General features: G+C 59.7%; 47 protein-coding genes (2 of these 47 cut by a window edge). 10 read left to right on the top strand and 37 right to left on the bottom strand.

What is annotated here, in order from left to right; translation table 11 throughout:
- The 6 genes in view from ACILSL_RS00450 to ACILSL_RS00425 are tightly spaced (at most 15 nt apart) and all read right to left on the bottom strand, a layout consistent with a single transcriptional unit that may run on beyond the window.
- On the bottom strand, positions 1-1,738 hold the 5' portion of the coding sequence (locus tag ACILSL_RS00450; protein WP_395730018.1) for a bi-domain-containing oxidoreductase. The gene continues 425 nt to the left of window position 1, outside the view; 1,738 of the gene's 2,163 nt are visible here — the first part of the coding sequence; it begins with the start codon at positions 1,736-1,738; the stop codon falls past the left edge of the window.
- A 15-nt stretch (positions 1,739-1,753) separates the two neighbouring features.
- Positions 1,754-3,118, bottom strand: a complete 1,365-nt coding sequence (locus ACILSL_RS00445) for a phenylacetate--CoA ligase family protein (RefSeq protein WP_395730017.1) — start codon at positions 3,116-3,118, stop codon at positions 1,754-1,756.
- A gap of 2 nt (positions 3,119-3,120) precedes the next feature.
- Entirely contained in the window at positions 3,121-3,879 is a 759-nt protein-coding gene (gene larB, locus ACILSL_RS00440; RefSeq protein ID WP_395730016.1) for a nickel pincer cofactor biosynthesis protein LarB, read from the bottom strand.
- The gene (gene larE, locus ACILSL_RS00435; RefSeq protein WP_395730015.1) at positions 3,876-4,676 is read right to left on the bottom strand and encodes an ATP-dependent sacrificial sulfur transferase LarE; all 801 of its coding nucleotides are present in this window, start codon (positions 4,674-4,676) and stop codon (positions 3,876-3,878) included. Before larE ends, larB begins: the two co-directional genes overlap by 4 nt.
- Positions 4,673-5,386, bottom strand: a complete 714-nt coding sequence (locus ACILSL_RS00430; protein WP_395730014.1) for an exosortase-associated EpsI family protein — start codon at positions 5,384-5,386, stop codon at positions 4,673-4,675. The genes larE and ACILSL_RS00430 overlap by 4 nt, the downstream gene beginning before the upstream one ends.
- Positions 5,383-6,357: an exosortase/archaeosortase family protein gene (locus ACILSL_RS00425; RefSeq protein ID WP_395730013.1), complete on the bottom strand. Its 975-nt coding sequence runs from the start codon at positions 6,355-6,357 to the stop codon at positions 5,383-5,385. Before ACILSL_RS00425 ends, ACILSL_RS00430 begins: the two co-directional genes overlap by 4 nt.
- Before the next feature lie 191 nt (positions 6,358-6,548).
- Here ACILSL_RS00425 and ACILSL_RS00420 point away from each other — a divergent pair, with 191 nt between their 5' ends.
- On the top strand, positions 6,549-7,559 hold the full coding sequence (locus ACILSL_RS00420) for a glycosyltransferase family 9 protein (RefSeq protein WP_395730012.1): 1,011 nt from the start codon (positions 6,549-6,551) through the stop codon (positions 7,557-7,559).
- Here the strand turns inward: ACILSL_RS00420 and ACILSL_RS00415 are convergent.
- The 13 genes from ACILSL_RS00415 to ACILSL_RS00355 form a co-directional block, all read right to left on the bottom strand.
- Positions 7,545-8,354, bottom strand: coding sequence for an FkbM family methyltransferase (locus tag ACILSL_RS00415; protein WP_395730011.1), 810 nt, complete (start codon positions 8,352-8,354; stop codon positions 7,545-7,547). The two genes, ACILSL_RS00420 and ACILSL_RS00415, sit on opposite strands and share 15 nt — an antisense overlap.
- A 4-nt stretch (positions 8,355-8,358) precedes the next feature.
- Complete coding sequence (locus ACILSL_RS00410) at positions 8,359-9,093, bottom strand: class I SAM-dependent DNA methyltransferase (RefSeq protein WP_395730010.1); 735 nt, start codon at positions 9,091-9,093, stop codon at positions 8,359-8,361.
- Positions 9,090-10,241, bottom strand: coding sequence for a glycosyltransferase (locus ACILSL_RS00405; RefSeq protein WP_395730009.1), 1,152 nt, complete (start codon positions 10,239-10,241; stop codon positions 9,090-9,092). The genes ACILSL_RS00410 and ACILSL_RS00405 overlap by 4 nt, the downstream gene beginning before the upstream one ends.
- On the bottom strand, positions 10,238-11,344 hold the full coding sequence (locus tag ACILSL_RS00400; RefSeq protein ID WP_395730008.1) for a glycosyltransferase: 1,107 nt from the start codon (positions 11,342-11,344) through the stop codon (positions 10,238-10,240). Before ACILSL_RS00400 ends, ACILSL_RS00405 begins: the two co-directional genes overlap by 4 nt.
- Complete coding sequence (locus ACILSL_RS00395) at positions 11,337-12,887, bottom strand: hypothetical protein (RefSeq protein WP_395730007.1); 1,551 nt, start codon at positions 12,885-12,887, stop codon at positions 11,337-11,339. Before ACILSL_RS00395 ends, ACILSL_RS00400 begins: the two co-directional genes overlap by 8 nt.
- A gap of 6 nt (positions 12,888-12,893) precedes the next feature.
- Positions 12,894-14,195, bottom strand: coding sequence for a flippase (locus tag ACILSL_RS00390; RefSeq protein WP_395730006.1), 1,302 nt, complete (start codon positions 14,193-14,195; stop codon positions 12,894-12,896).
- Positions 14,196-14,216: 21 nt separating this feature from the next.
- Positions 14,217-14,723 (bottom strand): SIS domain-containing protein, encoded by a 507-nt coding sequence (locus tag ACILSL_RS00385; RefSeq protein WP_395730251.1) that lies wholly within the window; start codon positions 14,721-14,723, stop codon positions 14,217-14,219.
- A gap of 71 nt (positions 14,724-14,794) precedes the next feature.
- Entirely contained in the window at positions 14,795-15,790 is a 996-nt protein-coding gene (locus ACILSL_RS00380; RefSeq protein ID WP_395730005.1) for a bifunctional heptose 7-phosphate kinase/heptose 1-phosphate adenyltransferase, read from the bottom strand.
- A complete protein-coding gene (locus ACILSL_RS00375) occupies positions 15,787-16,851 on the bottom strand; it encodes a 3-deoxy-7-phosphoheptulonate synthase (RefSeq protein ID WP_395730004.1) in 1,065 nt (354 codons plus the stop codon). Before ACILSL_RS00375 ends, ACILSL_RS00380 begins: the two co-directional genes overlap by 4 nt.
- 368 nt (positions 16,852-17,219) lie before the next feature.
- A complete protein-coding gene (tsf, locus tag ACILSL_RS00370) occupies positions 17,220-17,819 on the bottom strand; it encodes a translation elongation factor Ts (protein ID WP_395730003.1) in 600 nt (199 codons plus the stop codon).
- A 23-nt stretch (positions 17,820-17,842) separates the two neighbouring features.
- Positions 17,843-18,535, bottom strand: coding sequence for a 30S ribosomal protein S2 (rpsB, locus tag ACILSL_RS00365; RefSeq protein ID WP_395730002.1), 693 nt, complete (start codon positions 18,533-18,535; stop codon positions 17,843-17,845).
- Positions 18,536-18,766: 231 nt separating this feature from the next.
- On the bottom strand, positions 18,767-22,579 hold the full coding sequence (locus tag ACILSL_RS00360) for a beta strand repeat-containing protein (protein WP_395730001.1): 3,813 nt from the start codon (positions 22,577-22,579) through the stop codon (positions 18,767-18,769).
- A gap of 262 nt (positions 22,580-22,841) precedes the next feature.
- Positions 22,842-23,708 carry an RluA family pseudouridine synthase gene (locus ACILSL_RS00355; protein WP_395730000.1) on the bottom strand — a complete coding sequence of 289 codons (867 nt, stop codon included), beginning with the start codon at positions 23,706-23,708 and terminating at the stop codon, positions 22,842-22,844.
- An 82-nt stretch (positions 23,709-23,790) separates the two neighbouring features.
- Here ACILSL_RS00355 and ACILSL_RS00350 point away from each other — a divergent pair, with 82 nt between their 5' ends.
- Positions 23,791-24,363, top strand: a complete 573-nt coding sequence (locus ACILSL_RS00350; RefSeq protein WP_395729999.1) for a c-type cytochrome domain-containing protein — start codon at positions 23,791-23,793, stop codon at positions 24,361-24,363.
- 2 nt (positions 24,364-24,365) lie between these two features.
- Here the strand turns inward: ACILSL_RS00350 and ACILSL_RS00345 are convergent, their stop codons facing one another.
- Complete coding sequence (locus ACILSL_RS00345) at positions 24,366-24,797, bottom strand: YkgJ family cysteine cluster protein (protein WP_395729998.1); 432 nt, start codon at positions 24,795-24,797, stop codon at positions 24,366-24,368.
- Between the two features lie 179 nt (positions 24,798-24,976).
- Here ACILSL_RS00345 and ACILSL_RS00340 point away from each other — a divergent pair, with 179 nt between their 5' ends.
- The 3 genes from ACILSL_RS00340 to ACILSL_RS00330 are packed head-to-tail and all read left to right on the top strand — an operon-like array spanning position 24,977 to position 28,571.
- Positions 24,977-27,559, top strand: a complete 2,583-nt coding sequence (locus tag ACILSL_RS00340; protein WP_395729997.1) for a protein kinase domain-containing protein — start codon at positions 24,977-24,979, stop codon at positions 27,557-27,559.
- On the top strand, positions 27,556-27,981 hold the full coding sequence (locus ACILSL_RS00335; protein WP_395729996.1) for a SufE family protein: 426 nt from the start codon (positions 27,556-27,558) through the stop codon (positions 27,979-27,981). The genes ACILSL_RS00340 and ACILSL_RS00335 overlap by 4 nt, the downstream gene beginning before the upstream one ends.
- A 2-nt stretch (positions 27,982-27,983) precedes the next feature.
- On the top strand, positions 27,984-28,571 hold the full coding sequence (locus ACILSL_RS00330) for a GNAT family N-acetyltransferase (RefSeq protein WP_395729995.1): 588 nt from the start codon (positions 27,984-27,986) through the stop codon (positions 28,569-28,571).
- Between the two features lie 10 nt (positions 28,572-28,581).
- On the opposite strand, the gene ACILSL_RS00325 is transcribed toward ACILSL_RS00330, so the two are convergent.
- From ACILSL_RS00325 to purM, 7 genes are all read right to left on the bottom strand, one after another.
- Positions 28,582-30,885, bottom strand: coding sequence for a dienelactone hydrolase family protein (locus tag ACILSL_RS00325; RefSeq protein WP_395729994.1), 2,304 nt, complete (start codon positions 30,883-30,885; stop codon positions 28,582-28,584).
- Between the two features lie 133 nt (positions 30,886-31,018).
- The gene (locus tag ACILSL_RS00320) at positions 31,019-31,966 is read right to left on the bottom strand and encodes an ROK family protein (protein ID WP_395729993.1); all 948 of its coding nucleotides are present in this window, start codon (positions 31,964-31,966) and stop codon (positions 31,019-31,021) included.
- The gene (metF, locus tag ACILSL_RS00315; RefSeq protein WP_395729992.1) at positions 31,963-32,886 is read right to left on the bottom strand and encodes a methylenetetrahydrofolate reductase [NAD(P)H]; all 924 of its coding nucleotides are present in this window, start codon (positions 32,884-32,886) and stop codon (positions 31,963-31,965) included. The genes ACILSL_RS00320 and metF overlap by 4 nt, the downstream gene beginning before the upstream one ends.
- Positions 32,887-32,918: 32 nt before the next feature.
- A complete protein-coding gene (gene lysA, locus ACILSL_RS00310) occupies positions 32,919-34,241 on the bottom strand; it encodes a diaminopimelate decarboxylase (protein WP_395729991.1) in 1,323 nt (440 codons plus the stop codon).
- 22 nt (positions 34,242-34,263) lie between these two features.
- Positions 34,264-35,523, bottom strand: coding sequence for a hypothetical protein (locus ACILSL_RS00305; RefSeq protein WP_395729990.1), 1,260 nt, complete (start codon positions 35,521-35,523; stop codon positions 34,264-34,266).
- Positions 35,524-35,644: 121 nt separating this feature from the next.
- Positions 35,645-36,325 carry an SGNH/GDSL hydrolase family protein gene (locus ACILSL_RS00300; RefSeq protein ID WP_395729989.1) on the bottom strand — a complete coding sequence of 227 codons (681 nt, stop codon included), beginning with the start codon at positions 36,323-36,325 and terminating at the stop codon, positions 35,645-35,647.
- 32 nt (positions 36,326-36,357) lie between these two features.
- The gene (gene purM / locus ACILSL_RS00295; protein WP_395729988.1) at positions 36,358-37,359 is read right to left on the bottom strand and encodes a phosphoribosylformylglycinamidine cyclo-ligase; all 1,002 of its coding nucleotides are present in this window, start codon (positions 37,357-37,359) and stop codon (positions 36,358-36,360) included.
- A 165-nt stretch (positions 37,360-37,524) separates the two neighbouring features.
- On the opposite strand from purM, the gene ACILSL_RS00290 reads away from it, so the two are divergent.
- A complete protein-coding gene (locus tag ACILSL_RS00290) occupies positions 37,525-38,901 on the top strand; it encodes a DUF1501 domain-containing protein (protein WP_395729987.1) in 1,377 nt (458 codons plus the stop codon).
- Positions 38,902-38,932: 31 nt separating this feature from the next.
- Here ACILSL_RS00290 and ACILSL_RS00285 read toward each other — a convergent pair whose 3' ends face one another.
- Positions 38,933-39,328, bottom strand: coding sequence for a 3D domain-containing protein (locus ACILSL_RS00285; protein ID WP_395729986.1), 396 nt, complete (start codon positions 39,326-39,328; stop codon positions 38,933-38,935).
- Positions 39,329-39,637: 309 nt separating this feature from the next.
- On the opposite strand from ACILSL_RS00285, the gene ACILSL_RS00280 reads away from it, so the two are divergent.
- Both ACILSL_RS00280 and ACILSL_RS00275 read left to right on the top strand, forming a co-directional pair.
- Entirely contained in the window at positions 39,638-41,083 is a 1,446-nt protein-coding gene (locus ACILSL_RS00280; RefSeq protein WP_395729985.1) for an amidohydrolase family protein, read from the top strand.
- Positions 41,080-41,787 carry a DUF1080 domain-containing protein gene (locus ACILSL_RS00275; RefSeq protein ID WP_395729984.1) on the top strand — a complete coding sequence of 236 codons (708 nt, stop codon included), beginning with the start codon at positions 41,080-41,082 and terminating at the stop codon, positions 41,785-41,787. Before ACILSL_RS00280 ends, ACILSL_RS00275 begins: the two co-directional genes overlap by 4 nt.
- Here the strand turns inward: ACILSL_RS00275 and ACILSL_RS00270 are convergent, their stop codons facing one another.
- Complete coding sequence (locus ACILSL_RS00270; protein ID WP_395729983.1) at positions 41,788-43,125, bottom strand: hypothetical protein; 1,338 nt, start codon at positions 43,123-43,125, stop codon at positions 41,788-41,790. It lies immediately after the preceding gene.
- Positions 43,126-43,245: 120 nt separating this feature from the next.
- Between ACILSL_RS00270 and ACILSL_RS00265 the strand changes: the two genes are divergently transcribed.
- A complete protein-coding gene (locus ACILSL_RS00265; protein WP_395729982.1) occupies positions 43,246-44,226 on the top strand; it encodes a hypothetical protein in 981 nt (326 codons plus the stop codon).
- A gap of 5 nt (positions 44,227-44,231) precedes the next feature.
- Here ACILSL_RS00265 and ACILSL_RS00260 read toward each other — a convergent pair whose 3' ends face one another.
- The 4 genes from ACILSL_RS00260 to ACILSL_RS00245 form a co-directional block, all read right to left on the bottom strand.
- Positions 44,232-45,656, bottom strand: coding sequence for a neutral/alkaline non-lysosomal ceramidase N-terminal domain-containing protein (locus tag ACILSL_RS00260; protein WP_395729981.1), 1,425 nt, complete (start codon positions 45,654-45,656; stop codon positions 44,232-44,234).
- A gap of 32 nt (positions 45,657-45,688) precedes the next feature.
- A complete protein-coding gene (locus ACILSL_RS00255; protein ID WP_395729980.1) occupies positions 45,689-46,675 on the bottom strand; it encodes a galactose oxidase in 987 nt (328 codons plus the stop codon).
- Positions 46,676-46,678: 3 nt separating this feature from the next.
- Positions 46,679-48,073: a Gfo/Idh/MocA family protein gene (locus tag ACILSL_RS00250; protein ID WP_395729979.1), complete on the bottom strand. Its 1,395-nt coding sequence runs from the start codon at positions 48,071-48,073 to the stop codon at positions 46,679-46,681.
- Positions 48,074-48,224: 151 nt separating this feature from the next.
- Positions 48,225-49,280, bottom strand: coding sequence for a sialidase family protein (locus tag ACILSL_RS00245; RefSeq protein WP_395729978.1), 1,056 nt, complete (start codon positions 49,278-49,280; stop codon positions 48,225-48,227).
- Positions 49,281-49,452: 172 nt separating this feature from the next.
- Between ACILSL_RS00245 and ACILSL_RS00240 the strand changes: the two genes are divergently transcribed.
- On the top strand, positions 49,453-52,179 hold the full coding sequence (locus ACILSL_RS00240) for a PQQ-binding-like beta-propeller repeat protein (protein ID WP_395729977.1): 2,727 nt from the start codon (positions 49,453-49,455) through the stop codon (positions 52,177-52,179).
- Between the two features lie 33 nt (positions 52,180-52,212).
- Here ACILSL_RS00240 and ACILSL_RS00235 read toward each other — a convergent pair whose 3' ends face one another.
- The 4 genes in view from ACILSL_RS00235 to ACILSL_RS00220 are tightly spaced (at most 55 nt apart) and all read right to left on the bottom strand, a layout consistent with a single transcriptional unit that may run on beyond the window.
- Entirely contained in the window at positions 52,213-53,304 is a 1,092-nt protein-coding gene (locus ACILSL_RS00235; protein WP_395729976.1) for a lactonase family protein, read from the bottom strand.
- A 55-nt stretch (positions 53,305-53,359) separates the two neighbouring features.
- Positions 53,360-54,778, bottom strand: a complete 1,419-nt coding sequence (locus ACILSL_RS00230; RefSeq protein ID WP_395729975.1) for a DUF1501 domain-containing protein — start codon at positions 54,776-54,778, stop codon at positions 53,360-53,362.
- Positions 54,768-56,597, bottom strand: coding sequence for a DUF1549 and DUF1553 domain-containing protein (locus tag ACILSL_RS00225; RefSeq protein ID WP_395729974.1), 1,830 nt, complete (start codon positions 56,595-56,597; stop codon positions 54,768-54,770). The genes ACILSL_RS00230 and ACILSL_RS00225 overlap by 11 nt, the downstream gene beginning before the upstream one ends.
- 33 nt (positions 56,598-56,630) lie before the next feature.
- Positions 56,631-57,671 carry the 3' portion of a DUF1501 domain-containing protein gene (locus ACILSL_RS00220; RefSeq protein WP_395729973.1) on the bottom strand. It continues 441 nt past the right edge of the window, so only the last 1,041 of its 1,482 coding nucleotides appear in the window; its start codon lies off the right edge, out of view — the gene reads right to left on this strand; it ends in the stop codon at positions 56,631-56,633.

Raw genomic sequence — 57,671 nt, 5'->3', positions numbered from 1 at the left:
AGGCTTCTCCCAGCACACGCCCGCCGCTTTCGGCGACATTCGCATACCAGTGATCCGGCGCGAGGACGCCTGCATTGACATGAAATGACAATGCCTTTGGACCGGAGACCGTCTTCAGCACTTCCATCATTGCCGCCGTGGCAGGAGCGAAGCGTCGGTTGAAGCCGACCATCACACTGCCTTTGGATTCGGACATGGCCGCGTCGATTTGAGCCAGTTCCTCACGCGTCAAACAGAGCGGCTTTTCCACGAACACCTGCTTCCCGGCCTGCAGAGCTTTCAGCAGCAGCGGTGCATGCAGATGGTGGCGGGTGCCGATCATTACGGCGGCTGCTTCATGATCGAACACTTTCGCGGCGTCTGTCTCCGCCTGAGCAAACCCGAACTTCTCCTTCACATGACGTGCTGAAAGACCCGTGGCATTCACGATTGTGCCGAGGGTGATTTTTTCCTTCACGTGAGGAAGCAGCATCGTGCGTGCGAAATTGCCTGCGCCGATGACATCCAATCTGGAGCATGGCAGGCGCGACAGCGTTTTAGAGTGCGCCAGTCCTCTGAAGCTTTCCGCAGGCGATGGATCATTCGAAAGCGCCAGAGGGCTGGCGCACTCCAGAACGCTTACGCGAGTCTCCGCGTCGTATTCCACCACGATGCCCACCTCCGTAACGAGTGAATCATAAACATCTGTGACCTGAGCGAATGGAACCCGCCGCGTTGTTACCGGTTTCAAATCCAACTGCCCCGTACGCATCAATTCGAGGCAGGCCTCAAAGTTGCGGTTCTCCGTCCAGCGCACATGCCCGATGGGATAATCCTGCCCGCCCCACTCATACTGCGGATCGTAGCGGCCCGGTCCATAGCTGCGAGAGTAACGCACCTGGATGTCCTTCATGTAGGCGGTCTTCCACGACAGTTCCGCATCGTAGATGCCCACGATCACCATCACACCGCGATCACGCAGGCATGAGATGGCAGTGTCCGCTGCGTCGCGGCCTTTGCCGCCGACACAAAGCAAGACTGCGTCCACGCCGTGGCCGCCTGTCCATGCGCGCACTTCATCTTCGAGCTTCGATTGCGTGGGGTTCACCACGCGCTCCGCGCCCATGGCGAGGGAGGTTTGCAGACGGGCATCGACAAAGTCTGCTCCCATCACGCGTGCCCCGGAAGCCTTCAGCAGACTCGTCGCCAGCAGGCCAACGAGCCCCTGCCCTAGCACGAGCACACGCTCACCAAGCCGCGCTCCGCTCTGGCGCACGGCTTCCATGGAGATCGACGCCAGAGTTGTGTAAGCTGCCTGCCAGTCTTCCACGCCTGCGGGAATGGGTGAGGCGAGCAGATCCGGCACTGCGATCATCTCTGCATGAAACGCACATTCCGCACCACCGCAGGCCACACGATCCCCCACATGGAAACGTGAGTTCAGTTCATCCACCGCCACCACGATTCCCGCCGCCGAGTAGCCCAGAGGGGTTGGCGATTCGAGACGGTTGCGCACCTTTTGCAGGGCGGATTTCCAGCCCAGGGTCTTTGCCGTATCGAGCACTTTTTTGACCTGATCCGGACGTGCCTTGGCCTTTTGAAGCAGCGACATGCGCGCCTGCTCCACCTTCATGCGCTCCGTGCCTGGGGAGATCACCGAGCATGTCGTCTGCACCAAGATGCCTCCCGGCGGCGGCACGGGGACAGGAACGTCCTGCAGTTCGAGGCGTCCGTCTTGATATTGGGCGAGTTGTTTCATCAATGGGTGTTCAAATCACTGTTTCATCCTGCTCACCAGCCACTTGTGCTTGCCAGCGCTGGTTTTCTCCACCTCCGGCACCTGCCGCAAGGTGAGTGTGAAGTCATCCCCCAGTTTTTTCAGCAGACCTGCCAGCATGGCGGGTTCGCGGTTGCTTTGCCATTGGGGCCCCGGTTGAAAGCGGCATTCCACGATGCCTTCATGTTCCTGGAAGAACTGCACTGCGAGCAACCCCTCGAAGATGCGGTCGTGCATGTTGATGGCGGTGAGAGAAATGCGACGTCCGGTGGCGCTGACGAGAAACTCGTAGTCGCGGCCAACGATTTCCGAAACCTCGCCATTCGTGATTTTCGCATAGTCGCCTGTGCGATACCGGATGAGCGGCATGACGTGATTGTGAAAGGAGGTGCCGATGATTTCACGGTTTCCTTCGGCATCGGGCTCACCGAATTCGACGAAACCGTAGGTGGGCCAGAAATGCAGATGATTGGAAGTTCGGGTCTGCGCGGCGAGGACGACGCGTTCGCTGTGTCCGTACCAGTGAAACACGGGCGCTTTGAAAAAGTGCTCCAGATACTGCTGCGATTCTGCGCTGAGCTTTTCGGAGCCGCAAAGAAGGGAGGTGGGTTCGAAATTGAGCTTCACGCCTGTCTGCTCCAGTCCGCGTGCCAGCATGAGGGCTGCGCTGGGATAGGCGTGCAGGTGCTGCGGACGGAAACGGTTTAATGCGGCCACATATTCGGGAAGGCGTTCCAGCGTGAGATGATAGGAGGAGAGAATGAGCCAGTTTCGCGTGGCGTCGAAATAACTGATGTCACCACCGGCCTTGCTTGAGGTGACGCTCCCGCGAATGACGGCCACGCGGTCTCCGATGCGATAACCGCGTCGTGACCACTGCGCTTCCAGGTAGGCCTGCTCCTTTGGACGGCTCACGCCTTTGTGCAGATAAAATCCGACGGGCACGCCGCTTGATCCGCCTGTGGTGATGTAAAGCCGTTGCTTCGCGTCGAACTCTGGATTGACCATCTGTTCACGCTGCAAAATTACATCCTGCTTTGTGAGCAGTGGATAATTGGCGAGCTGCTCCAGCGTTTCGAACTTCGCTGGATCAACGCCACTGGCGGCAAATCGCCCTGCATAAAACGGCGCTTTCGCCGCGGCCATCAACGAATCTCGCAGTGCCTTGATCTGATAGAGCCGGATGGTCTCAGCATCCCACGTCTCGACCTCGCGCGCTTCGTTTTGAAATCGAGTGTAGGCCGGGCCGTAGCGCAGGGAGGACGGGATCGCCCGATACGCCCGGCCTGCCAGCGACTTCACGGGCTGAGGAGCTGCCTCATAGAGTTTGAGCAGCGGATAAAGGGCGTCTTCGAGAGACATGATCAAGCCTTCGGCTGCATGTTCAGAATGCGCAGTGCAGCAACAGCGGCCCCAAAACCGTTGTCGATGTTCACGACGGTGAGGCCGCTGGCGCAGGAATTGAGCATGCTGAGAAGGGCGGAGATGCCATGGAGATTGGCACCATAACCGACGCTGGTGGGAACTGCGATCACCGGAGCAGCGACAAGCCCGCCGAGGACGCTGGGCAACGCGCCTTCCATGCCTGCGATGGCGATGACAACACTGGCGGCACGCAGTTCATCGAGGCGTGCGAGCAGGCGATGGAGACCTGCGACACCTACATCGGTGATGCGGTTCACCTGTGCCCCCGCGAACTCCAAGGTCTGCGCAGCTTCTTCGGCAACCGGCAGATCGGAGGTGCCGGCACACACCACGGCCACAGGTGCGGAGGAAAAGGTGCCGTTCATCTGTCCGATGCGATACAGGCGTGAAACGCTGTCATAGCTGCCGGTGGGAAAATGCTGCAGCAGTGACGCGGCGGCTTCGGCAGTCACCCGGGTGGCGAGAGCCCCCCCATGAGCAGCGACGAGAGCGGTGAGAGCATCCGTGGTTTGGGTGAGCGTTTTCCCTTCGGCATACACGGCTTCTGGAAAACCCTGGCGGATCATGCGATGCGTGTCGGCAAGCACCTGGCCTGATTCGGCAAACGGAAGGGTGCGCAGACTTTCCAGTGCATGCTCGGGCAACAGTGTGCCTGCGCTGACTTGGGCAAGAAGGTCTGCCAGTTTCGATTCGTTCATGCGGAGCGGGCTTTGAGCACTTCGTTCATGCTGCCGGAGCGCAACCCGGCGAGGTCAAGGGTGATGTAGGTGTAACCGGTGGCACGCAGAGCCGTGGTGATGGCCTCACGCTGCTGCAAGGCACGCAGCAGATCGGCCTCAGGCACTTCAAGGCGTGCGACATCCCCATGATGTCGCAGGCGGAGTTCACGGAAACCGAGGTCAAACAGCGCGGCCTCAGCGCGCTCAATCTGCGAAAGCAGTTTCGGTGTGACGCTCGTGCCATACGGCACACGAGAGGCGAGGCAGGCGGCAGCGGGCTTGTCCCAGTTTGGCAAACCGAGGGCCTTGGCGAAATGGCGCACGTCTTTTTTGCTGAAACCAAGGTCGTGCAACGGACTGAGGATTTGAAGTTCACGAGCAGCGGCGCGACCGGGGCGTACGTCCAGCGTGTCCTCGGCATTCATGCCATCAAGGACGTGGTCGATGTCATGCAGCTCTGCGAACTGACGCAGGGCGCGATAGACATGGTCTTTGCAGAAGTAGCAGCGATTGGGCGCATTCGCCTGATAGGCAGGATCGTTGACTTCTGCGGTGGGCAGCAGTTCGAGACGGGCACCGAGCTGGTGAGCCAGTGCAACTGCTTCATCCTTTTCGCTTTGTGGCAGGCTGGGGGAGACGGCGAGAAGCGCGATGACATTTGCAGCGCCCAAGGCATCCAGCGACGCCTTCAACACGAGCGTGCTGTCCACGCCACCGGAATACGCGACGGCCACGCGCCCCAGGGGCTGGAGCTGAGATGTGAGTTTTTCAATCATAAGGATTTCATCAGGTCTTTCTGGAATTTCGGAGCGAGACTGTGAATGAGAGAGAGAATCATCTTCACCGTTTCAGCATCGTCACGACGACGTTCGCCGCTTTGCTGCGGCGTGAGATTGTCCGTGACGAAGGCCATGACAGAGGGGTAGGCCCAACGGTGGTTCACATTGCGCAGCACGCTGTCTCTCAAGCTGAGCAACTGACGCTCCAGATTGCTGGGTGTGCTGATGTCACTGCCAACGAACCAGTAAACATAATGCGCACGCAGCAGCAGCTTGGACCGGTCCGGCCTGAGTTCTTCACGCTGGATGGCCAGGTCGCGAACGCGAAGAACAGCGCCCGAGATGAGCTTCACCTCGCGAACAGTTGAACTCGTGATCGTCCAGCCCTGGCCATCGAGACAGACTTCGGGGCGATGAATGCTGCGAGTGTCATTGCCAGCGATGACGAGTGAGGCATGGGCCACATCGCGAGTTTCGATGGATCTGCCGGGTGTGTGATACTTGCGTTTTTTGATGATCGTGTCTGCGGGGAGCAGATCACGCTCCCTAGCGCTGGGATCTTCGCTTTCGCCGACAAAACCACCCGCCACCATGGGCAGCTCCTCCAGCACGCCTGCGGCCTCCCCGCCTTTGGGCTGGGGCGAAAACTGGCAGAGCAGCACCGTCATGCCGCAGAGCAGCAGGAGAATGAAGGCTCGGGCGATCATAAGACAGGAGCCACCACCTGACGTGAGACGGTGTGCGAGTTTTTAAAGCCCGGTCCACCGCACGAGCGATCCAACAACCAGGAAGCAAACTGCAGCAGCAGAAGAGCCACGAGGAAGACCACGATGCCGGTGAATTCGTGGAAGGCGGACACCTCCTTCTCAGCATCGCCAATGGCCCACTGCTGACCGAAGACCATGGCCGTGAAGATCAAGACGAGAATGCGCGCCATGTTTGCCACGATGGCGATGGGCAGAATCATGCTGAACAGCGCAAGCCTGCGCCACATGACACGCTGGCGGAAATAGCTGAACAACGCACCGACGACGAGCAGCGCAAACAAAGAGCGCATGCCTGAGCATGGCGCGGCGATGCCCACACTGAACAAGTCGCCCGCCTTGCGGCTCAACTCGATGTTGGGCATGGATTGCAGAGCGGTGCCTGAGACGAGAGAATCGACACCGACGGCATTGAGGACAAAGCCTGTGGTCTTCACCATGAGAAGCCGCATCTGGTAGCCGATGCTCTCCTCCAAAAAAGGCAGCGGCCACATGAGGCCGAGCATCAGCCAGGCGAACAACCTTCCCCGGCTGCGCTGAGCGCCTTCCAGCCACAGCGATGCGCCTGCAATCAAGGTCATGATGCCCAGGTAGCCGCAGTAGAAATTGTTGGCTCGAAATCCGGCAAAGTAGAGGAGCAATGCGAAGAGGATCAGCGCCATACCCCAGCGACTCGAGGAGACTGGAAGCAGAGCCATTTCATTTTGGCGCCGCCAGAGCAGAAAGCCGACAATAAGAGGCAGAAGCGCGCCGTGCTGCCAGGTAGGGTCCTTCCACTGCATGAGCAGTTCGGAGAGGATCGTCCGGCGGAAATGGCCGTAACCGGCCGCGTAGGGCTGAATGGCAATCAGGAGCAAGCCACTGGCCGCCAGCAGCGCCAGCACGAGCCATGATGATGTGCGCAAACCGCTCATGATGATTGCTTGAGTGAGGAACCGCGAAAAGAATCGTCAACGTCCGGCATGATGAGTAATTTCTTTAACCGCCCCTTCCATCCTTGAATTTCATTGAAGGCAAAAGTCAGCAGTGCGATGGTAGAATCCTCGTAGATGCTATGATGGGCCATGGGGTAGGATTCAAGGAAACAAGTCTGTCAAAACATTCAATGCTCAAGACGCTTCTCATTTTCAAAGTGAACCAGCTCGGCGACAACGTCGTGTACCTGCCCGTTGTGCAGGCGCTTGTGGCCGCGCATCCGGAATGGCGCGTTGTGTTGCTGACGAGTCCGACGGCGGCGAGGCTTTATGAAGTCTGCTGCCCTGAAGTGGAAGTCATCTCTTATGAGACGGCGGAATTCAACGGTGCATGGCGGCATCCCACGCGCCTGTGGCATTTTTGGCGGGATATTCGCAGCATCAGGCCTGACGCATGCCTGCTCGGCAGTGATCAGGGAAGTGTGGCGCACTTCCTCGCAAGGTTCAGCGGCGCCCGTGCGGTAGTCGGGCCGTTGTCCGAACGGGTGAAGCTGAATGCGCTCCTGAATCTCCGCCTTCCTTCGGAAGGTCAGGAACATGTGGCGCTCCATAACTGGCGCATCGCCCAGGCGCTGATGAGTCATCTGAAGCTGCCCGCTTTGCCAGAACAAATGCCTGCACCTGACTTGAGCGCTTTTGACCGAGAAGGACATGGCTCGGTGGTGATGCATGCCGGTGCGAGCCGCGCCTACAAGCGCTGGCCGCTGGAACGCGGCATTGAGCTGGCGAACCGGCTGTCTGCCAAGCATGCGGTGACGTGGTTTGAACAGGGTGAAGCTGGGGAGGACTTGCTGAAGCCGCAGGTGCACAGGGTGAAACCTGGATCTCTGGATGAACTGGTGCGCGTGCTGGCGGGTGCGAAGTACTTCATCGGCAACAATTCGGGGCCGATGAACATCGCCTCGGCACTCGGGGTTCCTGGAACGATCTTCAACGGTCCTTCGACTGCCAACTGGGATCCGCCCTGGCATACGGATGGCTTTGACATTCTGCGTGATCCCAAACTGGCCTGCCAGCCGTGCGACCAGCTTTCGCACCCGGTGAATGCCTGCCAGAACAAAGAGCGGCCGATGGCCTGCATGGATCGCTGGAGCGTGGACGAGGTGCATCGGAGAATCGAAACGCGACTAGCTGCGGCTTGAGTCCGTCCATTGACGATTGGCGAACAGATGAACGTCATCGCAGGAAGTTGAGGTTTTAATGCGTTCAAAACCCTGGGTCTTGAGTTTTCTGAGGAGTGCGTCCTGCTTGGCAGACTCCGCCGCGTGAATCTCGATGACCAGATAGTGAACTCGCCGCAGGCTCCCGGCGGAATCACCGAGCAAGACTTCGTACTCAGCGCCTTCGACGTCCATCTTGCAGAGATCCACGGCTCCGTCGCCAAAGCCGCGATGCATGATTTCATCCAGAGTTAGCACCTCAATGATTGCATCCTCACTCGTGGCTAGATCCTTCGCGCCATAGATGGAAAAGCCGGTGCCACCTGATGGAAATGAAAGCGTGAGTTCACGCGGATGACCGCCAATGGCGATGTTTAGGATCTTTGGCCGAATCCCGATGTTTTGCCTGATATTGAGAGAAAGCCTGGAATGAGTGAAGGGATTGACCTCGACGCAGGTGAGGGCGGAGAATTCGAAGCCGAGATCGAGGCAAAGCAACGGGAAGCCGCCGCCATTGGCACCGAGATCCAGCAGTCGCAGCTGCCGTGGCAGCTGCATTTCCTTGAACAGCTCCCGATACATCGGGCCAGCGATGCAGTCGCGGGTGCCGTTTTGATCACCGGCAAGATGATCCACCAGGAACTTAAGCCGTCCCTTTGCATAGATCGTCCAGCCTAGCCGCCGGCCCAGCAGGCGCTGGCAGAGCGTGAAGAACACCCGGTCGAAATGGGTGATGGCACGCAGGCCGCAGAGGGCGTTGGAGAGCCTTTGATACATGCGATCAGGCTTTCACCGCCTCGACAAAGAGATCTGGACTGGCCGTCATGCGGTCAATTCCAGGAGTTTGAGGACCTTTGCCATGGCGAAGCTGGATAATTACGCGGCAGAAGCCGTAAACCAAGGAGCCGAACATGGCGCGCAACCGGCCGCCGAGGCTGGATGAGCAGTAATGCAAGCCGGAGACGCGGACCTCAGCAAAGCCGCAGGCCCGGAGGCATTGAGCCAGGCTGCTGGGCGTGTGGCCGGTCTCATGCGTGAAGTCACCGTAGCGTGTGACGGACGACATGGGGCTCTGTGCATTGAAGGTGATCATCCACAATTTCCCGCCGGGCTTGAGCGCGTTTCTGGCGGCGCTCAGGAAGCGGATGAACTCGTCTTTGGTGAAGTGCTCGATGATGTCCTTCGCATGCAGGAGATCAAACGCAGCGGTGTGTGACTCGAGGAAGGTGATGACGTTTTCCTCGACCCACTTGCGGCCGGGGTCGTTTTTCCGGGCGATGGCGAGGTCGGAAGGCGAGAGATCAACACCGGTGAGCAGGGGGAAACCTTTGGATGAAATCCAGGCGATCCACTCGCCTTTGCCACAGCCGAGATCGACGATGCTGGAACTGCGATCCGAAGGCAGATGAGTGTAGGTCGCCTCGTATTGATCATGCTGCATGCTGGCATCGAGCGCCTTTTGGCCTTCGAATGAGGCGGAGTAGTTGCTGTAGAGGATGTCCCGATAGTTGCTCATGCGGCAAGCTGGTGCTGGATGAAGGCGGCCCACTGTGCAGCGACGGCATCATGGGTGTAGAGCCTGCGGGTACGATCAAGCTGGCTCTGGGCGAGGGTGGAATCATTCATCACGGCACGGATGCGAGCGGCAAGCACCGTGGCATCGCCATGAGGAAAAACAGCTGCTTCGTGACCGATGACTTCGGGGATGGCACCGCTGCTGGAACCGAGGGTGGCAACGCCGCAGGCCATGGCTTCAATGAGGACGTGGCCGAACTGCTCCTCCCAGCAGAGCTGCATGGTGCGCACCGGTTTGCTGGCGAGCACAAAGACATTCAAGCAGCGAAGGAAAGCAGGGATTTCAAAATGCGGACGTGGCGGCAGCAGCTGCAGCCATGGCCGGGTTTGCTGCTGCTCCTTGAGCCATGATTCGAGCCTGCCGGAACCGAGGATGGCGAGATGAACGTTCTGCAAGGAATCACAGGCCTGGAGCAATTCGTGGAGGCCTTTTTCTTCCGTCAGCCGGCCGCAGTAGCCGATGATGAAAGCGTCTGCAGGCAGTCCGCAGGCCTGACGCAGAGCCGTGCGTTCGGCTGCTGTAGCCGGCTGATGATTGTCGAGATCGACTCCGAGCTGCGGAGCGACGAGAACTTCGTCTGCACGCGCGCCATGCTTCTGCACGAGCTGAGACGCAGCCTGATTGCCAGCGATGATGAAGTCGGTCGTGGCGGTCATGGCCCGATAGATGGGAGCGAGCATGAATCCCTTCCAGCCGGGGCGTTCGACGTTTTCCCAGGTGAACTCACCAAACAAGGCGTGAGCTTGGAAGAAGGATTTTAGAAATCGTGCCTGCAGGCAGACGCGGGCCCAGGGTTCATTTTCAACGAGTACCACATCGAACGGACGCGACCGCATGACGGCGGCAAGACCGGCGTAGTGAAAGGTGGTGCTGGTTCGACCCGAGCGCGGCAGGCGGATGAGCTGGTAGTTGCGAGTGGCGGCGTCAGAGTCGTTGTCGAAATCGGATGAGGGGCGTCCAAGGACCAGGTGCTGCTCAATGGTGGAGGTGACACAGACGAGGTCGAAATGCGCGGCGAGAGCCTGAATCTTCTTGCGGTTTTCGAGCGCGGCGTAGGTGTGGCCGATGAGCAGGAGGCCGGGTCTCATGCAGGGGATGAGGCTGCGCCGAAAGCGGCTTCAGAGATGGAAGAATCAGCGATAGATGCCTCGGCGAAAATTTGTTCCCAGTCTTCACCTGCAGGCAGGATGCTGTGGCGCTTGAGAAGCAGCTGACGTGAGTGTTCCAGAGCGGCCAGGAAATCGGGGGAGTCGCGCTGGTCTTCGATTAGATGACAGGCCCGAGCCCAGGCATCGGGATCAAGATTGTGGAGCATCGGCACGGGATAACGGCACTCTGAAAAGAGTTCGGTGAGGCCCATGCTGTGATTGGCGAGCACAGGAACTCCGGCGGAGATGGCTTCCATCGCGGCGGTGAGTCCCGCTGGGTTATCACAGGGCACAATGGGGAGAAGCACCACGGGAGCGGCATGCAAATGCTCCAGGTATTCACGATGCGAAGCGTTCATGACGAGCTCGAAACGCGGATTGGCAATTTCGTCGGCAAAGCGGGGGAGCAAAGACGGAATACGAGCCATGCGTGTGATGGAAAGACCGCCATGCAGGAGCGGGGCAACGATGGATTCGTCACGGCTGATGTTGCCAGGCAGCAAGATGCGGGTTTTTGGCACATCTTCCGGAGGCTGAAACCAGCCCGTGTCGATTTTCCATGGACGTAGAATCACACGGTGGGCGCCCAATTGACGCGCTGTGGTGGCGAACTGCTCGGATGTGATGCAGTCGATCTGAAAGGCGGGAGAGGCATTTTTCAGGCTGGAGGCGAGTCTTTGCAGCGCGGCGTCGTGGTAAGCGACACGGCGAATGATTTTTCCTTGGGTGGAAAACAGCCCGCAGCGGGACAGCAGGAGCAGGACCGTGTAGTGCATGCCATTGAGGCAGTAGATCATGCGTGCCCGGCGAAGGGGGCCATAGTGCTTCCAGACAAAGCGGAAGGCAGCGCCAAGGCGGCGGAGCGCACTGCTCTGTTTGCGGCTATAATTGCATTCGAGCTGCTCATCATTCTGGAACCATGCGCCGACGAGGGCACGTCCGTGGGATGGCATGGGCACCGCATCCAAAAAGCGGCGCGGCCTGCCGCTGTAATCGTACAGCGCGTGAGGCGCCAGGACGACCAGTTGTGACGAATCAGCCATAGGGTAGATTTCGGTTGAATGGTGACGTGGCTGCATGAGCGAAGGAAGGGTGCCGCACCTGGTGCGACGGCTGTTCCGGCAGCTGCTTTTTCACCCGCAGACCTTCCTGATGGATGATGCAGGCATTCAGTGCTCCGGCGATGAACCAGCAGAAGAAGTTCACCGGGAAGGTGGATGTGACATTACCGGCAAAGATATTGTGGACCAGAAGACCGAACAAGATGCCAACCATCCAGAGGCAGATGCTGAAGACAGGAGTGCCGCGCAGCCCGAGCACACTGCGATGAAACGAATGCAAGGCCAAGGCCGCAATGACGAGCAGGATACCAAGCGGCAGCCAGCCAATTTCAAGGAGCAGATTGGATATGAGATCATGGCTGGCAACCAGGTGCGCCTCATGCAAATCGGCCGCACCTTTGGTACCGTAACCGAACATGGTCCACATGAGAGGATTGTGCGCAATGTCATGCATGCCGTCGAGACGATCGCAGATGGTCCAGAAGCGTGAAAACTGCACGCCGATGGCGGTGCCGCCAAAATTGTCGAGGGCCCAGAGGGTGAGTTTGGTGACGGCATTGATCAGTTCCTGGGCAAAAATGCAGGCGGTGACGAACATGGTGACCACGGTGGCGTAAAGCGTTGCGGTGCCGCGTGCGCTACGCAGCACCGGCAGCAGCAGGATGGGCAGCATCCAGTTGATATTGGCAATACGCGCCATGCTGGCGATGCAGGCGACCACGAAGAGGGAGAAAAGCACGAAACTCATCCCGCCCCAAGTCCGAGTGCCGGTGTCGCGATGATGGCGGCGCACCATAAGCGCCAGGCAGGCGCAGACTGCGCAAGTGGTGCCAAAGGGGGAGCTGTCCACCAAGGTGGAGAATGGGCGGGGGCGGACGTCATCGAGATGCTTGGAGAGCACCGTGAGACCGGACTGCAGGTATTCGATTTCGAAGTCGCTGAGGCCGAAGATCTGCTGCTTGATGCCATACAGAGCAACGGGGATGAAGACGATGAGGCAGTATTTGATGAAGGCAATGATCTGCGCCGGAGTGCGAAAGATGCAGGGAACCACAAACAGCAGGAACATGTAGGCCGCGCCGTCTGCGAGCTGCGTGGCGGCCGCATTGAAGCCACTGCCACTGCGCAAAGCAGAGACACCGGAAACGATGAAGCCAAGGATGCAGACGAGAAGTGACACGAGCTTGCGCCTGTGATGCAGGTTGCCGTCGTGGAGTGACCGAACCAAGGTGCCGATGCAGATGCCGGCCAGCGTGAGCGGACAGAGCGCGCGCACCCACAGGATGTCATTCATGGTGACATGGCCGTCGAAGACCATCATGCGCTTCAGCAGATCGCTGTAACCCGCATAGAGCACCATGAGATAAAGAGCCAGCCGAGGCTGGAGCACTGCGAGGATGCAGGAACCGATGGAGAGGAACTGCGCCAGCGCGCCGATGGTGTTGCCACCACCGAGCAGCACGGAAAGCATGACATAGACGGCGCCGAGGCCGCCGAGAAAGATGATGAAAGCCCTGCCTTGCATAAAAAATCAGGAGTGCAGCAGCGACCGCACGCGCAGCAGCGTGAACCGTGGCAGGCCCATGAACGCACGAGTCATGAGGCCGGAGACGTTCAAGCGAAGCCAAGGTGAGAGATAGGTCCAAACCACCCAGGCCAGCGTGTAGGAAACCAGCGTGGCCCATGCCGCGCCGACACCGCCATAAGCGGGAATCCACAGCATGTTCAGCGCGGCGTTTACAGCGACGGCCACAATGACGGAAGGGAGGTTTGCCGCCAGCCTGTCTTCAACTGTGAGCACCTGTGTGCGAGCGATGCCGATAGCGTAGGGAATGAAGGCCCAGGCATGCACCCGGAGCATTTCAGCACTGCGGGAGAATTCACTGCCAAATGCCACGGACATCCAGGGCGAGAGCAGCAGCAGTCCGGCTGACACGGCACAGGCGAGCATGACGGAGGCGGAAAAGTAATCCACCACGCTTTTTTCAAAGCGTTCCGCCGTGTTCTGGCGATCCTGCATCAGCCGCGGCAGGAACAGCGTGGCAAGTATACCCGGCATGAAGTAGGCCATTTCAGAAACGCGCACGGCGGCCCCGTAGATGCCAGCCTCCTCCGTACCGCGCAGCCACTCAATCATCATGGTATCGAGACGGAAGAGCAGGATCAACGCGGCCTGGGAAGCAAGTTCAGGCCAGGACCGACTGACAAGTGCGAACGCGCGTGAGAATTGAAAGGCACCCCATTTGACGCTGCCACCGCAACGGCGGAAAACGAGTGCGCAGAGCGAGATGAAGATCCAGCCTTCCAATGCATACGTCAGGGCAAAGAACCACAACGGTGCACGGCACCAAATGCCAGCCGCAATGCAGGCGGCGCTGATGATGAAGCCGGCAAACTGGGCGATGACGGACTGCGACACACGCCCGTGAGCCTCCAGCCATGAGAGGATTTCAGTGGCAGGATTGGTAAGCAACTGCGTGCCATACACGACGAGCAGCAGCATGCCTTCTGGTTTGCGCCAGCCGATCCATGCGAGCAAACCGGCGAAAAGAGATGCGGAGACAATGAACCGGGCGGTGATCGTGATGCCGAGCACGGCAGACTGGTCTGTGCCCTGCTTCATGAGTTCTCGGACGGTGTAGCGGGCGAAGCCGAGTTCACCAATACTCGAGAGAACCGACACGGCTGCCATGGCGACGGCGATCTGGCCAAATCCACTGCCCCCGAGATAACGCGCAAGCGCACAGGTGAGCGCAAAGCTCAGTGCAAGACGGACTACTCGCAGCGTGGTCGCCAGCGAGAAGGTTTTGAGGATGTGACTGCCAGCGGCCATGAAGGACGCGAAACGCGGGCTTTAAGCCGCCGCGAAGCTTTGCTCCGCCACGTCGCAGAGGAGATGCCCGATGAGTAGGTGGCATTCCTGAACGCGTGCAGTGATGGCGGAGGGGGCCTTAAAGCTGAGCTTGGCCTCAGCCGCACAATCCGCTCCTTTTTCGCCGGTGAAGGCGATGGTGACACAGCCGCGTTTGTTCGCAGCCTGAAGGCCGAGAAGAACGTTTTTGCTAGTGCCGGAGGTGGAGATGCCGAGAACGACATCTCCCGGCTGAGCGAGCGCTTCAATCTGGCGCGAGAAGACGGTGTCGTAACCGAAATCGTTGCTGTGAGCCGTGAGGATCGAGGTGTCGGTGGTCAAGGCGAGACCGGCGAGAGCCGGGCGGTTGATGCGGTAACGCACAACGAGCTCGGCGGCGAGATGCTGCGCATCGGCGGCGCTGCCACCGTTGCCGAAGAAGATGATTTTTTTTCCGTCCTTCAGCGCAGTGAGCCAGGCGGCGGCAAGCGGAGCGATCTGATCGCTCATCGCATTCAGTCTGGCGATGGCGTCCTGATGCTCGCCAAGATGTGTCTTGAAAAGAGAGGCGAATTCGGTGCTCATTTGGAGGAGAAGGCTGCCAGCAGTTCGTCTGGCGTCAATGTGGCGGTGCCGAGCTTGCCAACGACGATGCCGCTGGCGTGATTCGATATTTCGGCGGCCTCGCGCAGGCTGTGCCCGCTGGCGAGAGCGAGTGTGAGGAGGGCAATGGCGGTGTCGCCAGCGCCGGAGACATCGAAGACTTCGCGTGCACGAGTCGGGATGTGGTGCGGGGGCTGTCCGCGCTCAAACAGCATCATGCCCTGCTCCCCGAGGGTGACGAGGACACTGGCGACGTTCCATTTGGCGAGCAGTATGCGGCCCACTTCGAGGAGCTCGTTATTTTCGAGCGGGGCTTCGGACAAGAGATGGTCTTCGAGACCGGCGGCGGCGAAGGCTTCGAGGCGGTTTGGTTTCACCAGCGAAACGCCGGCCCATGGCAATGGATTGCGTGGAGAGGGATCGACGGTGACGATGAGCTTGTGCTCGGCGGCGATCTTCGCGACCACCTGCATGAGCTTCTCCGTCATGAAGCCTTTGCCGTAGTCTTCCAGAATGATGGCGTCGAGGTTGGGAGCCAGATCACGCAGGCGCTGCTCCACTTCGATGAGCTCGTCATCGGTGAGCGGCAGCAGTTTTTCGCGATCGACACGAACGATCTGCTGCTGGCGTGCGGAGACGCGTGCTTTTGAGATCGTGGGCAGGGTTTTATGCACCAGCAGTGGGGCGGGATCGACCTTGTCCTCAATCAGGAGAGATCGGAGCTTGTCAGCAGCCATGTCCTTGCCGACGCGGCCCATGAGATGGGTGTTCGGAGAAAAAGGCGAGATGTTGCGGGCGACGTTGGCGGCACCGCCGGGATAGAATTCCTCACGGGTAACCTCCACGATGGGAACGGGCGCCTCCGGCGAAATGCGGCGGACATGGCCCCAGATGAAGTGATCGAGCATGACATCTCCCACCACGAGGATGCGGCCTTGCGCGAGGCGTTGGAGATGGTCGCGGGTGAAGGTCATTTGCGGCGGCGTGCGCGGACGGCGGCGGCGAGTTCGTCGAGCATGGCGGCGGTGGTCTCCCAGGAGACACAGGCATCGGTAATGCTCTGGCCATAGGTGAGGGGCTGGCCGGGCTTGGTGTCCTGACGGCCTTCGACGAGGTGGCTCTCAATCATCACGCCGGTGATGGTGGTGCTGCCTGCGGCGATCTGTTCGGCAAGAGAAGCGGAGGCGATGGGCTGCTTGCGGTAGTCCTTGAGGCTGTTGCCGTGGCTGCAGTCCACCATGACGCTGGCGGGCAGGCCACGTGCGGTGAGCTGGTCTGCGACGGTTTTGATGGAGGCCGCATCGAAATTCGTGCCCGCTTTACCACCGCGCAAAATGACGTGGCAGGCGTTGTTGCCCTTGGTGTTCACGATGGCGGCGACGCCGTCTTTGGTCACGGAGAGGAAGCAGTGCTGGCCTTTGGCGGCCTCAATGGCATCCAGCGCAACCTGAATGCCGCCGTCGGTGCCGTTTTTGAATCCCACGGGCATGGACAGGCCGGAGGCGAGCTGGCGGTGCACCTGGCTTTCCGTGGTGCGTGCGCCAATGGCACCCCAGGCGACCACATCAGCGATGTACTGCGGGGTGATCACATCCAGGAACTCTGTGCCGGCAGGGACGCCGCGTTTGGTGAGCTTGATGAGGAGATCGCGTGCGCCACGGAGTCCTGCGTTAATATCGAAGGTGCCGTCAAGATGCGGATCGTTGATGAATCCCTTCCAGCCAACGGTGGTGCGCGGCTTTTCAAAATAGACGCGCATCACGATCTCGAGATCGGCGGCGTACTTCTCGCGTGCCTCAATGATGTGCTGGGCGTATTCGAGCGCCGACTTGGTGTCGTGGATCGAGCAGGGCCCGACAACGACGAGCAGGCGGTCATCCTTCAAGTTCAGGATGGCTTCGGCACGTTTGCGCGAATCTTCGATGAAGGCGGATTCTAGCTCTCCAAGACGGAACTCATGCATGAGCAGAGCGGGCTGGATGAGGGGAAGGATTTCAGCGACGCGGAGGTCGTCTGTAGGGTGCGAATGGCTCACGGTAGAAAGGGGGGCGGAAAGAGGGCGCGCAGAATGGAGGAAACTGGCGGCGGTGGAAACCGAAAGTTCAGCGAAGATGCGAAATCTCAGTCATGCGGCAAGCTGCCGCCCGTGGTGCCCATCTGTCAGGCACCACCGCAGGTCGATGGGATGGGGATGCGTACAGGACGCAGGCAACTGGGGCCAAGGGTGGGAAACCACGCATAGCAAATATGCCAATTACGGAAATTTGACATAGATTAGGTATTTTAGCAAAGCTAAATATCTCACAAACCTTGATGAAGGACATCCCCTGCCCGGCCGCGCGGGCAAAAAAAAGGCGGTCGTTGCCGACCGCCTTTCGGGGAGTTTTGAATTGGCTGCGAAGATTATTGGAGATCTTCACCCACGGCGTAGCGCACGAAGCGGCGCACGACGAGGTTTTCGCCCAGCTCGGTGATCTTGCCTTTGATCAGATTCGCGATGGTGAGATCGGGATCTTTGATGAAGGCTTGTTCGAGCAGGCAATTGTCGGCATAGAATTTCTCCATTTTGCCGTCCACGATTTTGTCCACGATGTTCGCGGGCTTGCCTTTGACGAGTTCGGCACCGATTTCGCGCTCCTTGGCGATGAGATCCGCAGGGATGTCTTCGCGCTGGAGGTAGCGAGGGTTCGAGGCGGCGATGTGAAGGGAGATGTCCTTCACGAGGGCCTGGAAGTTGTCATTGCGAGCGACGAAGTCGGTTTCGCAGTTCACTTCGATGAGCACGCCAATGCGGCCGGCCATGTGAATGTAGGAGGCGATGATGCCTTCCTTCGTCTGGCGGTCGGCCTTCTTCTCGGCCTTGATGGTGCCGCTTTTGCGGAGGATGGTTTCAGCCTTCTCAAGGTCGCCTTCGGCTTCCGTGAGGGCTTTTTTGCATTCCATCATGCCTGCGTTGGTCTTTTCACGCAGGGTCATGACGAGTTTAGCGGAGATTTCAGCCATGGTCAGTTAATGGGGTAAAAGGATTACTTCTTGGCTTCAGCAGTGGCGACGATGACGGGGTCGATCAGCTTCTGCAGGATGATGCGGATGGAGCGGATGGCGTCGTCGTTGGCGGCGATCGGGTAGTCGATGATGTTCGGGTCGGCGTTCGTGTCGACGAGGGCGACGATCGGGATCTTCAGACGGCGGGACTCATGAACGGCGATGTGCTCGCGGGCGGAGTCAACGATGACGACAGCGTCAGGGATCTTGCCCATGTGACGAATGCCGCGCAGGTTGCGCTCAAGCTTGATACGCTCGCGGTTGAGGCCTGCGAGTTCCTTCTTGGACATGAGCTTGAACTCAGGCTTGCTCTCGATTTCTTCGAGGTAGTTGAGACGGGCGATGCTCTTCTTGATCGTCTCCATGTTGGTGAGCGTGCCGCCCAGCCAGCGATGATTGACGTAGAACTGACCGCAAGCTTCGGAGGCCTGCTTGACGGCTTCCTGAGCCTGACGTTTGCAGCCGACGAAGAGGATTTTTTTGCCGCGGCGAGCGAGGTCGGCCAGGAATTCAGCGGCGGTGTCGATCTGCTTGACGGTTTCCTCGATGTTGAGGATGTGAATCTGGTTTTTGGTGCCCATGATGAAATTCTTCATCTTGGGGTTCCAGCGCTTGGTTTGATGTCCGAAATGGACTCCGGCTTCAACGAGCTCGGCGAGGATCTGTGTTGACATGTATTTGGTATCTAAGGGGCCTGTCTTCCGCACGTTTTGGGGGCAAAACGCTCAGCCACAAGGGCTGATCCGGTCGAACGGGCTTCGGTTTAAATCCTTTGGCCTGACCAACATGGCCCGGCAAAAGGGGCGCGATGTTACCGGCATCCCCAGCTACGGCAAGCAGTTTTTCTCCTGCGGAATCGTCACAAAGGGGCGTTTTACCGGGAACATCTACGGAAACGCAGCCATCTACACGCGCTTGCGGCGCAAACACAACGGCAGAATTCCCATGAGCAGGAGCAAAGCGCGGGCGGGCTCAGGAACGACGACCAGGGTCAGCGATCCGCTGCCGCTGAAGTCGAGAATTTGCCAGGTGAGGCCATAGGTGCTGAGATCTGGCAGGTCCAGATTGCCCTCGTTGCCGATGTTGGCCCCCGTGCGGTTGTTGGTGCCGGTGCTGAAAACGGAGGTGGTGCCAGTGTCGAGCACCGTGTTCCAGTCCAGAAGCACGAAGGTGTCGCCGAGGGTGGGATTGTAGGTGTCTCCCTTCACCACGATATTGCTGTTGCCGTTCAGGGTGAGCGCGCCGCCAATGAGGATTTTGTCGGAGGCGAGGTTGGATGTTCCGCTGGAGCCCGTGATCTGGAGCTCGATCACGGAGGAGGCAGTGACCGGGGTGAAGATGAGCTCGCTGGAGGTCAGTGTACCGACTGCGGTACCGCCGGCGTCACCGGGGCGGACGGTGCCCTGAGTGATGGTGGTGATGCCCTGAACCTGGCCTGTGCCGGAAAGCACCGCATCGGCACCATTGAGAATGATCTGGCCTGTGCCCGTCTGGCCGCTGCTGGAGGCACCCACTTGTAGATTGCCTGCTGTGACGGTGGTGGTGCCAGTTTGTGTGCTGTTGCCGCTGAGCACCAAGGTGCCTGCACCTGTCTTGTTCAAAGCACCTTCTCCACTGAGAGAGCCGCTGACGATCAGGGTCTGGCCGGAAGCGACATCGAGGGTGCCCCCGTTGCTGCCGAGAGTGATGTTGCGTTTGGCGCTGCCGCCGTTGTCGAGCGTCACAGAGGAGGTGGCGGAGAGGGTGCCGCCATTGAGATTGACCGAGGCCCCCGTGGCGACGGCCCCGAGGTTGGCATTGCTGCTGATGCTGGTGGTGCCGCCATTGAGATAGGTGTCACCGGTGTAGTCATTGGTGCCGGAGAGGATCAACTGGCCACCACCGCTTTTGGTGAGGCCGACCGCACCAGTCAGGACAGCATCCACCGTGAGGGCGCCGCCGGTGATGGTGTTGTTCTGGATGATGACGATGTCCTGGCCGTTTCCAGAGGTGAGGGAGCCACCGGTGATGCGGGTCGCATTCCCAGCGACTGTCGGGGTGACAAGAATGCCGCCGCTGCCGATGATGTGGGTGCCATTGAGGGTGAGCGTCGGCGTGGCAATAGCACTGTTGAACCGGATACTGCCGACGGTGACGTTGGCATTGAGGGTGAGGCTGGAGGTGAGGTCTAGATTGGTGGAGGCGGTCGTGGCGGCGGTGTTGGAGTAAGCGCCAGCGCCCAGAGCGACGATCTTGCCACCACTGAAGGTGGCCCAGTCAGTGGCGTTGGTGAGGGTGGCACCGCCATTGGTGGTCAGGTAGGTGGCATAGCCGCCGACGATGCCGGAAGCGGTGTTCGTCCCTGTGGCGGCAATGCCGGAGGTGCCGCCGCCATTGGCACTGAAGGCCACGGTGCCACCCGTTTCACGCGTCACAGAGCCGAGGGTGAGCAGCATTACGCCTCCCCCCACGCGGATTTGGTTCACCACGGAAGATCCCGCGCGGATGGTCACTCCGTTCAGAGTCTGGGAGTTTGGCCCCGACGTGTTCTGCTGCTGCAAAAATGTGCCGCCGCCGAGGATAAGCGCAGAGCCGGAGGCAATAATGTTGCTGGCCGGTGTACCCGTGTCGAAGAGAAGCCTCAAAGTGCCCCCTTTGACGGTCGTTGCCCCCGTGTAAGTCTGGGCGGTGCTGAAAGTCTGAATTCCTGCGCCCACCTTGGTGAGGGCACCGGCTCCGCTCAGGACACCGGAATAGGTTTGTGAGGTGCCGTTGTTTCCGATGATGAGTGTCACGGCTCCTGAAGCGTTGTCGGTGAGCGCGAGGTCGGTCGTGCCACTGAGACCGCCGAAGGTGAATGTGTGACTGGCGACGGATGAATCGAACACGAGGCCGGCTCCGCCCGTGGTGACGGTGCTGCCCTGCAAGGCGAGGCTGTTGGCGAGGACGAGACTGCCTGAGGTGACGGTGGTGGCTCCGGTGAAGGTGTTGGCTCCCGAAAGAGTGAGCACAGAGTCTGCCGCGCCATTGAGGGTGAGGGCCAGTGTGCCGGTGCCGCCATTGCGCAAGGTGCCGGCATAGGTGTTGGTGATGCCGGAACCAAGGGAGACGGTGAGAGTGACGGCGGTGGAGGAGCCGTTTTCCACAGTGGCAGTGCCAGGCGTGGTGGCATCCGTGCTCAAGCCGGTGACGGTGAAGCTGTTGCCATTGAGCTGGAACTTGGTGCCGGAAGTGGCGGCCGTGCCGAAGACGAGCGCGCCATTGGCCGTGCCGTAGGCGGCGTTGGCACCGGGCGTATTCAGCGTCAGGATGCCGCCTGCATTGATGGTAAGGGTTCCACCAAAATTGATGGTGGAGGTGCCGGCGCTGCCGCCATTGGCTTGTGGAGAAAGATAAGTGCGGGTGCCCGCAGAAACGGTGATCGCATTGGCCAGGCTGAGCGAGCTGCCACGGGCCACTCCGACCTGAAGAGTGCCGCCACTGGCCTGAATGGCGCTGCTTCCTGCGGAACCGGCATTGAGGAGGAGCACGGTGCCACCTTTAAGCGAAAGGCCGTTGGTTATCGTGCTGGCCGCAGAAAGCGTCAGCGTGCCACTGGTGACGCTGAGATCGGTGAGGGTGACGGCGCTGGCCAAGGTTTGGATGGCTCCTGCCACCGTCAATCTGCCGCTGCCGGTGAAGGTGCCGCTGTAGGTCTGGATGCCGGAGGAAAGCGTCAGCGTCTGGCCGGCCGCAATATTGACCACGCTAAATAAAGCGGAGCCGCCGCTCAGTGCACCGATGGTTTCGCTGCCCTGAACATCCAAAGTGTTGGAGGACGATCCTGTGCCCATGGCGACGAGTGCTGTGTCCGCGATGGCAGAACCGCCCGTGATCTGGAGCGTGGATGCAGTGACTGTCGTGGTTCCGGCATAGGTGTTCGTTCCCGAGAACACCAGGATACCCGCACCGCTGATCGTCACACCGCCTGCTCCTGAAATGTTCCCATTGATGGCGAAGATGCTGCCAGTTCCAAACGCGCTCAAGGCAGCCGTCTTCCCGCTGGCGATGGTGATGTTGCCCAGCCAGTTGACGGACGGAGTGACCGCAGTGCTGATGTTGGTGTTGAGTCCGCTTGAGTTGACGAAGTTGAGCGTGGTGCCGGAGGCATAATTATAATTGGTGGAGCCGCTGAGGTTCTGCCGGATGTCGAGGCCGCCATTGTTGACGTTGATGGTGGCGAGGCCGTTCAAGGCACCGCTGTTTTCCAGCAGAGTGGCGTTGGAGGTGTTCACATTGAGAGTGCCTCCGCCGTTGAAGGATGAGTTGTTCAGCCAGATGCGTGTGCCGGTGAGCGTGACGGAGCCGGTGGCGACCAGCGCAGTGGAAATGGTGGGTATCACGCCGGTGATGTTGTTGATGATCGCTCCATCACTGAGCGTGATGGAAGTCCCACCGCTGAGGAAGACCGCGCCTTCTTCAAAGTACAGTCCATTGGCAGACTGCACGCCACTGACGGTGATGGTCCCAGTGGTGCCATTGGTGCCGGCGGAAAAGTGGAGATCGTTGCTGCCGTCGGTGGTGCTCTGAAAGGTGTTGTTAACACCGGCTGGATCGGTGTTCCAAAAGAGACTGCTGCCCCAGGTGCCGGTGGCGGCACCAGAGCCGTCGGCGGTGCCGTTGGTGTCCCAGTAGAGGTCGTTGGCGGCTTGCAGCCTGCCATTGAAGCAGAGCATGACGCTCCAGACAATGGCCGTCATAAAACTCCACTTCAGGCACGGACACAGAACACGCAGCGGTAACGCTGAGTCCTGAGAAGGAGTGACTGAAAATGAAAAACGGGGAGCGGCTGCGGGGGTGAAGGCGGCTTTCAAATCAACGAGTTTTTTTCCAGACATGCGTCTGAATGAGGGTCGCCTGACATACGCCATGACACCGTCTGTTTCGACAGCAAAAAAGGCCTTCGACAATTGGGAAAAGTGCCAGCTTAGACAGACCTTTAAAAGAAGCTGGCGGCCACCATTACACCAGCTTTGCCAAGGCATCCGGCAAGGGCAGAACGAAGTCCATTTTTTCCTCGGTCGCGGGGTGGATGAAGTGAAGCTCGCTGGAATGGAGGCCGAGGCGTCTGGCGGGATCGGTGGTGGCACCGTAGGGCTTGTCTCCGACGATGGGGTGGCCCATGTCGGAAAGGTGGACGCGGATCTGATGGCGACGGCCGGTTTCGAGCTTCAACTCGACGAGTGTGGTGTGATGCGTGCGCTTGAGCACCTTGAAGTGGGTGATCGCCTCACGGGTGTCTTCATCGGGCGGGACGCTGCGGACACGGAGGGAGAACTCTTCATTGAGATGGCAGCGCAGGGTACCGGAATCCCGTTTGATGACGCCCTCGGTGATGGCGAGGTAGGTTTTGTCAAACAGGTGCCAGTTCTGCTGAAGGATGCGTTTGAAAGGCTCAGTCTTGGCAAAAACGATGAGGCCGGAGGTGTCGCGATCCAGGCGGTGGACGATCCAGACGCGATTGCGGACATCGGTGCCGCGCACATGGTCGGTGAGGGCGGCATAGGCGGTGCGGCCACTGCCGGAATCTGTGGCCACGGTGAGCCAGCCTGCGCCTTTGTTCAGCACGATGATGGCCTCGTCCTCATACACGATGCTGAGGCCGGCAGGCAGGGGCTTGACGTTGGCACGCGGGGCGCGCTCCACCTTGATGGTGATCTTGTCCCCGGGCTTAAGCGGGTGGTCGTGGCGGGTCATGGCGTGGTCATTCACGCGGACGCTGCCGTATTTGAGCCACTGCTTGAGGCGAGTACGCTTCATGTCCGGCCAGTTCTCGAATAGAAAAGGCAGGAGTTCGGTGGCTGTGGTGACGGTGCGTTGCTCAGGCATGGGGTCACATGCCACGGAAAAAAGATGCTGGCTAAGGAAAAGCGGGGTGGCACGTTCCTCCAGAGCTCAAAAACGCGCACCCATGTCCCTGCCCTGCCCTTTCCTGATTGTTCCACTCCTGGCTGTTTCATCCGTCTTTGCAGCGGATTTCCAAAAGGACATCCAGCCCATCCTGGAGCGAAACTGCTATGAGTGCCACAGTGAGAAGACGGGTAAAAAGAAGGGGGGCTTCGTGTTCGACGACCTGAAAACCTTCAAACTGGACATCGCTGACAACGATGTGGCGCAGATCCGTCCGGGGAAACCCTCAGAGAGCCATTTCCTCGAAGTCATCGTCAATGACGGCAAGAACCACATGCCGCCCGATGAAAACCTCTCCAGCGCGGAGATCAAAAAGATCACAGAGTGGATCTCTGAAGGGGCCAGTTTTGACAAGGATGCGCCGAAACTGGCCCCTGCCGCAGTTAAAAAATCACTGCCGCCGTTCATGAGTTGGACCAGCGCCGAGGGCAAAACGATCAAGGCGGGCTTTGTGCGCCTGGAAGGTGAAACGGTGGTGCTACGCCTGCCAGCCAATGGCAAAGAGGCCGCCGTGGCGATGTCCCGACTGTCCGAAGCCAGCCAGAAGCTGGCACGGGACTGCGCGGCGCCATGAGGTCACATTTCCGCCAGCGCGTCACTGACGGCGGCTTCGAGCGGACGTGAGCCGCTGCCGCCGAGACGCTCATCGAGGGCTTCGAGGCGCTGGATGAGATCCGCGACGTGTTTGCGCGGGTACATGCCGCCGGCCTCGGCACAAAAGTGGGTGCGGCAGCCAAAGGGGCGGTTTTTATAGATGGTGCAGCGGCCATCGCGACCCAGCAGAGGGCAGGCCCCGTCGGGATGAGGTTTGAGGGCCTTACGCCCGCTGGCACGGACTCCCAGGGCTGAATATAAAGCCTCTCCCCGGGTGAGCATGGGAGTGTGACCAGCCAGCCGAAAGTGGCAGCAGCCGGTGCGCATCTCACACTGGCGGGGCAGCGGGCGACGCTCCAGTTCGGCATAAATCGCCTCGATTTCATGACGGTGGTCTTGCTTCTGGGTTTTCATTCGGGGTATGTTAAGCATGGCTGCGCTGGCAGGGGTGGCACGCGATTTTTGCAAAGCGTCATTTTGAGATTTGAGATTTCCCATTCCACCCCCATCGTACCCGCCCATGATGGCTCTGCAGTTCAGAATCAGCGTCATCCGGGGTCAACCACCACTTATTAGAGACACCTGAAGCACGCATGAGTCTGCCTGAAATCGCCGGACATGAATTGCAGGACCTGGTCGGCAGCGGGCGGTGTGGCGCCGTATATCGGGCTGTGTCCACCAACGGCAAAGCCTGTGCGGTGAAGGTGTTTAGTTCGATGGCGATCAACCGCAAGGCGCTGGCGACAGCCTTCCGTGCCCTGCAGCAGATGCCTCACCACCGCGGTGTGCTGCCAGTGGAGAGCTACAGTTTTGACAGAACGCCCTACTTTTGTGTGATGCCGCTGGTCGGCGTGATGACGAAGGACAGCCATGGCCGCCGTCAGTGGCAGACGCCCACGCTGGAATCCGCCTGCAACGGCCTGCCACCGGAGCAGGCCTGGCGCCACATCTATGAAGTCGCCGATGCCCTGTCCTGGCTGCACAAGCACGGTATCCCGCATGGCAACCTGCGCCCGTCGAACATCCTGCTGGAGGATGATGCGGAGTCTTCGATCCGCCTCACCGACATCGCCCAAGGCTGGGTGGGAGGGATTCATCATCTCGAACTGACGGATCATTTTGTACATCTCTGCCCGGAACAGGCGGAAAACCCGGATGGTGTGTTTGCAGGCTATGGGCCGTCTTGGGACGTGTACAGCTTTGGTGTACTGGCGTACCGCCTGCTCAACGGCGTGCTGCCACGCGGTGCGGAGATGTGGGCCAGCGAGGTGGAACGTGCCCAGCAGCAGGCGGCAGCGGGGCTTGCGGTGCAAGTGAACAGCAATGCGCTGCTGGCCGCCGTCAAAGCGCAGCCAAAAATCTACTGGCCGCAGGAAGCGCAGTCCAAGTGGGAGGAACGCCGCCGCAGCATCATTGAGCGAGCTTTGGATCTGAACCCGGCAGCACGCTGGGCTGACATGCGCGAGATTGTGCGTGAATTTGAGGTGCTTGAAAGCGACTACCTGCTCGAAGAATCTCGTGAACAGACAGTCCGCGAGCGTCAGAAGCAGGCCAAGAAGGTGCTGACGTGGCAGACCACCGCCATTTCACTGCTGATTATTTTCGTGCTCTGTTTTGTTTACGCTTTCAAAACCCAGCGAAACCTGAACAAGGCGGAGAACACCATCTCCAACATCAATGCTGTGCACCATATGGAAAGTGATGCGCTTCAAAACCGCATCGACGTGCTGACAGGTGAGCGCGACAATGAGCGCAGCGCCAAGGCCGTGGCGGATCAAAATCTACAGAACTCACAGAACGCGGTGGACCAGTTCCTCACGCAGCTGCTGCAGACCCCCACGGGCAATGAGATGGAGGCCAGCTTTCAGAAGGAGCAGCTGCATGACGCGCTGGCCTACTGCATGCGCGGGCTGCCTGCCCTGGAACAATCGCCCGCGCTCGGCGTCGAACGGCTGCGTGCGTATGGCAACATCGGCCAGCTTCACCTGAAGCTGCGCAACAGCGCCCAGGCGGTGGTTTATCTCACGAAGGCGCGTGATCAGGCCGCTGAATTGATCCGCAAAGGAACCGGAGAGGGATCCCAGATCGCGCTCTACCAGCAATGGCTGGGCCGCTACAGCCTCCTCCTCTCTGACATCCGTGGACGAGAGGGGCGCCATGTGGAATCCCTCACCCTTCTCAAAGAAGCCACGGTCAATCTCGACAAGGGTCTGGCGGCTGATCCGAAAAACCGCCTCGCACGCAATGAATGCGCCCGTGCATGGCTCGAATACGGTCTGCGCACGCTGCGCAATGGTGATGTGGCCGACTCCGAGAACGCGCTGGCGCGGGTGCCGGTGATTCTCGATGCGAAGATGATCGGTCATGACCTGATCAACGACGAAAAATTCATCCTCGCGCGGGCCAAGTTTGCCAAAGGCGTCAGCCAGCGTGATGCAGGCAAGGTGGAGGAGGCGCTGAACACGCTGATCGATTCCGTGAAGGACATGGGAGAGCTGGTACTTGGCAGCAGCCCGCGCAACCAGGACCAGGCCTTGCTGCTGGCGGAGGCCTACACCGAACTGGCAGAATTGATCGGGCGCCACTTCAGCGGCTCGGATGCCAAGGAGGCGCACAACCAGGCCGTCCCGATCCTGCTGGAACTCAACCGTCTGCTGCCTGAGTGGGGGGAGGTGAAATATCTTCTCGCCCGCAACTACGGCGCCCTTGCTTCACTCTCACGTGATGCCGGCAACCCGGCTGAGGCAAGCAAGAAGAAGCAAGACGCCATCGAGTTGGTGAACGAGATCCTCGCGGACGACAAGGAGAATGTGCGCTACGGCTTTCTGCTGGCCAAACTGCGTGGTGAATACGCCGAACTGCTCGCTGACAACGGCAAGACTTCCGCCGCCATTCCGATTGCGAAGCAGGCGGTGGAATCGCTCGAAGCTCTCATCCAAGCACAGCCTGCCAATGACAAGCTCACCCCGGAGCGCCGAATGTGGGCCAGCCAGCTCGCGCAGCTTTATGGTTCGCTGGGACACACCAGCGAAAGCGCCGGAAAGAAGACCGAGGCCAAGGCCGCGTTTGCCAATGCCGTGGCCATCTGGGAAAAACTTGCCGCCGCCAGCACCAATGACGAGGCCATCCAGACGGGTCTCAACTGGAGCAAGGGCCGTCTCGCGAAGTTGAAATGAGCCTTGATGAAAAACAGCAGTCGCTCATCGACGACCTGAACATCATCCACGATCCGCATGAGCGTCTGAATGCGGTCGTCATGCGCGGGCATGCGCTGAAGCTGGATGATGCACAAAAAACTGAAGCGAACCTTGTGCCCGGCTGCGTTTCGCGCGTCTGGCTGCATGGGGAACTCGTGAATGGCCGCACACGCTTCCTCTGCGATGCCGAATCACCCATGGTGAGAGGTCTCGCCATGCTGCTGTGCGAATTATATACCGATGCCGATCCCGTCGAAGCCGCCCTGGTTGAACCCCGTATATGGGAAGCCTGCGGTTTCACCAAAATGCTTTCACCCACGCGTTTGAACGGACTGGCCAACATGCGCCTCAGGATCCGCGACATGGCGAAGCGGTTCATCACTTCCAACCCATCTCATTAGGCATGCTGCGTCTGCAAAACTTCCATGGCGCTGAACTGGCACCGCATCTCGATGCACTGGGCGAACTGCGCATCGCCGTGTTTCATGAATATCCCTACCTGTATGCCGGAACGCTGGAGCATGAGCGCGAGTATCTGGGAACCTACGTGAGATCCCGCGACAGCCTGGTTGTGCTGGTGTTTGATGATGACCGGGTCGTGGGTGCCACGACCTGCCTGCCCATGCTTGATGAGGGGCCCGAATTTCAAGCCGCGTTTGTGCAGGCAGGATATGACCTCTCCACCATCTGCTACTTCGGCGAATCGATCCTGCTGCCAGCCTATCGTGGCCAGGGCATCGGCAAGGAGTTCTTCACACGGCGTGAGGCCCATGTCAGGAAGCTGGGATTGAAACTCAGCACCTTCTGTGCGGTGGACCGTCCTGCCGAGCATGGGCTGCGTCCACCAGGCTATCGGCCACTCGATGATTTTTGGCGCAGCCAAGGCTATTCCAAACATCCCGAACTTCAGGCCACCTTCGTCTGGCAGGAGATCGGTGAGGAGACCGAATCACCGAAGACACTCACGTTCTGGACCAAGAGCGCGGAGTGATGAAGGCAGACTAGCGCTTGGGCCAGTTCAACTGTTTGTGCAAAAAGTTGAAGGTCCCCTGTCCGTTGATGGTATGGCCGCCGTTGAAGAACTCGATCTCGGTTTTTTCCTCCATGCCGAACTGAGCGTAGAGCCAGCGAGTCTTGGCATATTCATAGGCGACCCAGGGATCGATGGAGACGCCGTCATGATGACCGCGTTCGACCATGAACGGTCGTGGAAACATGAGGTAGGTGAGTTCGGCGTAGCTGAAGGTGCCGCCCATGTTGAAGTAGGGCATCTCCCATTCGTCCGTAAACATGAAGCTGTGCTTGTCTTCGGTGGCAGCCACCTTGCGAGTCCAGTCATTGAAGTCACCGGAGCAGATGGAGAGGCAGTAGCCGTCGAGCAATGGGGGAATGCGCACAGCAGATTCTCCGCCGTAGCTGAGCCCGTAGAAGCCGATGCGTGTGGCATCCACCTGCGGGAGATCCGCGAGCCATTTGAGCCACTGCTCATGATGACGCAGCATGACGGAAAACATGGAGGCTTTCACCGTGTTGCCTTTGCGTGAGAGCGTGCGGTACTGCTCCTCCTCTTTGTACAGGTTGTGAGGGGCGAGGGTGATGAAACCGCGCTCGGCCAGATGGGCGGCGAAATCGTGATAGGCGGGCTTGTCCCCTTCGATGACATCCGATGGCACGCCATGGCGCCCGTGCTGGCAGACGACGACGGGGCGCTTCTCACCCGGCTGCAGATCTTTGGGCAGAAGCAGGACTCCCCAGGCGAAACCTTCGCCACCGACATCCAGCACGACTTCGTAACCGGTCCATTTCGGCTTGTCGTAAATCTTGCGGGTGCGCGGCTTCGGCGTGGGCAGCGGCGCATCGATCCTGCCGATCACGTCGTCCCAGAACGTTTTGCGGAAGCCTTTGGCAGCAGCGATGAACTTGTCTGGATTTTTGTCGGCAAACTGTGCGTAGGTCCAGGCATCATTGCGAAATTCCGGCATGGCCTTGTAAAGGAAGAAATCATTTCTGACCTGATCCGATCCACGGATCAAGCGCTGCACATGAGCCTCGATTTCCTTCATCTGAGCCAACTGACGGACGGCAGGCAGGTAGGTCTGGCGCAGGCTCTGGGGCGTCTCTTTGGACAGCGCCATGCTGGCATCGTGCTTGAGCAGTTTTGCGAGGGCATGGGCCGCAGCGGCATCTCCACGCACGAGAGAGCGACGCTGGAGGCTCGGCGGCACCAGTGAATCAATGCGCAGATACTCCTCCTCCACCTCGTCAAACTCGGGCGTGCTGAGCCTGCCGGGAGCAGCCTGGCCTTTTTTGCCCTTGGGCTCCGGCGGACCGTCCACATTGGGCTCGTCCGCATACTGAATGACAAGTCCTCGTGGGGCGATGAGGGAGGCGATTTCGGCATCACCAAATTCAGCGAGCAGACCCCATACATTGCGATACAAAGGCTCGCGCCAGGTGCGCTGACGAGACTTGAAGTAACCGCTCACCAAGGCGGCGTCGATGCGTGGATCGACGGCTGCTGCATACATGGCGATGAGCCCGCCTTCGCCATAACCTGCGATGCCAATCTGCTCGTTGCGATGAATGTTGATCCAGTCCACCAACGCCTGCACCTTCTGGACCTCGTAGCCGATGATGTGACGACCCATCATGTAAGCCTGACGGTGAATCCATTCACGATGCGGCATGTTGGTCATGAGGATCTCTGGATTGCCCGAGCCAGCATCACTGCGGTTGATCAAAACTGGCACGATGACGGCGAAGCCATTTTCCACGAAACGACGGGCGATCTGCGCCTCCGGCGCCACACCCGAAGTCAGACCGGCGATCTGCTCCGGTGTCTGATCCGCATCCGGCAGTGCAATGATGTAGCCGCGCGGTTTTCCTTTGGGCTCAAGCAGCAGTCCTTCGCCGGAGACTTGCTCCAGCACCGGCCAGCGAACCTGATAGATGCGGTAGGTTTTGGTCTTGCCCACCAGCGCCAGATTGGTCTCATCCCCATAACGTTCCAAGGCCACCGGCACTCGCTTGTCCTTGAGCCCGATGATGTGCTTGAAGCGTTGCCGATTCTCCTGGACCGACTCCTCATAGGCTTGAGGAGACGACACATTGCGATGCCAGTGCTGCTCGCGCGTTTTCAGCGAGCCGGCAATCAGCTGATCCATGTCCTCAAGCGCTGAGGCGTGCATCTGCTCGGAGATGTCACCCTCTTTGTTCAGAGGCTGGGTGCCAGGCAGCGTTTCCGGCTGCTGAGCCAGGAGGCGCGCACCCAGCAGAAGGGTGGCAAGAACGTGCGGTAATTTCATGGAGATGAATCAACGCTCATCATGCGAGTCTTGCAACCGTGGCGGAATTCAATGCGACCACCTAGTCCGCCATCCTCCCGGCTCGATCCGCCGTAGAATTTCATCCCGGCAGAACATCTGTGCCCTGGTCAGATCAAGCGAATCCAGGGCTGTTCGCGCCATTCAGATGCCGGTCCAGTTCATACTTCCCGAGCGCCAGCGCGCCGAGCAGTCCTGAGCGTGCGCCCAGACCTGGAGAGACGATGAAGTCATCGATGCTGCGACCGAGCTCGGGAATGCGGAGGTAGCCGTTGTTGAGCCTGTGGAGCTGACCGCGGATGAGCGGAAGAATGTGCTCCTGGCTCATGACACCACCACCGAGAATGATGCGTTTTGGCGAAATGCTGAGGGTGAGGTTCATCAGCGCATGCGCCATGACATCAGCGACCTCCTCCCATGCAGGATGGTCGGGGGGGAGGGAGTCCGCTTTGACACCCCAACGAGAGGCAAGAGCGGTGCCGCTGACGTAGCCCTCCACACAGCTTTTGTGGAACGGACAATGGCAGGCCTGTTGAATCGCTGAAGAGTTATGTGGAGGCGGCACCAGGAGATGGCCAATCTCGGGATGCAGCGCACCGTGCAGCAGCTGCCCGTTGATCAGCACCCCGCCGCCGACACCCGTGCCGACGGTGATGTAAACAAGCGGATCCGTATTCTGCCCGGCACCCCAGAGGTATTCACCGAGCACGGCGGCGTTCACATCGGTGTCCCAGGCGATGGGCACGTGGTAGCGGTCGTGCAGCTTGGACACGATATTGGTGAACTGCCAGCCGGGTTTTGGCGTGGTGGTGATGTAACCGTAGGTTTCGCTTTTTCTGTCGAGATCGATCGGACCAAACGAACCAATGCCGATGGCGGCGATGGAGCCGTACTTCGACTTGGCCGTGGAAAGGAAGCGGGTCACTCCGGCGAGCGTGTCTTCCGGCGTGGTGGTGTCAATGCGCGTGACGTCCCGGACATCGTGAGGGCCGGTGCCGACAGCACAGACGAACTTGGTGCCTCCGGCCTCGATTGCAGCGATGAGGGGTGCTTCTTCGCTCATGAGTGTGGACGCACGGCAGCGGAGTCACGAATGCCGAGACTGGAGTAGATCTCGCGCGTGGCGTGGGATTTGTTTAAGGTGTAAAAATGGATGCCGTCCACGCCGTGATCGAGAAGATCATGACACTGCTCGGTGGCGTAGTGGATGCCGACCTTCTGCACGGCGGCCTCGTCGCCACCGCAACGCTGGATGGCGCGCAGGAGCTTGGCAGGGTAGCGGGCACCGGCGGCCAGCTCGGCCATGCGGCGCATGCCGGAGGCGCTGGTGATGGGCATGATGCCGGCGATGATCGGGATGTTGATCCCGGCCAGCTGGCAGCGCTCACGGAAGTCAAAGAAGTCGTGGTTGTCGAAGAAGAGCTGAGTGCAGATGTAGTCCGCGCCGGCATCGACCTTGGCCTTGAGGTAGTCCATTTCCAGCACGCGGTTCGGCGTGGTGGGGTGGCCTTCAGGGAATCCAGCGACGCCGATGCCAAAGCCACGCTTGTCAGGATGTGCGCCGCTGTCGTTGAACTTCTTGATGAAGGCCACGAGATCGGCGGCGTGCTGGAAGGCATCCTTGGCACGGTCATAATTGGCGAGATTCTTGGGAGGATCACCGCCGAGGGCGAGGATGTTGCTCACGCCTGCCTTTGCGTAGCGTTCAAGAATGGCTGCAATGTCCGCTTCGCTGTGACAGACACAGGTGAGGTGCGGCACGGCATCGAGACTGGTGGTGGTTTTGATGCGCACCACGAGGTCATGCGTGAGCTCACGCGTGGAGCCGCCCGCACCATAGGTGACGCTGACAAACGAAGGTTTGAAAGCCTCGAGTTCGCCGATGGCCTGATACAGAGCTTCAAACGCCTCGGCGCTCTTCGGCGGGAAGAACTCAAACGAGAGTGTGGGACGCTGGTCTTGAAGGATGTCGGCGATGTGCATCTAGTTCGGTTCTCGGTTCACTAAGCTTTGTATCAGGCGATGTGCTCGCCTTTGAGTACGTCTTCGAGGGTCTGGCGTTCACGCACGACGGTGGCCTTTTCATCATCGACCATGATTTCAGCAGGCATAGGGCGTGTGTTGTAGTTCGAAGCCATGGTGAAACCATAAGCCCCGGCGCTGAGCACGGCGAGGTATTCGCCTTCTTTGACGAGGGGGAGTTCGCGGTTCTGGGCGAGGAAGTCGCCAGATTCACAGATCGGACCGACCACATCGACTTTCTCGACAGTGGCGTTCGCGGGCTGCTTGAGGGGCGCGATCTGATGCCATCCTTCATAAAGCGTCGGACGGATGAGGTCATTCATGCCAGCATCGACGATCTTGAAGATCTTGGCGGAGCCGCGCTTCTCGTAGAGCACTTTGGTCAGCATGACACCGGCGTTGCCGACCATGAAGCGGCCGGGTTCGCAAAGAATGCGCAGGCCGAGCGGTTCGAGGTGCGGCACCACGGCTTCGGCATAAGCCTGAATCGTGAGAGGATGGACTTCGGCGTTTTCCTGCCACCAGGCGGAGTCGCCGGAATCGAGGCTCTGCTTGTAGTTGATGCCGATGCCGCCGCCGATGCTGAAGAACTCGATGCCGTAGCTCTTTTTCACCTGAGTCACGAGAGGGATGACCTTCTGCACGGCTTCGAGGAAGGGATCCACATTGGTGAGCTGCGAACCGATGTGCATCTGCAGGCCTTTGATGATCAGATTCGGGCAGTCGGCTGCCACGCGGGCATAGACGTCGATGATCTGATCGAAATCGATGCCGAACTTGTTTTCGCTCTTGCCGGTGGTGATCTTGGCGTGCGTTTTCGCATCGACATTCGGATTCACGCGAACGGCCACGGGAGCCTGCATGCCGAGCTCGCCGGCGACTTGGTTGATGTAGTGCAGTTCCGCCTCGGACTCGGCGTTGAAGCAGTAGATGCCCTGCTTGAGGGCGTACTCGATTTCGTCGCGGGTTTTGCCCACGCCGGCAAAGGTGCATTTGGCGGGATCGCCACCGGCCTTGATGACACGGTAGAGTTCGCCAGCCGAAACGATGTCAAAGCCGCCGCCGAGTTTGGCGATGGTGTTGAGCACAGCGAGATTCGAATTTGCCTTCACTGCAAAGCAGATCAGGTGGTCCAGCTTGGCCAGAGCAGCGTCCAGACGGGTGTAATGTCCGGTGATGGTGCTCTTGGAATAGACATAGAGCGGCGTGCCGTATTTCTCGGCAAGGGACTGAAGCGGGACGTTTTCGGCAAATAACTGGCCTTGGTGGTAGCGGAAGCTGTGCATAAGCGGGCGGCGTAGATAGGCGGGATTCACGCCTGCGCAACCCCGCTAAGGTTCATCCTTGATGCATTTCCACGAGTTTTCTTCCAGATGAAAGCATCTCCACGAGCCACAGACGCATGGCCCTGAAGCCACGGAGAAACGCCCCATCCATGACCTCCTGGCAGCCGAAGTGGCGGGCGATGACCTCCTCCTGGCGGCGGTAACGCGGCAGGAGAATGAGAGTGTCCCGCACAGAAGCCGAGTCTTTGGAGGTTCGCTGGGCGAGGGAAGGATGCAGCAGTCCTTTGCAAATGACCATTTCGGCTTCCGGTACGACGATGCGGCGCTCCGGCAGCAGCAGCCAGGGATGATAGGTGAGGACGGGACTGCCTGCGGGATCCTGCTGGAGGCGGACCAAGGTGCGGACCGGCACGCCGGAAGTGCGGCGGGCCAGGAAGCCCTTCACGCCGGACTCCACATCGGTGGTGGTGGCTCGCTTGTTGAGCAGGAAATCCCGGCCCATGAGGGTGCCAAACAACGTGAGACGGAAGGACCAGCCAGCGAACAGCATGCCGATGAGGATCAGCAGGAGCGAAACGGCGGCACCGGCATAAGGATGAATGAGATAGCTCCCGGCCACCAGAGCGATGAGGCCGAGTTTGACGAGCTTGAGACCGGCATCGACGATGCCGAAGGGAGAGAGGGCGATGAGCACATTGATGGCGTGCGAGCTGAGCCAGACGACGCCAAAGGCCACCATGGCGACGGGGATGGAAATCCAGGGGGTATGGACGCCAAAGTCGACCACGCTGGCGAGAGGCATCACGGCCAGGCCGGAGTCCGCCAGATGATTCACGGCCTGCGGCTGGATTTTGTTGAACTGAGCCATGGCGAGAGCCACGAGTGGCACAAAGCCGACCGTGGCGACGAGGGCGCTGAGCTTGTTTTCAAACAGCTCAAGAAAATCGAGGGGCTTTTTAACCAGCGGAGGAGCGGCGGCACCGAGAAAGTCCTTGAGAAAACAGACGAGGATCAGCGCCAGCCCCGTGCCCCAGACCCCGGGATGGCAGTACCATGGCAGGCGATGGCGAAGATGCGGCTCGGTCTTGTAATAAGTCATGACTCCCATGGCACTGACGCCCAGCAGCGGACTGATGGCGACGCCGGTGATCTCCGAGACGCCCTGCGAAAGGGAAACGCCCGGGAGGAGCATGGACTCACGCAACTTCTCCGCTGGAGAGGGAGGGGACGACTCGACGGCACCGAGCGAGGAGACGCCCACCAAGGCAACGAGGATCATGACGAACAGGCGACGCGTGAACAAGGTATTCATGACAGGCGGAGGTGGGTTCTGCTGCATAGCCGGATGCAACCTGCCTATGATGCACGGAAATCCCCCTCAGGCTCTGACAAAAACGCGCGCTGTGTGGAATGGGCCAGCCGCACCCCCCTCATCACTTCGCCAGCACCTTGGTGATCTCCGCGACGACCTGCTGGGCGAGGTATTCACTGCCGGCGGGGCTGTAATGCACATCGTGGGGGTTCTGCAGGGTGGCGAGCTTGGGAGTGATGCGGGCGTTCAAGTCGTCAATGGCGATGCCATTCTCCGACATGACGCGGGCGGCGATGTCGTTGTACTCTTTGACCTGGCCGAATTTGCGGGGCGGATTGAGCTCGCCCTCGGGGATCGGCGTGGTCGTGGCCCAGATCAGCCTGGCGCCGGTTTTCTTCAAAGTGGCAACGAGACTGCGGAGATTGGCCTCGTAGTCGGCGGGTTCGACCTGGCGTTTGCCATCCGGCATGTACTTGAGATCGTGGATGCCCCAGTTGAAGTGAATCACGTCCCATTTGCTGGTGCCGAGCCATTTGGCAATGTTGGCGACGCCGTTTTTGGTCGGACCGCCGTTCGTGGGGATGCGGTGCACGTTGGCCTTGCCCTCCAGAAGCTTGCGCACTGGCAGGGTGTAGCCCATGGAGATGGAATCACCAATGAGGAGGACGCGGGGAAGTCCTGCGACATCCTGGATGGGGGCCAGAGACGGATTAGGAGCCGGTTTGGGCTTGGCAGGCTGCTGCGCGGGCGCGCTGAGGAGGCCGATGAGAAGAAAGGAAAGAGCAGGAAGGAGGCGGTGCATGCCTCCATTCACTGCTCAAATCAGCCAATCTTTCAGACGATCTCGACGCGGACTTCGGCGCTGGTGTCCATCTCGCCGATGATTTTGGCGTTTTTGCCACAGGTGAGGGCTTTGTCGGCGTCTGCCGGGGAGACGATAGCGACCCAGCCGAGGCCCATGTTGAAGGTGTCGATGGCGTCTTTCGGGTCCGCATGGCGCAGGACTTTTTGCACTACATCGTTCTGCCAGAATGGAATACGAAGATTTGCACCCAGACCACGCTTCAGGAACATGCGGCCGAGGTTTTCCGGCAGACCACCACCGGTGATGTGGGCCATGGCCTTCGGGCGAATGCCCGCGGCTTTGAGAGCGGCGGTCTGCTCATGATAGAGCAGCGTGGGCAGCAGCAGAGTGCGCATCTCGTCTTCGCTGAACTGGATGTTTTCCTTCTCGATGATGCGGCGGACGAGGCTGAAGCCATTTGCGTGGAAACCGGCGCTGGGCCAGCCGATGAGCACATCACCAGCGGCGATGGTGCCGGGATCGAGCAAATCTTCCTTTTCGCAGGCTCCGATGGCGAAGCCACTGAGCTCGACCATGCCCTCGGGCACCATGCCGGGCATCTCAGCAGTCTCACCGCCGGCGAGGATGCAATTGCAAGCCTCCAGGTATTCGGTCATGCCGGCGATAATCCGGGTGATCTGCGTCTTCTGAATCTTCGGGATTCCCACGTAGTCGAGGAACATGATGGGATCAGCCCCAGTCGTGAGAACGTCGTTCACATTCATGGCCACGAGGTCTTTGCCGGCGGCTTCGAGCTGGTCGTGCTTGAGCAGCAGCTCGATCTTGGTGCCGACGCCATCACAGCCCGTGAGAATCATGGGATGCTTGTAGCCGCTGAGGTCGTAAGCGGCGGCGAACAGACCGAAGGGATTTGCCAGCTTCCGCCTCTGCTGGGTGCGCTTCACCAGCACGCCGATGTCATCGACCAGCGATGCTGCTTCGTGAATATCGACGCCGGCTTGTTTGTAGGTGTGTGCGGAGGGGCTGCTCATGGAAAATGGGTGGCTGGTTGCCTAGCCCGAAAGCGGGGGCGGCTCAAACGGAAACTCACCATTGCGGCCTGCAAGCGCTCTTTCCCCCGCTGGAAGGATTTGTCCGGCCGAAGCAAGGCCGACCATCCAGCGGCGTAGGTTCTTCAGCCATCTGGGCTCCTACGTATGAAAAACACTGCCACTCCCTCACCGAGCATTCCGCAGGCTTTCAGCCCTGCGGGCGGCGATTTGCTGCGCATCGGCTCGACCCGCCGCGGCTTCTTGCAGACCGGGCTGGCAGGACTGGCGGGCATTTCGGCACCCTCGCTGTTCCAGCAGCAGGCCTTCGCCGCAGCGTCGGGACAGGCCACGCGGAAGACGAATGTGGTGCTTTTTTGGCTCTCGGGCGGTCCGAGCCACATCGATATGTGGGACCCGAAACCCGATGCACCGAGCGAGATTCGCGGCCCCTTCGGCCACATCCCGACCAAAGTACCGGGCATCCATGTGTGTGAGCATCTGCCGCTGAGCGCGAAGATCATGGACCGGCTCACGCTGGTTCGCTCGGTCGATTGCAGTGCCAGCGATCACACCCCCATCACCATGCAGGCCTGCAATCCGCTGGCACGACGCACGAACGATGGGCGGGATGGCGGCGGCTATCCGTCCATGGGTTCCATCGCCGCGAAGTTCCGTGGCGCCAATGCCCCCGGCATTCCAGGATATGTGGCGCTCGCGGATTCACTGCCCGCCGACATCTGGGGCGCAGGTCACATGGGCAATGCCTTCAATCCTGTCAGCGGCAAGGATTTGTCAGGCCGCCTCAAACTCGTCGAGGGTCTCAGCATCGAGCGGCTCGGCAGCCGCCGTGATCTGGCCGAGCAAATGGACCAGTGGAAGCGTGGCATCGGTGCGAATGAATCCATCGCCTCGGCTGATCACTTCACGCAGCAGGCCTATGAGGTGCTCATGACCGGCAGTGCGCAGCACGCGCTCAATCTGGATGAAGAATCATCCGCCATGCGGGACAAATACGGGCGCGACAGCCTCGGCGAGAAGGCCCTGCTCGCACGCCGGCTCATTGAAGCGGGCTCCACCTTTGTGACCGTCAGCGGTGCCTGGGGTTACTTTGATCATCATGGTGATGAAGTGAAGTGGGGTGGCATCAAGAAGGGGCTCACACCGCTGCTGCCAAGCGTGGACCGCACCTTGCACGCCATCGTGACCGATCTCGAAGACCGTGGGCTGCTGGACAGCACGTTGATTTTGATGATGGGCGAGTTTGGCCGCAGTCCCGTGATCAACAAGAATGCCGGGCGCGACCACTGGCCGCGTGTGATGTCCATGGTCATGGCTGGCGGCGGTCTGCGCCATGGACAGGTCATCGGCAGCACCGACAAGCATGGTGGAGAGATCGAGACACGCCGTGTCGCGCCGGGTGATCTCGCGGCGACGGTGTTTCACCACCTCGGCATCGAACAAAACACCAACTGGATCGACCCTCAGGGCCGCCCGCGCCCCATCGTGGCCGAAGGTGGCAAGGTGATGGCAGAGCTGGTGTGATTCACTGCGGCGTGCCGCAGTCCACGCTGCATCAGGAGTCTGGAGGACGCCGGGCTTCGATCGCACTGACCATCTGGTGGATGTGGGGTTTGATGCCCTCACGTGGCTTCATGATCGCAAGACTCTGATCAAACGACCCCCATTTGAGCACTTTGATGTTCACATGTCGCGCACCCCATTGGTTCATGGACGCCTTGGACGGGCGGTAGAGATCGATGGTGCCGGTGCCGACGAGAGCCGAACCGTAATCGTCCACCTGATAAACATGAGGCTCGCCCTCGATCTTGAATTCGGTGCCGACAGGGTAAACGGACCAGTCTGCGGCGGCGCTTCGCACGGCACCAAACTTGAGGATATTGCCGACGGCACTCCTGGCACCGTAAACGATGTGATCGCTTTCACTTTGGGTGTAAGCAGTCGTCTTCACATTGCTTATGGTGCTGCCGGAACGCAGGCTCACCAGCTTTCGAGACGCGACTTTGGAAACACTTTGGCAGGAAGCACAACCCGCGCACAACGCGGCCAGCAGGAACAAACGGAGGTTAATCATTTTGGGATGGGCGCGTCACTTTGCGGGCCTTGGGGTGAGGAATGAGACAGGCATCGGAGCCCCATGTTCGATCTTTTTGAAACCCCACTCTCGCGCGCCCTATACCGCTTGTAGCTTCAACGCCTTCCCATAGACGCCATAATAACACCCTCCGAAGAAATCAACCCGGCAGGCCGTTCTAGGCTCATGCGGTCGTTTTTGTCCTTCCTGTTGTTTTTTCATGTCAGCCACTGCTTCGCGGAAGAATATGACCTCGTGCTCAATAATGGCCGTTTAATGGACCCGGCGACAAATCTGGACGCAGTTCGTCATATCGGCATTCGTGAGGGCAAGATCGCCGCGATCTCCGAAACACCGCTTGCCGGCAAAGAAACGCTGAATGTGAAGGGTCATGTCGTCGCGCCTGGTTTCATCGACCTCCATGCCCATGGGCAGACCACGAGCGACATGCAGATCAAAGCTTGTGATGGCGTCACCACAGCGCTCGACCTGGAAGCGGGAGTGTATCCGGTGGCCGCGTGGTACCGTTCAATGGAAGGCACGGCAACGCTGAACTACGGAGCCACGGTGGGCCACATCGCCGCACGCTTTGCCGCATTTCATCCTGGACTGGAGATCGGACACTGGGCGGTCAACCGTGCCAAGGTCGCGGGACTCGGCGCGAAGCCTGATGGAGCGAACAAGAGGGCGACGGACAAGGAATTGAAACTCATGGGAGATGCGATAAACCATGGACTCGATGAGGGCGCGCTGGGCATTGGCTTTGGCATCAACTACACGCCTGCCGCCGCACCGAGCGAGATCGAGTCCATGTTTCGCATCGCAACCGAGCGCAAGGTGCCCGCGTTTGTGCATACACGCGCCTTTGGCCTCGCAGCAATCCAGGAGGCGATCACCGAAGCAAAAACGGCCGGCGCGGCGTTGCACATCGTGCATGTGGGCAGCAGCGCCATCGGCGCCATGAGGGAGGTTTTGAAACTCATCGATGCCAGCAAGGCCGCAGGCATGGACATCAGCACCGAAGTGTACCCCTACACTGCTGCCTCCACCGTGCTGGAGTCCGCGATGTTCAATCCCGGCTGGCAGGACAATCTCAAGATCGACTACGGCGATCTGGCCTGGGCCGCGACCGGTGAACGGCTCACGCAGGAGAGTTTCGAGCGCTACCGCAAACAAGGCGGCTGGGTGATCATCTACATGATGAAGGATGAAAATGTGGAGATGGCCATCGCACATCCCGGGGTGATGATCGCGAGCGACGGTGTTCCCTTCATTGATGGCAAAGGCCATCCCCGCGGCGCGGGAACCTTCGCCCGCGTGCTGGGCCATTACTCGCGCGAGAAAAAGCTGCTGCCGTTGATGGAGGCACTCGCCAAGATGACGATCCTGCCCGCCCGGCGTCTGGAAGGATACGTTCCGATGATGAAAGGCAAAGGCCGCATCGCCCTGGGTGCTGATGCGGACATCACCGTCTTCGATCCGACGACCGTGATCGATCGCGCCACCTTTGAGTCACCAACAGCACCTTCCGCCGGTATTCCCCATGTCATTGTGAACGGTGTTCCCGTCGTGCGGGATGGCAACCTCGTGAAAGAAGCCCGTCCTGGACGCGCTGTAAGGATCACTCCATGAAACACATTCTTCTAAGCTTAATCTTTGGCACTGCCTTGCTCGCAGACGAAGCCCCGCAGTGGCGCGATCTCTTCAACGGCAAGGATCTCACAGGCTGGGCGGATGTGAACACCAGCCCTGAAACTTGGGGTGTTAAAGACGGCATGCTCGTTTGCAAAGGCAAGCCGATCGGTGTGATGCGCAGCGAGAAGCAGTATGAAAACTTCATCCTGCACATCGAATGGATGCACATGGAGGCGGGTGGAAATTCCGGCGTGTTTGTGTGGAGCGAGGGCGCGGTGCCTGAAGGCCGAAATCTGCCCAAAGGCATGGAGGTGCAAATGCTGGAGCTGGAGTGGCCGAAACTGCACCTCGGCAAAGACGGGCTGCCGAATCATCCGGGCTACGTGTCCGGCGAACTCTTCGGCGCGAATGGACTCGAAGGCATCCCGGACAATCCACGTGGCAAAAGAAGCATGTCCTGGGAGATGCGCTGCAAAGGCAAAGGCGAATGGAACACCTACGATGTCGTTTGTGTGGATGGCACGGTGAAGCTGTCGATCAACGGCAAGTTCGTCAATGGCATCAGCCAGTCCACGGCGCGCAAAGGGTACCTCTGTCTTGAGTCCGAAGGTGCCGAGATTCATTTCCGCAACATCCGCATTCTGGAACTGCCCGGCGGCAGGGTGACACCGGAGCAGACGGCACCTGTGGTGGGAAAGTAGTCACTTAGTCTGCTTCATCAATTCCTCAACCTTTGCTGTGATTCGCTCCTCCACGGTCTCGGTGTAAGGCGCACGATGGCCGTATTCAAACATGCCAGTCACGCCTTCATAGCCGCCTTCTTTGAGCACACGCAGGCTGGGCACATAGCTCGTGAGATCGTTGTTGTAACCGCAGACCCAGGTGTTGTTCCAACCATAGGCTGCTTTGAATTTGAGCGAGTAATCCACCACCGTCTCACCGGTCAGGGCGATAAACTGAAAGTCTGTGCCGATGCGCCAGACTTGGACGGGATACTTCACAAGATCCGGCGGCGAACCGAGTGTCTCATATTGGCGGATGAAGTGCTCGAACTCGCGTTTCGGCATGCCACTGAGATTGGGGAGGCGTTGTTTGAGTTCTTCGAGCGGGATGCCGGGCTGCAGCGACAGCTCCGTCTCACCCATCGCAGCACGAATCGGCCCGTTGAGTGGCGGCATCTTGGTGGCGATCACCTGCCGCACCGCTTCGGCCAGCACCTTTCCATACATGTTTGCGAGTTCGATCGCTTCAACATCCTTGCCACGAATACGTGGCAGTGGATTCGCATCGCCACCGCAGTTTTGCACGAACATGGCCACTGAACCCGGGAATGACTTTTCCAACTCAAGCTGCGCGAAGCCTGCGTAGTCGCCATTGATGCTGAGGCCGCCGAGCGCCGTCGTGTGGCAGGAGTAACCAAAGACGATGGCCTTGAGATCATTGCCGGATTTCACGGTGATCACCGGCACATCCTGATCCACCTGCCCGCCCAGCGCGCGGCTCTCCGGCCCGCGTGAGCGCCGCCGGTTTACGGCCACACCTGCGAGGCCTTGATCAAACGCCAGTTCAGCGGGCGCGAGGTTTGCGATGGCCGCTCCGATCACCTCCTCATACTTGGCGTAGACCATCTCCGTGTACCGATCCTTCACCGCCGCCTCTTCGGGTGTGAATTCATAGTACAGCCACAGCACATCCGCCGTCACCGGGCAGGAGTGATTGTGCGAAGTGTTCAGGATCAGCCGCTCTCTTGGGATGCCATGCTTTTCCAGAGCCGCCTTCGCAATGATAGCAATCATCTTGTCGCTCAATCCCACCAAATCCGCCGTCACCAGCACCGATGTCGCTCCTAAGTCATCCTTCAGTGCGAGCGCCTTCAGCCAGATGGGATGCTCCACCCGCTGCGACATGCGAGTCTTGCCGCCATACCCTGCAAGGGGCACCGGTTCCGTGGGTGTGATGTCTGCTTTAGCCGCTCCCGCCAGCCATGCGGCGGAGGTTGTCAGAGGCAGCAGAAGAAGCGCGAGGCAAAAAAGTTTCATGCTCACCACATACGCATTGAGCACGTCCATGTTAGCCGTCTTCAATGACTGCCCATCACAATCATTCACCTCTCCAAGCTGTCTTTTGACAACGCAACGCCCCAGCCCCACGCTTTAAGCATGATCATTCCTTACTTCTGGGCTGAATCACGCCTGCAACACAAACTGCCGTCGCGCCAGATCACCGTGCGGCGATGGGGTTGGTCGGACATCAGCCAGGCGGACGCGCAAGCGCTGGCCGACCAGCGTGCGCAGGAGGCGATGGATCGAATCCAATCGGGTGAAGCACTCCGCCGTCGGGAGCCCAAGGCGGCCTATGACTGTGCTGACGGCGTTCCTATTCGAGAGGAAGTGGTATCACGGCATGGCAACGCCGTCATTACACGCAACAGCTACGGCTCACTGTGTTTGAACGCCCCCGATGTATTTTTTGCCGATGTGGATGCTGAGTGGCACCCTTCATTGCAGATGAATCTGCGTGGATGCCTGACAATGATCGTGGCCGGTGTGGCGGCCGGTTTGATATTAAAGTCGGCGCTGATCGGTTTCGTCCTGGCCATTGGCCTTCCTTGGCTGGCATCGCTGGTCATCGGCAAGATCAACAAGAAACGCCGCCCAGAGGCCGAAGCACGTGCCAAGGAGCAGGCACAGGCGACCATTCACGCGTTTTCCGCCGCCCATCCGTCCTGGCACCTGCGCATGTATGAGACGCCCGCCGGTTTTCGGTTGCTGGCCATGCACGATGTTTTCGATCCTGCTGGCGAGGCAGCCAGAGAGGCGCTGGCAGAATTGAGCGCCGACAAGGTGTTTGTGCGGCTATGCACCATCCAAGGCTGTTTCCGCGCACGCGTCAGCCCAAAAAGCTGGCGCATGAAATACAGAGCGCCGCTCAGCCTGCCGAAATCCAAATGGCCCTTCCCCGCTGAACATCTTGCTCTGCGTCAGCAGTGGATTGAAGCCTACGACCGGCATGCCCCCAGTTATGCCTCATGCCGGTTCATCGATACTCTCGGCAGCCGAACGACGCATCCTGAAGCAGAAGCTGTTCGTGCAGTCCATGATGAGTACTGCCATGCACATTCGGACCTGCCCCTCGCCTGAGTCTGCTATTTGAGCTCCGCCGCCATCTCCATCAGGGCGTCCATCATTTTCACCGAGGCCTGGGGTTCGAGATTGTTGGTGCCCGGCCAGGTCTCGTAGCCACCCAGTTCAAAGTGACGCGGAGTGGGCATGTAGCCGTAGTAGCCGTTGGCCAGCTCGACCATGAAGGACTTGGCAAAGGGGCTGCGCTTGCGGAATTCGACACCCGTTTCGGCAAAGGTTTCGGTGGGGGTGGTGCCGATGCAGATATCGCCGATGCGCAGGATTTGCACTGCTGCCTTGGTGGCAGGGCTGGCCTGCGCAAGACGCTGAACGCGCCCGGCGTAGGCGAGGGGCAGATCGGCCTTGCCCTGAATGCGCGGAGTGTTGGCCTCGGTTTCTTTGGCCCAGGCGATGAGCTCGGGATCAATCTTGCGCCAGGCGATGTCGAGCTCACGATAACGTGCAGCGAGAGGTGCGCTGTTTTGCCAGGTTACCTTTGCCAAGGCGGCGTTGACTTTCGAAGCCACATCTTCGGCAACGTAGCGCATCTGCTCGTAGGGCTTCTTGCGTGGCTGCGGGTTGCGGAAGTTGATGTTGTTCGCGTCACCACTGGTGCCGTTGGCCATCATCGCGACGAAGGGTGGATCATCGCTGCCGCCCGCCTGCAGGCGCTTCAGGGCCTCGCAGTACATGCCGTAGTAGTCTGCGGAGATGTCCGCGCCATTGACCCCTCCGACGTAGTGCAGCGAGTAGGCCGAATAAACGGAGATCAAACGTCCGCCGGGCTCACGCAGGGCAATGAAGGAGACGGTGGGATCGGGCTGGCCCGCAGGCTCGACTAGCGCTGGATTGCCTGCGCCGGGATTCGTCTTCACCTTGTCGATCTTACCGAAAGGATTGGGCGGCATTTTGCCCTCCTGAAGAAACCAGCGGCGGATATGCACATGCTCCGGCACATCCACCGTACCGAAGGCGATCTCCGCCGGGCGCAGCAAATAGATCGCACGGCGAACGCCGTCTGCGATGCGGCGCACGACGAACTTTTGATATCCGGTCAACTCCATGTCGGAGGTATAGAAGCGCACGGGTCCACCGATGGCATTCACCGCCGAATGTGTGTGCGTGCCGGAGATCACCACATTTGCCGCAGGGATGCCGGTTTCTTTCTCAATCAACTCCCGCGCGGCCACAGAGACGCTGCGATGCAGCCCGAGCAGATCGCAGACGACGAGGGCGAGCTTTGTTTTGCCGTCATCAAGCACAAGACAACGTGCGTGAAGTTCATCGTGAATGTTCGTGCAGGGATAGGGCAGGAAACCGCCCACGACCTCACCACCGAGATCCGGCGTGATGTTACTGGTAGCGGCACCCGCCATCAAAAGAGCCTTGGGGGCATCCGCAGCATGCAGAGTGGCAACGGCAAAGAGGGAGAGGAGAAACAGTCGCATGAATCTTATACAGCGCTGAAGAGGTGCTTTTGTCATGGCTTCCAATCCGCCGGCAGATTGAGTGACCAAACTTCATTCGAAAGCGGCCTCGCATGCCCGCCTGCTAGCCAGAGCTTGTCCTGAAACACGAAGACCGAGTGCTCATGCCTTGCCTTCCAGCACGTCTTCGTTTCCAAACGCTGCCAGTTCTTGCCATCCATGCTGTGCCAGACATCGCCAAAGTTGTCTTTCTCCTTCGACCAGCCGCCGAGCACCCACAGGCGCCCACGGTAAACTGTGGCGCTAAACCAGAGACGTGGTGCCCACGGTGCCGACTTCGTTTCGCAGGTCCAGTTCACACCATCGCTGGATGACCACACGTCGTTCCTGGCTTGGTAGCCCGGCACATAGTTCCCGCCGCCAAGCACGTAGATTCTGTCGTTCAGCACCACCGCCTGGTGGTACGCGCGCGGCGACCACGCCGCCCTCGTCGTCTCAAGCTTCCACTCTTTGCCATCAGCAGACGACCAGACATCGTTCTTCAGGCTCGCATCATCGCCAAAGTAGTAGTTCCCCGTGCCGCCGAGCATCCACATACGGCCGCGATGCTCCACCAGACCCGCCGCGAGCCGTGGTGACCAGCCCGCGCTCGGAGTGGCCTGCTCCCATTTCGCGCCATCAGCGGAGGACCATACCTGATGGCTCGCCGAATGACCCGGCAGGCGGCCTTTATGCCAGCCGCCCATGACCCACATCTTGCCATGAAAAGAGGTGCTCATCGCTAGATCGCTGTGCAGCCACGGCGCGTTTTGAGTGATCAACTTCCATGCTTTGCCATCGCCGGAGGCCCACACATCGCGCGGCGGTTCCTCAAACGACTGAAACCAGCCGCCTCCGATCCAAAGCTGGTCCTTGAACACCCACTCCGCCTGCGAATCGCGCGCCTGCCAGGCTGCCTTGGATTCAAGCACCCAGTCGGGCTCGGCAGCAGAGACGTTCAGGCTGATGAGCCCAAGCAAAAGCAGAAGGAGCGGCCGCATAAATCAGATCTCCGACTCCTTTGGCAGCAGGAACGGCGCGCGATACTCACGGCCTAGAAGGTCGTTGGCAGGGGTGTTGTCGAGGAAGGACTCCTTGCCGCCATCCACGCGGAGATGCTGGCCGAGGGTAAGTTTTGTCTTGTCCAGATCGACACCGGCATCACTGAGGTAATGGCGGGTGCGCTCCAGCGTCTCCTGCACGTCATCGTGGACTTTGATTTCGCCGAGGCTCTTCGCGATGTCGTTGACCGAAGTCTGCATACCGAGACGATATGAAATATTGGCAATGTGGCAGAGCGCGCTGCTTTGGTGGCCCTCCTCGATCTCCGCCTTCAGATCGCCCTGCCTGCGGCTGCGCACGGCATTGAGGAAGTTGGCAAAATGGTTCTCGGACTTACCATCAAAGGCGCGGATGAGATTGCCTTTCGGATCGTAGAGGTTTGTGTCGGCGATGATGCCTTCGCTGCCGTAGAAGAACCACATGGATTTGATCGTGGGATGAAACGGCGCGGATTTCAGTCCGCGCGTTTCTGAGATGATCGTCTTGTCGCCAAAGTCGAAGATGCCCACCTGCGAATTCGGTGTCTCGGCCACGTCGGTGTAGCCCAAGCGGCCACCGTAACTGAGCACGCTGCGGCCCAGTCCGGACACACCGAGGCCCCAGCGGCAGATGTCGAGCGAGTGGACGTTGTTGTTGCCGATCTCACCGCTGCCGGTGTTCCAGAACCAATGCCAGTCATAGTGGAACTTCGGCCGGTTGAGCTTCGGCATCGCAGCAGGACCTGCCCAGAGGTTGTAGTCGCAGCGCGGCGGCATCGCGCATTCGGCAGGCCCGCCGATGGAACCACGCCCGCCGTAGATGATGCTTTTTGCCAGCTTCACCTCGCCAAGTTTGCCCTCACGCATGTATTTGACCGCCGCGGCCAAAGCACCCCGTGAACGATTCTGAGTACCGCCCTGGCAGATGCGCCCCAGCTTCCGCGCCGCCTGAACCATGCGCCGGCCTTCGATGACATTGTGGCTCACCGGCTTTTCGACATACACATCCTTGCCGGCCTGCATCGCCCAAATCGCAGAGAGCGAGTGCCAGTGATTTGGCGATGCGATGAACACCACATCGACCGATTTATCTTCCAGCACCTTGCGCAAATCCTGCACCTTCTTCGGCATCGGGCGCTTCCCTTTCACCAGGAGATCCGCCACTTCATCCGCGCGATCCAGATCAGGATCGCACACATAGGCCACATCGCAGTCGGCGATCCTGGACAGTTCGTTGGCGTGGGCTTTGCCACGAATACCGCAGCCAATGATCGCAGCGGTGATTTTTTCATTGGCGCTGACTGGCTTTGAATCAACTGCAAACAGAGGAGCTGGCAGGCTGATGGCAGCTGCGGCCATGAGGGAATCTTCGAAGAATCGGCGGCGGGTGGAAGCGTGCATTGTGAGAAATCAATACGTGACAAAGGCATTCCTGCTTGCTGCTTCATTCAATTGAACTGGCCACTGCGGAGATCTTTCAAGGCCATGCCTGAACACGCTTCATCTCACTTCACGGCCGCTGCTGGCGGGACAGTTCAGCCAGATAAATCGCGGTGATGGTCTTGCCATCAGCATCCTTCTCGTGACTCGAATACCACGAGACAAGCGCACGCGTCGGCGAGAGGGCAACGAAGCCCGGATAGGAGTTGTCACCGCCGCTGGGAAGTTCAGCAAACTCCTGCACTTGATCGCCGACGAGCCAGCAAAGCGAGGTTTTGGCTCCGTTCTCCTTCGTCGTGTGGCGGCCACCGACGAGGATGCTGTCGCCCCATTTCACGACGAGCGGACCGCCGATGGCGCGTTCGAGGCTCTTTCGGATCCATTCGGTGTAGGGCGGTTTCGAACGAATGAGCTGGGCGTTCTTCCCGCCGCCGTGGCGCCCGATGGCCAGCACACTGCCGTCTTGCTCGAAGAGGAAAGCGGTTTCGTCGCCACCCGTTTCTTGGAAGAAGGCACGCTTTTTCCAGATCAGGCCGTCGTCGCTTTCGAGCATGAGGGATTGCACCTTTTCGCCTTCACCTTTCGGTCCAATGTCATAGCCGGGTTTGCGCCGGCCACACAGGTAGGCCTTGCCGCCAAACTCGGCCGCACGCCAGATATAGAGCCCAAAGGTCCCTTCAAGCATCGTGGGATCAGTCCATTTCACCCCATCATCCGAAGACACCGCAAAGCCGAGCATCTTGTTCATGTCATAGTCTTTGGGTTCGATCTTGCCAGGCCCGCTGTACCAAGTGCCAGCATAGACGAAGAGGCGGTCTTTGAAGACGAGGAAGTGTGGATCGCGCGTGTCGCGGTCTTTGACGGAAAAACGATGCACCTGCTGCCACGTCGCGCCCTCGTCCGAGCTGCACATGATGATCACCGAGGCGGTGTTGAAGACCATGTGACCATCGGGACAGCTGCGGAAGGTCAGATAGAGCTTGTCGCGGAAGCGAACGAGATCCGTAAAGGCATTGTGCTCGCCGTTGTGAAACACCCGGCGGATGTTGCCGACAGTGACGGCGGGCGGCTCCGAGGCAGAGACAAATCCGCACGCGACTGAGACGAGCAGGAGGAGAGCACGCATGATCATTTGATTTTGATGCCTGGCTTTCGCCTTTGCGTCGGCCAACACCAAGTTCGAGAAGGGAAAAAAATGGCGGCGAGTGGAACGGGAGGTCATGGTCGTAAAGAACGTGCCGGATGAGAAGATGTTATCTGGCTGCGAGTTCAGGCCTCCAAGTTCGTATTCAACGGTCATGAATCGTTTACTCGCCCTCGCCACCTTTGCCCTGGTCCTGAATGCCTCCGCCGAGGACTGGCCGCAGTTCATGTTCAACTCGGCGCATTCCGGCAACGCAATCAAGTGCGACATCGACGCGGAAAAGCTCAGCCTGCAAGGCATGGTGGGGATGACAGACGGCATCTACACCTCGCCGGTGGTCGCGGATGGCCGGGTGTTTGTAGTCGATGGCTCGGGCTGCGCCGCCTGTTTTGACGCCGCCACGCTCAAGGAGGTGTGGCGCTTCCAAAGCAAGGGCGGGAAGCAGAATGTGAACAACGTGAGTTCACCGGCCATCGTGGGCCGGCACCTGCACTTTGGCACCACGGCCGGCATTTACTATGTCCTGGATCGCAGCACCGGCGCAGTAGTGAAGGAGATCGACTGCGGCGAGCCGATTTTTAGCACGCCGGTCATCGGCAAGGACCGTGCCTATTTTGCCACGCTCGGCGCGCAGGTTTATGCAATCACGAACGAAGGAGAGACGAAATGGAAATGGGACTTCGTGAAGGAAGTGGTCGGGTTCGACGGCAACCGCTGGAGCGGTGAGGAGTGGGCGAAATTTTGCGAGAAGCGAATGCTGGCCACGCTCAAGCCTGGAACCAAGCCCACCTCCAGCGACGGCCGGGTGACATGGAAAGATCACTTCGTCTGCTCGCGAGACATCTGCCTCATCAAGGGCAACACCGTCGTTATCCCTGCGGGTGGCCGCACGCTGTTCATCGAAGACACGGGCGCTGCGCCGAAGCTGAAAGCCACGGGTGAGATTCCGGAGTGGTCCGGCAAGGAATTTCCCGCGACCTTTGGACAAAGCGCGGATGATGACGGCAACGTTTATGTGCAGTGGCACCGCCGCGATAATGCGGGCCGCGTGGATATCATGCGACTGGAAGGTGCCATGCTGACCACCGGCGACTTCGTGCCGGGCACGGACACAAACATCCGCATGGACGGCCTGCTGAGCTTCTCGCCGGTAGCGATTCGCGGGAAGGAAGTATTCCGCGTGAAGCCGGAGACGGAGCGTGGGCTCATTCGGCATAACATGAGCACGAAGGAGATGAAGACGCTCAGCGGTGCAGGCGCCATCGCGCCACCGGTGCTGACGAAGAACCATGCGATCTTTGGTGGGCTGGATGGAACGCTCTACATTGCCCCACTGAGTGGGAAGGAGCCAGTGCGGAAGATAGGCTTCAGCACGAGTGCGATTTCAGCACCCGTGGCCGTCGCTGATGGTTGTGTTTTCGTCGGCGGCGAAGGTGGCTATCTTGCCAAATATGGTTCGCTCAAAGCAGATATGCCAAGTGCTTCCAGTGTGCCTGGGCCTGCTGTTAGAGAGATGCGCAGTCCGCTCAAAGGCAAACTGGCCGATTCGAAATACGACTGGTACACGAACTACGGAAACTTCGCGGGGCAGAACTCGAACAACCAGGGCATCGCGCCACCGCTGCGCATGCGCTGGGCACGGCGGCTGGAAGGCACGGTGAAACATCTGCCGGTGTGTGGTGGCGGGCGGATGTACACGCACACCGCCGAGGGGCAGATCATCGCGTGCGAGCAGGACACGGGCAGGCTGCTGTGGCGCAAATGGTGGCCGGGTGTGTATCTGTCTTTCACCTCGCCGCTCTACATCGACGGCAAGCTCTTGGTCCCGCAGGCAGGCATGAAAAAATCCTTCGTTCGCTGTCTGGATGCAGCGACGGGAGAGATGCTGTGGGAAGCACCCTTCACAGGCAGCCCAAGCTGGAGCCGCCAGTTTCCGCCTGTCGTCGCGGGCAACGTGGCGATCTATGCGAGCGGCACCGGCGACTACGCGCCGCAGGGCAGCGAGAAGCCATGGACCTTTGGCGGAGCACCGGTCAAACCCACCGACGGACATGATGTGATGAGCTTCATCTATTCCAATGACAATCCATACTACCCCACGAACCACCACCCACATGTCTGGGCCTGGGATCTCGACACCGGCAAGGTGGTGTGGGAGAAAGACTTTTCCGATCAAGGGCGTGGCGGTAACGACTGCGGCATCTGCATCCTGGATGGCAAGCTGTACTACTCCGTGTTCTTCGGCTATGACGCGGATCAGCGCGCACGCCGCGGGCAACCGGTGGGAAACAACGGCCTCACGGTTTGCATCGAGCCGAAGTCCGGCAAAATCCTCTGGCAGACGAACGACTATTACGTCACCGCCAAATGCACGCTCAGCGCACGCGATGGCAGGCTCTACATCGGCGGGTACAACAAGGCGGATGCAGGCACGGAAGACCGCTTTGTGTGGTGCCTCGACGCAAACACCGGCAAGCTCATCTGGAAATCCGATGCCGTGACCTCGGCACTGAACGTGGTGAGCGTCGGCGAAAAATTCATCTTCTCCAACGCACTGCGCGGCAAGGGCAACATCTTTGACCGCAACACCGGCAAAGTCACCTACAGCATCCTGACGAATTATGCATGCTGCCGCTTCACGATGAGCGAGCCGTATGTGCTGGGCGCAAACATGGACATGATCGACCTCTCGCAAGAGGGCAAACTGGTCTCCACAGGACCTGCGATTGACTCACGCGAGTGCCTCGGAGCGGTGGTGAGCAACGGCCGCATCTTCTACACCTCGCAGGCCAGCGGTTTTGTCGTTTCGCAGACGTATGGGCCGGAGTCTAAGGAACTGCCGCCTGCATGGGAGGTGCGGACTACCCGCAAGCAGGAATGATTTCACGACGCTCTGCAAGAATGCTAGGAACGCCTACTGGACCCAGCGGATGCACGATGGCATCGGCATCTCGAATGGCGTGCCGGTGGCTGTGATCTTCCCGCTCGTGGCATCAATCCGAAACACGACCACGCTGCTCCCCGGCATGTTCGCGCAGAGGAGCCACCGGCCATCCGGGGTAATGAGCAGGTTCTGCGGCCCTTTGCCGAGGCTGGGATCGATGGAGAGCAGCGTGAGTCTGCCATCGTCACGTATGCGGTACGACGCAATGCTGTCGTGGCCCCGATTGGTACCGTAGAGAAACTTGCCGTCGGGGGTGATTTTCAAATCAGCGGTGTAGCTCTTGCCGGTGAAGCCGGCAGGAAGTGTGGAAATGGTCTGCCGCTCAGTGAGCATGCCGGATGCGGTGGTATAATCAAAACACGTCACTGTGTTTGCCAGTTCGTTGATCACATACACATGCCTGCCGTTCGGATGAAAGGCGAGGTGCCGCGGACCGGATCCGGGCTGCATCTTCGCAAAGGGCTGGGCCTCATTTGGCGTGAGCTTTGCCTTGGCCGCATCAAGCTGGTAAACCAGGATCTTGTCGATGCCCAGATCGGCAGCGAGTGCGAAGCGGTTGTCCGGACTGATGACGATGCTATGCGCATTGGGTCCCTTCTGACGTTCGGGGTCGATGCTGGAACCGCTGTGCTGCACAAATGTGGCAGCTTCTCCCAGCAGACCATCCCCTTTCACCGGCAGCGACGCCACACTCCCTGACGCGTAATTTGCCACCACCGCTGTCTTGCCTGTGGCATCGACATCAAGATAACACGAAGCCGTTCCGCGCGCAGACTGCTGGTTCAGCTTCTTCAGCCGGCCGGTGCGACCTTCAAGAGCATAGGCTGCCACAAATTCATCCTCCGCCCCGCCGAACTTCTCGGCATTGATCGCATAGAGGAAGCGTTGGTCGGGCGAAACCGCCAGGAAGAACGGATTCTGCATACCAGTGGTTCGATGCAATGGCTGCAAAGCGCCTGTCTTCGAGTCGAAGCGAAACGCATGAATGCCAGCTTTATCCCCCGAGGCGAACGCGGAGATAAACACCACGGGTTCGGCAGCCGAAAGGGTAACGGTGGCCATGCAGAGAGCAGCTAGAAGTGAGGACGTAAAAGAGCGCATAATGGAATGATATACCTCACGCAAGAATGCCATTCACCACATCGCCATACACGTCGGTGAGGCGGAAATCGCGGCCGGCATAGCGATAGGTAAGTTGTTCATGATCGAGGCCGAGCTGATGCAAAATGGTCGCATGCAGATCATGAACATGAACCTTCTTTTCGACGGCATTCATGCCGAGTTCATCGGACGCACCATAGGCGAGGCCGCCTTTGATGCCGCCACCGGCCAGCAGGGTGCTGAAGGCGGTGTGGTGATGATCGCGACCGCGGCGCATGGGATCGACCTGCTTGTTTTTGTCCTGCGTTTCCTGCGAGTAGGGCGTGCGGCCAAACTCACCGGTCCAGACGACGAGAGTGTCTTCCAGCAGACCACGCTGCTTGAGATCGCTGATGAGTGCGGCGGAGGCGCGGTCGCTGTCGGCGCAGAGTTTGGGGTGGTTCTTGTAGTGGTCGCTGTGCGTGTCCCAGGGCTGGCTGCCGGTGCTGGTGTAGTAAACGCTGATGTAGCGCACGCCGGACTCGGCGAGACGACGCGCGAGCAGGCAGGAGCGGCCAAAAGGAGTGTCGCCATAGAGTTCGCGCATCTTTGCGGGCTCGCGGCTGATGTCGAAGGCATCGCTGGCAGCGCTCTGCATGCGGTAGGCGGTTTCCATGGCCTTGATCTGGCCTTCGAGCGCGTGGTCCTGCTCTCGCTTGGCCGCATGGAGGTGGTTGAGCTTTTGAATGAGGTCGATCTGCCGCCGCTGCTGCGCGGGCGCGAGCGCGAGCGCTGAATTGCGCACATTGGCGACGAGCTTGTCCACGCTCATGTCGGAGGTGATGACGCCAGTGGCCTGGTATTCCGAAGGCAGGAAGGAATTACTCCACAGCGCGGGCCCCACCACGATGTTGGGCGTGGGCCGCAGCACCACGAAGCCGGGCAGGTTTTCGTTTTCACTGCCCAGGCCATACAGCACCCATGAACCCATCGATGGGCGGATGGGCTGGAGATTGCCGGTGTTCATCATGAGCAGCGCGGGCTCATGATTCGGCACATTGGTGTGCATGGAGCGGATGACGCAGCAGTCGTCGATGATGCTGCCCAGGGCTGGCAGGCTCTCGCTCACTTCGATGCCGCTCTGCCCGCACTTGTGAAACTGCAGCGGGGATGACATGAAGCCGCTGGTCTTCGGCGCTTTGTAAAGTTTCCCTGAAGGCTGCTGGCCTTCGTATTTTTTCAGCGCCGGTTTGGGATCAAAGGTGTCGATGTGCGACGGCGCGCCATTCATGAACAGGAAGATGACCCGCTTGGCACGCGGGGTGATCTGCTGCTTTACCGCGGCTTGCGCCTGCGAACCCATCATGCCTGCAAGGCCGATGGCACCAAAGCCTGCGGAGAGACGATGGAGGGCTTCACGCCGGGTGAGCTGCGCGGGGTTGGGATCAGTCCACATAGAGCATTTCATTGGTGGCGAGAAGCGCCTGCGCGAGCTGCTCCCACGCGTTGGGGCCGGATTCAGTGGCGGGCTGTTGTAAAAACTCACGGGCGATGGCGAGTTCCTCCGCCTCGGGCTGACGCGCAAAGAGGAGTGCGTAGGCGTGGCGGATGCGGGCGGCATCATCGCCACCAGTTTGCTGGATGCGCCGGGCCAGTTGTTTTGACTGCTCAAGGATGAAGGGGCTGTTCATCACATAAAGCTTCTGGGTGGGAGTGGTGCTGGTGCTGCGACGCGCGGCATGGACGTTGGCATCCGGGTAGTCGAAGAGCATGAGCGTCTTGTTCAGCTCACGACGGCTGACCTGGGAGTAGATGGTGCGCTTGTGATGCACGGGTGCGTCCAGATTCAGCGAGGAGCCCCCTTCCCGGCTGAGCGTGCCTGCGGTGGCCATGATGGCATCCCGCCAAGACTCGATGCCGAGCTGGCGGCGGTTCATACGCCAGAGGTGATCGTTTGCTTCATCGAGCTGCGCATTCGCCGCGCTGCCGCTGCTTCCCTGTCGGTAGGTCGAGGACATGACGAGCTCGCGCATGAGGCGCTTCACGGACCAGCCGCTCTGCATGAAGCGCAGCGCGAGGTCATCGAGCAGTTCAGGATGCGTGGGCTTGTCTCCGGTGGTGCCAAAGTTGCTCGGGGTGCGCACCAGCGGTTTGCCGAAGAGCAGATCCCAGACGCGGTTCACCATCACGCGGGCGGTGAGTGCATTTCTGGGATCCGTGATCTGGCGCGCGAGCTCGGCACGGCCGCTGCCTTGCTGAAACTTCACCGGCTCATCCTTGCTGAGCACCTGCAGCCAGCCACGCGGGACATTGGGGCCGGGCGTCTTCACATCACCACGATCATAGACGGGGAGATCATGCGGATTCACATCACGCACGATGTGCAGGGTGCCGGGGTCCATTTTGTCGGCGAGAGTTTTGCCGTCCTCATCCTTGCCATCAGGGCGCAGGTTCACCAGCTGCATGGAGGCAAAGACGCCGGCCATGGCGTAGTAATCGCGCGCGGTGATGGGGTCGAATTTGTGATCATGGCAGCGTGCGCAGGCCACGGTGAGACCGAGGAAGGTCTGCGACACAGTGTCCACCTGCTCCGACCATTCCTCCGCCTGCACATCCAGCTGGCCGCGGGCATACAGCTTATGCCCGAGCCCAAGAAAGCCGAGCGCAGCGAGATCCGCTTTGTTTTGCGGCTCGATCAAATCGACCGCGAGCTGCTTCTGCACGAAGGCATCATAGGGCAGGTCGGCATTGAAGGCGGCGATGACCCAGTCGCGATAGCGCCAGGCGTTCGGATAGGCGAAGGAGGAATTGTTGCCCACCTGATGCGCCTGATCTTCGGCATAACGGGCGAGATTGAGCCACATGGCGGCCATGCGCTCGCCAAAGGCGCGGCGGCTGAGTAGACCATCCACGAGACGAGCGTAGGCCTCGGCGCGTGTGTCGTTTGCAAAGGCCTGTACTTCCTCCGGCGTGGGCGGCAGGCCGGTGAGGTCAAAAGTGGCGCGGCGGATCAAGGTACGCGCATCGGCTTCGCGTGTAGGGGTGAGGTCAGCGGCCTCCATGCTCGCGAGGATGAAGTGATCCACACGCTCACGCGGCCAGGTGGTTTTCTTCACCTTCGGCAGTGCCTGCGGCTTGGGCGGCACAAAGGACCAGTGCTGGCGCGCCTTGGTCCAGTCAATCGGCGCAGGCTCCCCCGCCTGCATGGTGACGCAGAGCAGCAGGAGTGTGGTGATGATATGAAACGGGGCGTTGGGCACCCGAATAGTACGCACGCAGGAGTCCTGTTTTACGCTCGATAATCGCAGCTACGCAATCAACCCCTTCACCACCTTGGCCGGGTTCACCCCGGTGAGACGGAAGTCGAGGCCCTGAAAGCGGTAGCTGAGCTTGTTATGGTTCAGGCCGAAGAGGTGGAGGATGGTGGCGTGGAAGTCGTGGATGGAGACAGGATCACGCGCGACGTGCCAGGCAAAATCATCCGTCTCGCCATGGACCTGGCCTCCTTTGATGCCGCCGCCCGCCATCCAGAGGCTGAAGGCGTAGGGATGATGATCGCGCCCCGTAATTTTCTTGAAGCCTTTCCGATTTTCTCCCAAGGCGGTGCGGCCAAACTCGCTGCCCCACACGACGAGCGTGGTGTCGAGCAGGCCACGCTGCTTGAGGTCTTTGAGCAGTGCGGCGATGGGCTGATCGACCATTCCGCAATTGTGCGCGAGCTGGCGATCGAGGTCGCTATGGTGGTCCCACGAGGCGTGGATAATGTTCACGAAGCGCACGCCGCGCTCCACCATCCGCCGTGCATTCAGGCAATGCCGCGAAAAGGTCTGGTAGTTGCCGATGCCGCCGAGGTTGCTCTTGATGGGCGGCTCAATGCGATTCACGCCGTAGGCATCCAGCGTGGCCTGCGATTCACCGCTCAGGTCCACCAGCTCCGGCGCGGCGCTCTGCATGCGGAAGGCGAGTTCGTAACTGTTGATGCGCGCCGCGATCTCAGGATCACCGATGTGCTGGTGCTGAAGACGGTTGAGGTCGTTCAGGGCGCGGATGCTCGCAGACTGCATCTCCGGCGTGATGCCAGCGGGGTTGCCCAGGTTCAGAACAGGCGAGGCGCCATTGCGAAACATCACGCCCGAATAGGATGATGGGAGGAAGCCGCTGGACCAGGTGGAACTGCCGCCCGGCAGCCCGCGACCTTTGCTGACCATGACGACGTAGGAAGGCAGCTCCTGCGACGGATTGCCGAGACCATAGGTCACCCACGACCCCACACTGGGGCGCCCGAGCCGGGATTCGCCGCAATTCAGCATGAGCTGGCCCGGGAGATGATTGAACTGCGTGGTGTGCAT

This window comes from Prosthecobacter sp., assembly GCF_044222345.1.
In the GTDB taxonomy this organism is placed as follows: Bacteria; Verrucomicrobiota; Verrucomicrobiia; order Verrucomicrobiales; family Verrucomicrobiaceae; genus Prosthecobacter.
This window is presented reverse-complemented; position numbering and strand designations above follow the sequence as displayed.

Bases quoted from the DNA above. Each gene is read 5' to 3' on its own strand.
- ACILSL_RS00415 (WP_395730011.1), bottom strand. From the start codon at position 8,354: ATGTATCAAAGGCTCTCCAACGCCCTCTGCGGCCTGCGTGCCATCACC.
- ACILSL_RS00235 (WP_395729976.1), bottom strand. From the start codon at position 53,304: ATGGCCACCGTTACCCTTTCGGCTGCCGAACCCGTGGTGTTTATCTCC.
- ACILSL_RS00400 (WP_395730008.1), bottom strand. From the start codon at position 11,344: ATGGCTGATTCGTCACAACTGGTCGTCCTGGCGCCTCACGCGCTGTAC.
- ACILSL_RS00245 (WP_395729978.1), bottom strand. From the start codon at position 49,280: ATGCGTGCTCTCCTCCTGCTCGTCTCAGTCGCGTGCGGATTTGTCTCT.
- ACILSL_RS00230 (WP_395729975.1), bottom strand. From the start codon at position 54,778: ATGTGGACTGATCCCAACCCCGCGCAGCTCACCCGGCGTGAAGCCCTC.
- ACILSL_RS00325 (WP_395729994.1), bottom strand. From the start codon at position 30,885: ATGAAATTACCGCACGTTCTTGCCACCCTTCTGCTGGGTGCGCGCCTC.
- larB (WP_395730016.1), bottom strand. From the start codon at position 3,879: ATGAACGAATCGAAACTGGCAGACCTTCTTGCCCAAGTCAGCGCAGGC.
- ACILSL_RS00410 (WP_395730010.1), bottom strand. From the start codon at position 9,093: ATGAGCAACTATCGGGACATCCTCTACAGCAACTACTCCGCCTCATTC.
- ACILSL_RS00320 (WP_395729993.1), bottom strand. From the start codon at position 31,966: ATGAGCGAAGAAGCACCCCTCATCGCTGCAATCGAGGCCGGAGGCACC.
- metF (WP_395729992.1), bottom strand. From the start codon at position 32,886: ATGCACATCGCCGACATCCTTCAAGACCAGCGTCCCACACTCTCGTTT.
- ACILSL_RS00265 (WP_395729982.1), top strand. From the start codon at position 43,246: ATGATCATTCCTTACTTCTGGGCTGAATCACGCCTGCAACACAAACTG.
- ACILSL_RS00335 (WP_395729996.1), top strand. From the start codon at position 27,556: ATGAGCCTTGATGAAAAACAGCAGTCGCTCATCGACGACCTGAACATC.
- rpsB (WP_395730002.1), bottom strand. From the start codon at position 18,535: ATGTCAACACAGATCCTCGCCGAGCTCGTTGAAGCCGGAGTCCATTTC.
- ACILSL_RS00280 (WP_395729985.1), top strand. From the start codon at position 39,638: ATGCGGTCGTTTTTGTCCTTCCTGTTGTTTTTTCATGTCAGCCACTGC.
- ACILSL_RS00425 (WP_395730013.1), bottom strand. From the start codon at position 6,357: ATGAGCGGTTTGCGCACATCATCATGGCTCGTGCTGGCGCTGCTGGCG.
- ACILSL_RS00270 (WP_395729983.1), bottom strand. From the start codon at position 43,125: ATGAAACTTTTTTGCCTCGCGCTTCTTCTGCTGCCTCTGACAACCTCC.
- ACILSL_RS00350 (WP_395729999.1), top strand. From the start codon at position 23,791: ATGTCCCTGCCCTGCCCTTTCCTGATTGTTCCACTCCTGGCTGTTTCA.
- ACILSL_RS00405 (WP_395730009.1), bottom strand. From the start codon at position 10,241: ATGAGACCCGGCCTCCTGCTCATCGGCCACACCTACGCCGCGCTCGAA.
- ACILSL_RS00260 (WP_395729981.1), bottom strand. From the start codon at position 45,656: ATGCGACTGTTTCTCCTCTCCCTCTTTGCCGTTGCCACTCTGCATGCT.
- ACILSL_RS00250 (WP_395729979.1), bottom strand. From the start codon at position 48,073: ATGGCCGCAGCTGCCATCAGCCTGCCAGCTCCTCTGTTTGCAGTTGAT.
- ACILSL_RS00240 (WP_395729977.1), top strand. From the start codon at position 49,453: ATGAATCGTTTACTCGCCCTCGCCACCTTTGCCCTGGTCCTGAATGCC.
- ACILSL_RS00340 (WP_395729997.1), top strand. From the start codon at position 24,977: ATGAGTCTGCCTGAAATCGCCGGACATGAATTGCAGGACCTGGTCGGC.
- ACILSL_RS00430 (WP_395730014.1), bottom strand. From the start codon at position 5,386: ATGATCGCCCGAGCCTTCATTCTCCTGCTGCTCTGCGGCATGACGGTG.
- ACILSL_RS00290 (WP_395729987.1), top strand. From the start codon at position 37,525: ATGAAAAACACTGCCACTCCCTCACCGAGCATTCCGCAGGCTTTCAGC.
- ACILSL_RS00390 (WP_395730006.1), bottom strand. From the start codon at position 14,195: ATGGCCGCTGGCAGTCACATCCTCAAAACCTTCTCGCTGGCGACCACG.
- ACILSL_RS00395 (WP_395730007.1), bottom strand. From the start codon at position 12,887: ATGCAAGGCAGGGCTTTCATCATCTTTCTCGGCGGCCTCGGCGCCGTC.
- purM (WP_395729988.1), bottom strand. From the start codon at position 37,359: ATGAGCAGCCCCTCCGCACACACCTACAAACAAGCCGGCGTCGATATT.
- ACILSL_RS00420 (WP_395730012.1), top strand. From the start codon at position 6,549: ATGCTCAAGACGCTTCTCATTTTCAAAGTGAACCAGCTCGGCGACAAC.
- ACILSL_RS00330 (WP_395729995.1), top strand. From the start codon at position 27,984: ATGCTGCGTCTGCAAAACTTCCATGGCGCTGAACTGGCACCGCATCTC.
- ACILSL_RS00255 (WP_395729980.1), bottom strand. From the start codon at position 46,675: ATGCGGCCGCTCCTTCTGCTTTTGCTTGGGCTCATCAGCCTGAACGTC.
- ACILSL_RS00305 (WP_395729990.1), bottom strand. From the start codon at position 35,523: ATGAATACCTTGTTCACGCGTCGCCTGTTCGTCATGATCCTCGTTGCC.
- ACILSL_RS00355 (WP_395730000.1), bottom strand. From the start codon at position 23,708: ATGCCTGAGCAACGCACCGTCACCACAGCCACCGAACTCCTGCCTTTT.
- ACILSL_RS00385 (WP_395730251.1), bottom strand. From the start codon at position 14,723: ATGAGCGATCAGATCGCTCCGCTTGCCGCCGCCTGGCTCACTGCGCTG.
- ACILSL_RS00360 (WP_395730001.1), bottom strand. From the start codon at position 22,579: ATGACGGCCATTGTCTGGAGCGTCATGCTCTGCTTCAATGGCAGGCTG.
- ACILSL_RS00380 (WP_395730005.1), bottom strand. From the start codon at position 15,790: ATGACCTTCACCCGCGACCATCTCCAACGCCTCGCGCAAGGCCGCATC.
- larE (WP_395730015.1), bottom strand. From the start codon at position 4,676: ATGATTGAAAAACTCACATCTCAGCTCCAGCCCCTGGGGCGCGTGGCC.
- ACILSL_RS00275 (WP_395729984.1), top strand. From the start codon at position 41,080: ATGAAACACATTCTTCTAAGCTTAATCTTTGGCACTGCCTTGCTCGCA.
- tsf (WP_395730003.1), bottom strand. From the start codon at position 17,819: ATGGCTGAAATCTCCGCTAAACTCGTCATGACCCTGCGTGAAAAGACC.
- ACILSL_RS00300 (WP_395729989.1), bottom strand. From the start codon at position 36,325: ATGCACCGCCTCCTTCCTGCTCTTTCCTTTCTTCTCATCGGCCTCCTC.
- ACILSL_RS00345 (WP_395729998.1), bottom strand. From the start codon at position 24,797: ATGAAAACCCAGAAGCAAGACCACCGTCATGAAATCGAGGCGATTTAT.
- ACILSL_RS00445 (WP_395730017.1), bottom strand. From the start codon at position 3,118: ATGTCTCTCGAAGACGCCCTTTATCCGCTGCTCAAACTCTATGAGGCA.